54 protein-coding genes and 1 pseudogene (1 of these 55 running past the window's edge) are annotated in these 55,205 nt (G+C 61.0%); 28 read left to right on the top strand and 27 right to left on the bottom strand.

All coding sequences use genetic code 11. The features are described from left to right. On the top strand, positions 1 to 1,011 hold the 3' portion of the coding sequence (locus ACTD9P_RS10660) for an amino acid ABC transporter permease (RefSeq protein WP_017135200.1). Its footprint begins 87 nt before the window's first position; 1,011 of the gene's 1,098 nt are visible here — the last part of the coding sequence; its start codon lies off the left edge, out of view; its stop codon occupies positions 1,009 to 1,011. Positions 1,012 to 1,022: 11 nt separating this feature from the next. Continuing rightward, the gene (locus ACTD9P_RS10655; protein WP_003171943.1) at positions 1,023 to 1,787 is read left to right on the top strand and encodes an amino acid ABC transporter ATP-binding protein; all 765 of its coding nucleotides are present in this window, start codon (positions 1,023 to 1,025) and stop codon (positions 1,785 to 1,787) included. A gap of 44 nt (positions 1,788 to 1,831) precedes the next feature. Here ACTD9P_RS10655 and ACTD9P_RS10650 read toward each other — a convergent pair whose 3' ends face one another. The 4 genes and pseudogenes from ACTD9P_RS10650 to ACTD9P_RS10635 form a co-directional block, all read right to left on the bottom strand. Further along, on the bottom strand, positions 1,832 to 2,341 hold the full coding sequence (locus tag ACTD9P_RS10650) for a S8 family serine peptidase (RefSeq protein WP_438867689.1): 510 nt from the start codon (positions 2,339 to 2,341) through the stop codon (positions 1,832 to 1,834). Between the two features lie 101 nt (positions 2,342 to 2,442). Continuing rightward, a pseudogene (locus tag ACTD9P_RS10645) lies at positions 2,443 to 2,859 on the bottom strand (S8 family serine peptidase); the annotation flags it as partial. A gap of 845 nt (positions 2,860 to 3,704) precedes the next feature. Beyond that, complete coding sequence (locus ACTD9P_RS10640; RefSeq protein ID WP_438867688.1) at positions 3,705 to 4,193, bottom strand: type II toxin-antitoxin system MqsA family antitoxin; 489 nt, start codon at positions 4,191 to 4,193, stop codon at positions 3,705 to 3,707. Further along, on the bottom strand, positions 4,190 to 4,501 hold the full coding sequence (locus tag ACTD9P_RS10635; protein ID WP_438867687.1) for a type II toxin-antitoxin system MqsR family toxin: 312 nt from the start codon (positions 4,499 to 4,501) through the stop codon (positions 4,190 to 4,192). The genes ACTD9P_RS10640 and ACTD9P_RS10635 overlap by 4 nt, the downstream gene beginning before the upstream one ends. Positions 4,502 to 4,660: 159 nt before the next feature. On the opposite strand from ACTD9P_RS10635, the gene ACTD9P_RS10630 reads away from it, so the two are divergent. Continuing rightward, positions 4,661 to 5,320 carry a FadR/GntR family transcriptional regulator gene (locus ACTD9P_RS10630; RefSeq protein WP_438867686.1) on the top strand — a complete coding sequence of 220 codons (660 nt, stop codon included), beginning with the start codon at positions 4,661 to 4,663 and terminating at the stop codon, positions 5,318 to 5,320. Beyond that, positions 5,310 to 6,575: a CynX/NimT family MFS transporter gene (locus ACTD9P_RS10625; RefSeq protein WP_438867685.1), complete on the top strand. Its 1,266-nt coding sequence runs from the start codon at positions 5,310 to 5,312 to the stop codon at positions 6,573 to 6,575. Before ACTD9P_RS10630 ends, ACTD9P_RS10625 begins: the two co-directional genes overlap by 11 nt. On the opposite strand, the gene ACTD9P_RS10620 is transcribed toward ACTD9P_RS10625, so the two are convergent. The 10 genes from ACTD9P_RS10620 to ACTD9P_RS10575 all read right to left on the bottom strand — a co-directional run bounded on the left by ACTD9P_RS10620 (position 6,572) and on the right by ACTD9P_RS10575 (position 15,558). Then, entirely contained in the window at positions 6,572 to 7,216 is a 645-nt protein-coding gene (locus tag ACTD9P_RS10620) for a DUF1120 domain-containing protein (protein WP_438867684.1), read from the bottom strand. The two genes, ACTD9P_RS10625 and ACTD9P_RS10620, sit on opposite strands and share 4 nt — an antisense overlap. Before the next feature lie 25 nt (positions 7,217 to 7,241). Beyond that, on the bottom strand, positions 7,242 to 8,381 hold the full coding sequence (locus ACTD9P_RS10615) for a DUF1120 domain-containing protein (protein WP_438867683.1): 1,140 nt from the start codon (positions 8,379 to 8,381) through the stop codon (positions 7,242 to 7,244). 11 nt (positions 8,382 to 8,392) lie between these two features. Continuing rightward, positions 8,393 to 10,828 carry a fimbria/pilus outer membrane usher protein gene (locus ACTD9P_RS10610; protein ID WP_438867682.1) on the bottom strand — a complete coding sequence of 812 codons (2,436 nt, stop codon included), beginning with the start codon at positions 10,826 to 10,828 and terminating at the stop codon, positions 8,393 to 8,395. Between the two features lie 118 nt (positions 10,829 to 10,946). Next, on the bottom strand, positions 10,947 to 11,651 hold the full coding sequence (locus ACTD9P_RS10605; protein ID WP_438867681.1) for a fimbria/pilus chaperone family protein: 705 nt from the start codon (positions 11,649 to 11,651) through the stop codon (positions 10,947 to 10,949). A 33-nt stretch (positions 11,652 to 11,684) separates the two neighbouring features. Next, complete coding sequence (locus tag ACTD9P_RS10600; RefSeq protein ID WP_438867680.1) at positions 11,685 to 12,359, bottom strand: DUF1120 domain-containing protein; 675 nt, start codon at positions 12,357 to 12,359, stop codon at positions 11,685 to 11,687. Between the two features lie 3 nt (positions 12,360 to 12,362). After that, on the bottom strand, positions 12,363 to 12,980 hold the full coding sequence (locus ACTD9P_RS10595) for a DUF1120 domain-containing protein (RefSeq protein ID WP_438867679.1): 618 nt from the start codon (positions 12,978 to 12,980) through the stop codon (positions 12,363 to 12,365). A gap of 11 nt (positions 12,981 to 12,991) precedes the next feature. Continuing rightward, on the bottom strand, positions 12,992 to 13,606 hold the full coding sequence (locus ACTD9P_RS10590) for a DUF1120 domain-containing protein (protein WP_438867678.1): 615 nt from the start codon (positions 13,604 to 13,606) through the stop codon (positions 12,992 to 12,994). A gap of 42 nt (positions 13,607 to 13,648) precedes the next feature. Beyond that, entirely contained in the window at positions 13,649 to 14,266 is a 618-nt protein-coding gene (locus ACTD9P_RS10585; RefSeq protein WP_438867677.1) for a DUF1120 domain-containing protein, read from the bottom strand. Positions 14,267 to 14,293: 27 nt separating this feature from the next. Continuing rightward, complete coding sequence (locus ACTD9P_RS10580; protein WP_438867676.1) at positions 14,294 to 14,920, bottom strand: DUF1120 domain-containing protein; 627 nt, start codon at positions 14,918 to 14,920, stop codon at positions 14,294 to 14,296. 14 nt (positions 14,921 to 14,934) lie between these two features. After that, the gene (locus ACTD9P_RS10575) at positions 14,935 to 15,558 is read right to left on the bottom strand and encodes a DUF1120 domain-containing protein (protein ID WP_438867675.1); all 624 of its coding nucleotides are present in this window, start codon (positions 15,556 to 15,558) and stop codon (positions 14,935 to 14,937) included. Between the two features lie 393 nt (positions 15,559 to 15,951). Here ACTD9P_RS10575 and ACTD9P_RS10570 point away from each other — a divergent pair, with 393 nt between their 5' ends. From ACTD9P_RS10570 to dacB, 7 genes are all read left to right on the top strand, one after another. After that, complete coding sequence (locus tag ACTD9P_RS10570) at positions 15,952 to 16,770, top strand: response regulator (RefSeq protein ID WP_438867674.1); 819 nt, start codon at positions 15,952 to 15,954, stop codon at positions 16,768 to 16,770. 199 nt (positions 16,771 to 16,969) lie between these two features. Continuing rightward, positions 16,970 to 17,605: a response regulator gene (locus ACTD9P_RS10565; protein WP_438867673.1), complete on the top strand. Its 636-nt coding sequence runs from the start codon at positions 16,970 to 16,972 to the stop codon at positions 17,603 to 17,605. A 91-nt stretch (positions 17,606 to 17,696) separates the two neighbouring features. Next, the gene (locus ACTD9P_RS10560; RefSeq protein ID WP_438867672.1) at positions 17,697 to 18,167 is read left to right on the top strand and encodes a nuclear transport factor 2 family protein; all 471 of its coding nucleotides are present in this window, start codon (positions 17,697 to 17,699) and stop codon (positions 18,165 to 18,167) included. 36 nt (positions 18,168 to 18,203) lie between these two features. Continuing rightward, positions 18,204 to 18,479 carry a GIY-YIG nuclease family protein gene (locus ACTD9P_RS10555; protein WP_438867671.1) on the top strand — a complete coding sequence of 92 codons (276 nt, stop codon included), beginning with the start codon at positions 18,204 to 18,206 and terminating at the stop codon, positions 18,477 to 18,479. A 75-nt stretch (positions 18,480 to 18,554) separates the two neighbouring features. Next, positions 18,555 to 19,490, top strand: coding sequence for a glutathione S-transferase family protein (locus ACTD9P_RS10550; protein ID WP_438867670.1), 936 nt, complete (start codon positions 18,555 to 18,557; stop codon positions 19,488 to 19,490). 109 nt (positions 19,491 to 19,599) lie between these two features. Beyond that, entirely contained in the window at positions 19,600 to 22,014 is a 2,415-nt protein-coding gene (locus ACTD9P_RS10545; RefSeq protein ID WP_438867669.1) for a TonB-dependent siderophore receptor, read from the top strand. A 137-nt stretch (positions 22,015 to 22,151) separates the two neighbouring features. Continuing rightward, positions 22,152 to 23,609 (top strand): D-alanyl-D-alanine carboxypeptidase/D-alanyl-D-alanine endopeptidase, encoded by a 1,458-nt coding sequence (dacB, locus tag ACTD9P_RS10540; protein WP_438867668.1) that lies wholly within the window; start codon positions 22,152 to 22,154, stop codon positions 23,607 to 23,609. A gap of 1 nt (position 23,610) precedes the next feature. Here the strand turns inward: dacB and ACTD9P_RS10535 are convergent, their stop codons facing one another. Beyond that, positions 23,611 to 24,390 (bottom strand): IclR family transcriptional regulator, encoded by a 780-nt coding sequence (locus tag ACTD9P_RS10535; RefSeq protein ID WP_438867667.1) that lies wholly within the window; start codon positions 24,388 to 24,390, stop codon positions 23,611 to 23,613. A 120-nt stretch (positions 24,391 to 24,510) separates the two neighbouring features. On the opposite strand from ACTD9P_RS10535, the gene hmgA reads away from it, so the two are divergent. From hmgA to ACTD9P_RS10515, 4 genes are all read left to right on the top strand, one after another. Next, a complete protein-coding gene (hmgA, locus tag ACTD9P_RS10530; protein WP_438867666.1) occupies positions 24,511 to 25,794 on the top strand; it encodes a homogentisate 1,2-dioxygenase in 1,284 nt (427 codons plus the stop codon). Between the two features lie 3 nt (positions 25,795 to 25,797). Continuing rightward, positions 25,798 to 27,084: a fumarylacetoacetase gene (fahA, locus tag ACTD9P_RS10525; RefSeq protein WP_438867665.1), complete on the top strand. Its 1,287-nt coding sequence runs from the start codon at positions 25,798 to 25,800 to the stop codon at positions 27,082 to 27,084. 12 nt (positions 27,085 to 27,096) lie between these two features. Next, positions 27,097 to 27,738, top strand: coding sequence for a maleylacetoacetate isomerase (maiA, locus tag ACTD9P_RS10520; protein ID WP_438867664.1), 642 nt, complete (start codon positions 27,097 to 27,099; stop codon positions 27,736 to 27,738). Positions 27,739 to 27,871: 133 nt separating this feature from the next. Next, positions 27,872 to 29,242, top strand: coding sequence for an MFS transporter (locus ACTD9P_RS10515; RefSeq protein ID WP_438867663.1), 1,371 nt, complete (start codon positions 27,872 to 27,874; stop codon positions 29,240 to 29,242). A 196-nt stretch (positions 29,243 to 29,438) separates the two neighbouring features. Here the strand turns inward: ACTD9P_RS10515 and ACTD9P_RS10510 are convergent, their stop codons facing one another. After that, complete coding sequence (locus ACTD9P_RS10510; protein WP_438867662.1) at positions 29,439 to 30,242, bottom strand: SirB1 family protein; 804 nt, start codon at positions 30,240 to 30,242, stop codon at positions 29,439 to 29,441. Between the two features lie 187 nt (positions 30,243 to 30,429). On the opposite strand from ACTD9P_RS10510, the gene ACTD9P_RS10505 reads away from it, so the two are divergent. Beyond that, entirely contained in the window at positions 30,430 to 31,449 is a 1,020-nt protein-coding gene (locus tag ACTD9P_RS10505) for a Glu/Leu/Phe/Val dehydrogenase family protein (RefSeq protein WP_438867660.1), read from the top strand. A gap of 56 nt (positions 31,450 to 31,505) precedes the next feature. On the opposite strand, the gene ACTD9P_RS10500 is transcribed toward ACTD9P_RS10505, so the two are convergent. Further along, positions 31,506 to 31,766 carry a YebG family protein gene (locus tag ACTD9P_RS10500; RefSeq protein WP_200430903.1) on the bottom strand — a complete coding sequence of 87 codons (261 nt, stop codon included), beginning with the start codon at positions 31,764 to 31,766 and terminating at the stop codon, positions 31,506 to 31,508. Between the two features lie 426 nt (positions 31,767 to 32,192). On the opposite strand from ACTD9P_RS10500, the gene ACTD9P_RS10495 reads away from it, so the two are divergent. Continuing rightward, a complete protein-coding gene (locus ACTD9P_RS10495) occupies positions 32,193 to 32,438 on the top strand; it encodes a DUF6124 family protein (protein ID WP_438867659.1) in 246 nt (81 codons plus the stop codon). Between the two features lie 301 nt (positions 32,439 to 32,739). Further along, complete coding sequence (locus ACTD9P_RS10490) at positions 32,740 to 33,228, top strand: phosphate-starvation-inducible protein PsiE (RefSeq protein ID WP_065912637.1); 489 nt, start codon at positions 32,740 to 32,742, stop codon at positions 33,226 to 33,228. On the opposite strand, the gene ACTD9P_RS10485 is transcribed toward ACTD9P_RS10490, so the two are convergent. The 3 genes from ACTD9P_RS10485 to ACTD9P_RS10475 form a co-directional block, all read right to left on the bottom strand. Then, entirely contained in the window at positions 33,225 to 33,542 is a 318-nt protein-coding gene (locus ACTD9P_RS10485) for a DUF3509 domain-containing protein (protein ID WP_099548463.1), read from the bottom strand. The two genes, ACTD9P_RS10490 and ACTD9P_RS10485, sit on opposite strands and share 4 nt — an antisense overlap. A gap of 298 nt (positions 33,543 to 33,840) precedes the next feature. Then, entirely contained in the window at positions 33,841 to 35,145 is a 1,305-nt protein-coding gene (locus tag ACTD9P_RS10480; protein WP_438867658.1) for a serine/threonine transporter, read from the bottom strand. A 62-nt stretch (positions 35,146 to 35,207) separates the two neighbouring features. Further along, on the bottom strand, positions 35,208 to 36,584 hold the full coding sequence (locus ACTD9P_RS10475) for an L-serine ammonia-lyase (RefSeq protein WP_438867657.1): 1,377 nt from the start codon (positions 36,582 to 36,584) through the stop codon (positions 35,208 to 35,210). Between the two features lie 137 nt (positions 36,585 to 36,721). Between ACTD9P_RS10475 and ACTD9P_RS10470 the strand changes: the two genes are divergently transcribed. Then, positions 36,722 to 37,669 (top strand): LysR substrate-binding domain-containing protein, encoded by a 948-nt coding sequence (locus ACTD9P_RS10470; RefSeq protein ID WP_169986958.1) that lies wholly within the window; start codon positions 36,722 to 36,724, stop codon positions 37,667 to 37,669. A gap of 212 nt (positions 37,670 to 37,881) precedes the next feature. Continuing rightward, the gene (locus ACTD9P_RS10465) at positions 37,882 to 38,292 is read left to right on the top strand and encodes an HPF/RaiA family ribosome-associated protein (protein WP_017135168.1); all 411 of its coding nucleotides are present in this window, start codon (positions 37,882 to 37,884) and stop codon (positions 38,290 to 38,292) included. 59 nt (positions 38,293 to 38,351) lie between these two features. Here ACTD9P_RS10465 and ACTD9P_RS10460 read toward each other — a convergent pair whose 3' ends face one another. Continuing rightward, positions 38,352 to 39,863: an MFS transporter gene (locus tag ACTD9P_RS10460; RefSeq protein WP_438867656.1), complete on the bottom strand. Its 1,512-nt coding sequence runs from the start codon at positions 39,861 to 39,863 to the stop codon at positions 38,352 to 38,354. Between the two features lie 107 nt (positions 39,864 to 39,970). On the opposite strand from ACTD9P_RS10460, the gene ACTD9P_RS10455 reads away from it, so the two are divergent. Then, positions 39,971 to 40,843: a LysR family transcriptional regulator gene (locus ACTD9P_RS10455; protein ID WP_438867655.1), complete on the top strand. Its 873-nt coding sequence runs from the start codon at positions 39,971 to 39,973 to the stop codon at positions 40,841 to 40,843. A gap of 596 nt (positions 40,844 to 41,439) precedes the next feature. Here ACTD9P_RS10455 and fecA read toward each other — a convergent pair. The 3 genes from fecA to ACTD9P_RS10440 all read right to left on the bottom strand — a co-directional run bounded on the left by fecA (position 41,440) and on the right by ACTD9P_RS10440 (position 45,296). Then, entirely contained in the window at positions 41,440 to 43,776 is a 2,337-nt protein-coding gene (gene fecA, locus ACTD9P_RS10450; RefSeq protein ID WP_438867654.1) for a TonB-dependent Fe(3+) dicitrate receptor FecA, read from the bottom strand. Between the two features lie 93 nt (positions 43,777 to 43,869). Further along, entirely contained in the window at positions 43,870 to 44,811 is a 942-nt protein-coding gene (locus ACTD9P_RS10445; protein ID WP_438867652.1) for a FecR domain-containing protein, read from the bottom strand. Further along, positions 44,808 to 45,296: a sigma-70 family RNA polymerase sigma factor gene (locus tag ACTD9P_RS10440; RefSeq protein WP_438867697.1), complete on the bottom strand. Its 489-nt coding sequence runs from the start codon at positions 45,294 to 45,296 to the stop codon at positions 44,808 to 44,810. Before ACTD9P_RS10440 ends, ACTD9P_RS10445 begins: the two co-directional genes overlap by 4 nt. Positions 45,297 to 45,467: 171 nt before the next feature. Here ACTD9P_RS10440 and ACTD9P_RS10435 point away from each other — a divergent pair, with 171 nt between their 5' ends. From ACTD9P_RS10435 to ACTD9P_RS10410, 6 genes are all read left to right on the top strand, one after another. Continuing rightward, on the top strand, positions 45,468 to 45,770 hold the full coding sequence (locus ACTD9P_RS10435) for a DUF3649 domain-containing protein (RefSeq protein ID WP_200430913.1): 303 nt from the start codon (positions 45,468 to 45,470) through the stop codon (positions 45,768 to 45,770). After that, the gene (locus ACTD9P_RS10430) at positions 45,767 to 47,335 is read left to right on the top strand and encodes a PepSY-associated TM helix domain-containing protein (RefSeq protein WP_438867650.1); all 1,569 of its coding nucleotides are present in this window, start codon (positions 45,767 to 45,769) and stop codon (positions 47,333 to 47,335) included. Before ACTD9P_RS10435 ends, ACTD9P_RS10430 begins: the two co-directional genes overlap by 4 nt. Continuing rightward, the gene (locus tag ACTD9P_RS10425) at positions 47,336 to 47,662 is read left to right on the top strand and encodes a DUF3325 domain-containing protein (protein ID WP_438867649.1); all 327 of its coding nucleotides are present in this window, start codon (positions 47,336 to 47,338) and stop codon (positions 47,660 to 47,662) included. A gap of 7 nt (positions 47,663 to 47,669) precedes the next feature. Beyond that, the gene (locus tag ACTD9P_RS10420) at positions 47,670 to 48,248 is read left to right on the top strand and encodes an RNA polymerase sigma factor (protein ID WP_169986970.1); all 579 of its coding nucleotides are present in this window, start codon (positions 47,670 to 47,672) and stop codon (positions 48,246 to 48,248) included. Further along, the gene (locus tag ACTD9P_RS10415; protein WP_438867648.1) at positions 48,245 to 49,222 is read left to right on the top strand and encodes a FecR family protein; all 978 of its coding nucleotides are present in this window, start codon (positions 48,245 to 48,247) and stop codon (positions 49,220 to 49,222) included. The genes ACTD9P_RS10420 and ACTD9P_RS10415 overlap by 4 nt, the downstream gene beginning before the upstream one ends. Positions 49,223 to 49,497: 275 nt before the next feature. Then, complete coding sequence (locus ACTD9P_RS10410; protein WP_438867647.1) at positions 49,498 to 51,738, top strand: TonB-dependent receptor; 2,241 nt, start codon at positions 49,498 to 49,500, stop codon at positions 51,736 to 51,738. A gap of 136 nt (positions 51,739 to 51,874) precedes the next feature. On the opposite strand, the gene ACTD9P_RS10405 is transcribed toward ACTD9P_RS10410, so the two are convergent. Together ACTD9P_RS10405 and yejK are read right to left on the bottom strand one after the other, a co-directional pair. Next, on the bottom strand, positions 51,875 to 52,225 hold the full coding sequence (locus tag ACTD9P_RS10405) for a glutaredoxin family protein (RefSeq protein ID WP_438867645.1): 351 nt from the start codon (positions 52,223 to 52,225) through the stop codon (positions 51,875 to 51,877). Continuing rightward, entirely contained in the window at positions 52,225 to 53,229 is a 1,005-nt protein-coding gene (gene yejK / locus ACTD9P_RS10400; protein ID WP_057701465.1) for a nucleoid-associated protein YejK, read from the bottom strand. The genes ACTD9P_RS10405 and yejK overlap by 1 nt, the downstream gene beginning before the upstream one ends. 397 nt (positions 53,230 to 53,626) lie before the next feature. On the opposite strand from yejK, the gene ACTD9P_RS10395 reads away from it, so the two are divergent. After that, on the top strand, positions 53,627 to 53,908 hold the full coding sequence (locus ACTD9P_RS10395; protein ID WP_003188840.1) for an HU family DNA-binding protein: 282 nt from the start codon (positions 53,627 to 53,629) through the stop codon (positions 53,906 to 53,908). Positions 53,909 to 54,041: 133 nt separating this feature from the next. Here ACTD9P_RS10395 and rlmF read toward each other — a convergent pair whose 3' ends face one another. Continuing rightward, complete coding sequence (rlmF, locus tag ACTD9P_RS10390; RefSeq protein WP_200430922.1) at positions 54,042 to 55,061, bottom strand: 23S rRNA (adenine(1618)-N(6))-methyltransferase RlmF; 1,020 nt, start codon at positions 55,059 to 55,061, stop codon at positions 54,042 to 54,044. Between the last annotated feature and the right edge of the window lie 144 nt (positions 55,062 to 55,205).

The following is a 55,205-nucleotide window of genomic DNA, read 5'->3' as shown; positions in this document are numbered from 1 at the left end:
AGCTGGCTCAACACCTTGCTGACGCTGTTGGCGTTCTACCTGATTTACCTGATCGTGCCGCCCATCCTGCACTGGGCCATCCTTGACGCCAACTGGGTCGGGACCACGCGCGCCGATTGCACCAAAGAGGGCGCTTGCTGGGTGTTTATCCAACAGCGCTTCGGGCAGTTCATGTATGGCTACTACCCCGGCGACCTGCGCTGGCGCGTGGACCTGACCGTGTGGCTGGCCATCGTTGGCGTGGCGCCGTTGTTCATCTCGCGGTTTCAACGCAAGGCGGTCTATGGCCTGGGTTTCCTGGTGCTGTACCCGATCATCGCCTACTGCCTGCTGCACGGTGGGGTTCTGGGCCTGACCAACGTGGCTACCAGCCAATGGGGCGGCTTGATGCTGACCCTGGTGATCGCCACCGTCGGTATCGCTGGCGCCTTGCCGTTGGGCATTGTGCTGGCGCTGGGGCGACGCTCGAACATGCCGGCGATTCGGGTGGTCTGCGTGACCTTCATCGAGTTCTGGCGCGGCGTGCCGTTGATCACCGTGCTGTTTATGTCCTCGGTGATGCTGCCGCTGTTCCTGCCCGAAGGCATGGGCATCGACAAGCTGCTGCGTGCATTGATCGGCGTGATCCTGTTCCAGTCGGCCTACGTGGCTGAAGTGGTGCGCGGTGGCTTGCAGGCAATTCCCAAAGGTCAGTACGAAGCGGCCGCGGCGATGGGCCTGGGTTACTGGCGCAGCATGGGCCTGGTGATTCTGCCGCAAGCCCTGAAGCTGGTAATCCCCGGCATCGTCAACACGTTTATCGCGCTGTTCAAGGACACGAGCCTTGTGATCATCATCGGCCTGTTCGACTTGCTCAACAGCGTCAAGCAAGCCGCTGCCGACCCTAAATGGTTGGGCATGGCCACTGAAGGCTACGTGTTCGCCGCCCTGGTGTTCTGGATTTTCTGTTTTGGTATGTCGCGCTATTCCATTCATTTGGAACACAAGCTCGACACTGGCCACAAGCGTTAGGAGTTGTTGTTATGAGCGAAGCAATCAAACAGCCTGTGAGCCCTGAAGGCATTATCCAGATGCAGGGCGTCAACAAGTGGTACGGCCAGTTCCACGTGTTGAAAGACATCAACCTCAACGTCAAGCAGGGCGAGCGTATCGTGCTGTGCGGCCCGTCGGGTTCGGGCAAGTCCACCACCATCCGCTGCCTCAACCGCCTGGAAGAGCACCAGCAGGGCCGCATTGTGGTCGATGGCGTGGAGCTGACCAACGACCTCAAGCAGATCGAAGCGATCCGCCGTGAAGTCGGCATGGTGTTCCAGCACTTCAACCTGTTCCCGCACCTGACCATCCTGCAGAACTGTACACTGGCGCCGATGTGGGTACGCAAGATGCCCAAGCGCAAGGCCGAAGAAATTGCCATGCACTACCTGGAGCGCGTGCGCATTCCGGAACAGGCGCACAAGTTTCCTGGGCAATTGTCCGGCGGCCAGCAACAGCGTGTAGCCATCGCCCGTGCCCTGTGCATGAAACCGAAAATCATGCTGTTCGACGAGCCGACCTCGGCACTCGACCCGGAAATGGTCAAGGAAGTACTTGATACCATGATCGGCCTGGCCGAAGACGGCATGACCATGTTGTGCGTCACCCACGAAATGGGTTTTGCGCGCACCGTGGCCAACCGCGTGATCTTCATGGACAAGGGCGAGATCGTTGAACAGGCGGCGCCGAATGACTTCTTCGACAACCCGCAGAATGACCGGACCAAGTTGTTCTTGAGCCAGATTCTGCATTGATAGAAGTGGCAGCCCACGGCCCTGCGGTGAAATGACCCTTCTGTTTACGGCGTGCGTTTGGCTAGCGCCAGGCGTACGGCGTTAAACGCATTCAGCCGGCCATATCCGTAGTAGCGGCTATGGCCGTTCAGGTCATATTCACCGGCCTCGCCATCGTCAGGGTGGCCGATCTTGTCGCAGCAATCTGCGAGTATCTGGCGCACCTCACACACCGATAACTCGGGGTGGGTTGCCAGCACCAACGCCGCGACGCCGGCTGCACCAGGGCAAGCACTGGAGGTGCCGCTGAAGTTCTCGATGTAGCAATCGGCAAGTGCTTTACTCGGGGCCTTTTTCTTGCCCGGATCCCTGCTCAGGTCTGTGGTGCGGATGCCAAGCGTCAACGGCAGCGCAGTCGCCGGCTTGAAACGAGGGTCGGGGTTGGCCTGGTCCCCACTGGGGAACGCGCACCAGATCGCTCGGCCAAAATCGCTGTAGGCGCAACGCCGGCTTTGATCGTTGCAAGCGGCGACCGCAATAACGTCCGGGTTGCTGGCGTAACCATCGTCATCCATGCATTCATTGCCGTTTCCGGCGGCGAAAAATACCAGGCACCCCTTGCCGTTACGTACTGGATGGCCAAGCGTGTATGCGCGGGAATGGCATAGTTGCGCTTGTGCTTGGGGTCGGAGGGGTCAGCCCAATGACCTTCCGGCGGGCCCCAGCTGCAGGAAATAATGTCTGCTCCGGCATTTGCTGCATGCAGGAACGCGTCAGCTTCAGCCTTTGCCCCTAAAGGTTTGGTCAGCTTGATGGGCATCAACCGGGCTTTGGGCGCGACGCCGCTGGCTCCCTGGGCACCGTCGGCACAGGCGACGCCTGCGGCTGCCGTTCCGTGAGCCTCATGTTTATTGGATGGCTGCGGGTCGTCGTTGGGTTTTCGGCGATCAAAGTTTTTTGGCGCGACTATTTTTCCGGGGCTGGCGAACTCCGGATGATTAAGGTCGAAACCATCATCAATGACTGCGATGACGATATTTTCGCCTTGGCTCAACGCATGGGCCGCTTCGACGTTGGCACTTGCGTCGACCATCATTTGGTAGGTCACGAGTGTTTTTTTCAAATGCCACTGGTTGGGGTGAATGGTTCTATTGCTGCGCTGACGCAGGATTTCCGGGTAGCAGTACTCAACATCCGGGCGCTGCAACAGGCGCATGGAAAAATCGCAGATCTGGCTGCCCTGAGGCTTACTCTGGCAGACGAAGTAGGCATTGGTCGCATAAGCAACCGCTTGCTTGATGGACAGGCCCAGCGCTTCAATCAAAGCTTCGCAGGCTGCTTGAGTCAGTGTGTCGGTGAACTTTATAAAGAGGTTTTCTGTGTAAATGAGCGGGGCCCCGGTGTGTACATCAACCAGGGCACTTCCGGCAAAACGCACTTCGGGTCGTTCACGCAGCAGTTTTTTTTGCTCACTCGGCAGGCCGCTGTCCAAGGGCGTCTTGAACACCTGCACCTGCGCATCGGGAATCGACAGGATCCGCTCCGCGCCCGGTGCTATATCCGCGGGCAATGTGAGTCTTTGTTGTTGATGGTTTCGAACGACGATCAATTCAGGGCTCTTGCGTAGAAACAGCGAAGGAGCATCCTTGGTCCAGAGTTTTACTTCGTACACGTGTTTATCCTGTTGTCAGCGCTGTACAAAAAACGCAGCGGTGGGTAAGAGTCCCAAAGTGTGTAATTTTTATTGGCGCTGACGAAGTCGGCCTCTGCCTGTTCTGTGTGTCATTAATTTCTGGTTTTGCTGACCCCAAGCGAGCGTGTGAGACGTCTGCGATAACCCGCAGAACGATCGGACTAAGTTGTTCTTGTGCCAGATTTTGCATTGATCGAAGCTTGAAACAATAAACCCGGCCTGGTGCCGGGTTTATTTTTGCCTGTTCAGGAGGCCTTGAGTGCTTGTTGTTTTTCGTGGTTGACGGTGCTGGTGAAGGCGTTGCGCAGGTCTGCACCTTCGGCCAGCTCTTTGGCGTCGGCGAGCAAATGCGGGTAACGGTCCAGCAGGCGCATCAACACCATCAACGGTTTGGGCGGCGTTATTTCGCCGCGTTCGTAGCGTGAGAATGCGTTGTGCCCGCCACCGGACAGCCGTTCCACGGTTTCTTTTTGCGTGAGCTGCAGTTTGCGGCGGATACGCTTGAGTTCGGCACCGACCATCCGCCGAGCGGCGTGAAGCAACTCATCACCTGCTTTGGCATGGCGCTCGGCGCAGTCAGGGTCATACATGCCGTCTTCGCACAGTTGGCACTCCCAGCCAGACAGATCCTCAATGCGCTGTTCCAGGCCTTTGATGCGCAGGGTTTCACTGCGGCCCTCAAAACGCACCATGGCGTCGGGCGCGCCGCAGATAAAGCAATGTTGGGTTTTCATAGGTTCATCCCTTTGAAGGAGATCACCGGTGGGTTGCTGCCGGAGCAGTAAGTGACCTTGATGTAAATCTCCAGACCGTGTGAATGGATGTGGTAGACGTCCTGCCAGACGCGGTGATCCGCATAGGTGGTCATCGACTTGTACAGCATCCTGTTCTGTAGCTTGAAAACGACCGCCTGCATCTCGCTGATGTCGAGGTCGAGATGCTTTCCCGCCTCCTTGGCTGCACGGGTGAATGCCTTGGCACCCAATCGCCTGACATCTGCCTTGATCACCGCCAGATCGTAGTGAGGTGTGTACTTTTCCATAAGACACCTGAGTCCAATAATTACCCTTTAAGGGTAATTTTACTAATCGAAAATACTGCTCCTTTTGCCGCTTAAGAACCCTAGTGCGTTGCCTTTGTAGGCAAGTCCGAATAGGCTGTAGGAAAATTCATCCTATGATTGGACGAAAGTGCAAAACCCATGACAGACATCGCCCCTCTGATCAAACGCTCCCTGGTCGATCAAGCTTTGGAGCAACTGCGCTGGCGTATTACCGAAGGCAAATGGGCCATCGGCGAGCGCCTGCCCACCGAGCCGGAGCTGTCCGCCGAGCTGGGCATCAGCCGCAACACCGTGCGTGAAGCCATGCGCGTATTGGCGTTTTCAGGCTTGATTGAAATTCGCCAGGGCGACGGCAGTTATCTGCGCTCCATGACTGACCCGCTGGGCGCGATGCGCGCGCTGTCCCACTGCACGCTGGCGCAGGCGCAGGAGACGCGGCAGATTCTCGAAGTGGAGGCCATCGGCCTGGCGGCGTTGCGCCGTACGCAGGACGATCTCAAAGGGCTGCGTGAAGCTCTCGAGCGCAGTGGTGAGCTGTACCACGGTGACCTGGAGGCTTACATCAGCGCCGACCTGGTGTTCCACAAGCGCCTGGTGGACGCCGCGCACAACCCGGCGTTGAGCGAGCTGTACCAATATTTCTCCAGCATCGTCGGTGCCCAGTTGCGCCAGACCCTGAATATTTCACTCCGTCGCCAGGCAGTATTCGACCTGCATATCGCCTTGCTCGACGCGGTAGAAAACCAAGACCCCGAACGCGCCAAATCCCTCTGCCGGCAGTTGATCAATGAACCTTGAAGCCAAACGCACGACTGAACTCGAAGAACTGTTGATCGACGCCGAAGCCGATGACGAAGCGGTCCAGCAGGCCCCGCCGCCGGTGGCTCGCCGGTGGCTGTTGCTGCTGGGCCTGGTGCTGGTGGCGTTGAACCTGCGGCCGGCGTTGTCGAGCATGTCGCCGCTACTGGCTGAAGTCTGCGCCAGCCTTGGGTTATCCGCCGCCAAGGCCGGGTTGCTGACCACCTTGCCGGTGTTGTGCCTGGGGCTGTTCGCGCCGACTGCGCCGATCCTGGCCCGACGCTTTGGCGCTGAGCGCGTGGTGCTGGGGATTCTGCTCACCCTGGCCGCCGGCATCATCTTGCGCAGTGCGTTCGGTGAAGTGGGCTTGTTCGCGGGCAGCCTGATCGCTGGCGCGAGCATCGGCATTATCGGTGTATTGCTGCCGGGCATCGTCAAGCGTGATTTCGCCAGGCAGGCGGGCGCCATGACTGGCGTCTACACCATGGCGCTGTGTCTGGGCGCCGCGTTGGCAGCCGGTGCCACGGTGCCCCTGAGTCAGTACTTCGCTGACAGCTGGGCTATCGGCCTGGGGTTCTGGGTTATCCCGGCGTTGATGGCGGCCTTGTTCTGGTTGCCACAAGTGGGGCAAAAGCACGGCGCCCATCAGGTGGCTTACCGGGTCAAGGGCTTGCTGCGTGACCCGCTCGCCTGGCAGGTGACTTTGTACATGGGCCTGCAGTCGTCCCTGGCCTACATTGTGTTCGGCTGGTTGCCATCGATCCTCATTGGGCGCGGCCTGAGTGCCACCGAAGCCGGGTTGGCGCTCTCAGGCTCGATCATCGTGCAACTGCTCAGTTCCCTGGCCGCACCGTGGTTGGCCACTCGGGGCAAGGACCAGCGCCTGGCGATTGTGGTGGTGATGCTGCTGACCCTCGGCGGCCTGTTCGGTTGCCTGTATGCGCCGCTGGATGGCTTGTGGGGCTGGGCGATTCTGCTGGGCCTTGGGCAGGGCGGCACGTTCAGCCTGGCGCTGACTTTGATCGTGTTGCGCTCGCGTGACGCTCACGTCGCCGCCAACTTGTCGAGCATGGCCCAGGGTATTGGTTACACCCTGGCGTCGATGGGCCCGTTCGCGGTCGGCCTGGTGCATGACTGGACCGGCGGCTGGTCGGCCATCGGCTGGATCTTCGGCGTAATCGGCCTGGGCGCGATTGTCGCGGGTCTGGGCGCCGGGCGTGCGCGCTACGTTCAAGTGACCAGTGAGAAACTCTAGAGGTACACCACCTCCAGGGTGGCCGAGCCATCGAGTGGGGTTTCCACGCTCAAATCCAGGTTCTGCCGGGCGTTGATCACGGTTTGCACCGTGACGGCGCCCACCAGGGTGCCGATGGCCGTGGGCCCGCTGACGCTGCCCTCGACCTCGGTAAAACCCAGGTAGCTTCGCGAGCCGATGTCGATAGGGTTGAGGTTGGACGTGCGCCACGCCAGGCCACCGGTGGTGGACTCGGTGCCGAAGATCTGCGCGGTGTCGCTGGCTTGGGTCTGTCGCGGGTCGAAGGTCATGGAATAAACCCCCAGGCGGTTGCCGCTGATATCGAACCCCAGCCCGTAGTAAATCTCACTGTTGACCATGGCCGAGCCGTCGCGGTTGTCGCGCATGCGCAGGGCATAGCGGGTAGGGCCGTTGCAGGCGATGCCGATGCGCAGAGTCTGGACGGGCAGGCGCGTGGCGGTCGCCAGGTTCAAGTCTTGCTGAGCGATCTTGCCGTAGTCGATCAAGGCGCCGCCGGGGAACTGCGGTAAACAGGCTGCGGGCGTGATCAGGCCCTTGACGCTCAAGTCCACTGCCGAGGCAGCCAGTACCGAGGGGGCGCCGGCCAGTAACAGCAAGCTGTAAAGGACGTGGGTTTTCATGGGGCGGACTCCTTGCAGTGACGGGTTAGGGGTAGACGATTTCAAGGGTGCCGGAACCGTTGATATGCACCACATCGCGCAGATCCAGGCTTTGCATGGGCGCCAGGTAAGTCTTGATGCGCAGGGTGCCGGTCAGGGTCTGGATGGCGACTGGGCCGGTGGTGACACCGGTCTTGTCGGTAAAACCGAGGATGCTGTCGGCGGCCATCGGGATCTGGCGTGCGGTGGAGCTGCTCCACGCCACGCCATTGCTGGTGGAGTCGGTGCGGTACAGCGTGGTGAAGGTATCGGCGCTGAACTCCGCCGGGTCGACGGTCAGGTAAAAACGCCCGATCTTGTTGCGGCTGGCGTCCAGGTCCAGGCCATAGGCGGTTTCATCGATGCCGCCGGTAGCCGAACCGTCACGGTTGTCTTGCATGCGCAGGGCGAAACGGATTGACGCGTCGCAGGTCACGCTCAGGCGCAGGGTGCGGGTGGGCAACGGCGTTTCGTTGGTGGCGCTCAGGTCCTTGGCGTACAAGGTGCCGTAGTCGACCACGCCGTGGTCCGACAGCGATGGCAGGCAGGCGATGGGTGCAAAGTGTGCGCGCAGCGTCAGTTCCCGGTAACGTCCATGCCGTGCACCGTACAACGTCCCGTTGGCTTCCCAGGTGGTGGCATCGCGCACTTGTGTGGCGGCGAGGTCGGCCCAGGCGCGTAAGGTCAGTTGCAGCGACAGGGTTTTACCCGTGAGTACGCTGCCGTATTCGACCGGCGCGATGCCATGGCCGGGGCGCCACTCCAGCACGCTGCCATTGGCCACGGGCGCCTGGCCAGTGGCGGGCAGCAAACCCAGTTCTACCGCGCGACCGTCGAGTACGGCGTTGCTGACCTCGATGGCATAACTGCCGTGCTGGGTAAATAGCAGGCGCTGCGGGTTAGCGGCCGTTGCGCGATAAAACAGGCTGAGGTCTTCGGCCTGTGGGCAGTTGACGGTCACGCTCAGGCGCCGCTCGCCCAGCAGGCGTTGCGGCGCGCTGTCGGTTTGCGCCAGGCGACTCATCAGGCCGAAATCCACCAATGGTTCGCTGACCGTCAGTTGGCATTCTTCAAAGGCTTGGGCGGTGCCGGCGACGCCGATCAGCAGCCACAGGCACAGTTGACGCATATAAGGTGTGACGGGCATGGCGGTCATCCTCAAGGCACGTGGCAACGTGCGGGAGCAGTTTCGAAGTACACCGACGGATCGGCCTTTGCCGGCAGCTCGTAGCGCAACTCGCAACGATCGCCTTGGGGCGTGGTTATCCACAACGTCGACTGCTCAAGCACATTGGGTAGAAACACCTGGCTGGCGTCCTGCACCAAGGTCACGAACTCACCATCGGCACTGCTGACGGAGGCACCTGCAGGCAGTGGTGCGCCTTGGTCGGTGCTGACAGTGAGCAGCACACGGCGGGTCAGGCCGACGCCAAATTCAACCCGGTCGACCGCACCGCGCCCGGCCGAGATCATCGCCAGGCCATTGTTGATGTCGGCATTGCGCGGTAGCGAACGGGTTTGCACTTCCACCGGGCTGCGGCCGTAAGCGGCGACTTGCGGCACCACGGCCTGGCCTTGCCAGTCGGTCCACACCGGGCCGCTGGGGGTGCTGAGCTTGATGCCGCTCATGTCGCCGACCGACACCAGGGCGAAGGTGTCGCGCACCGGATAGGGGGAAAAGGTCATGCCATCGCCGTGCAGCACCACAGCGCCGCGCGCACCGCCCTGGTAGCTTGAACGCTCGGCATCGGAGCGGCTGTAGCTGAAGTCCAACTGGCTGTAGCGCGGCAGCGCCGAGACGCCTACGGTGGTTTCCACCTGATGATCGCTGCTGTCGTGTTCGGCGCTGACACGGTAGCTGAGTTGATCGTCGATCTGCTCGGTGAGCCCCAGGCCGGTGCGGTTTTCGCCGCCGGAATTACGTACCCAGCTGCGCAGCCGGCGGCTCTCGCCCAACGGCACGCTGACGTTGAAATAGACTGCGTTGTCCTGCTGTTGGCGGCCGCCCATTTGCCACTCGGCGCTGGCCGACAACGACACCGCGCCGATGCTCGTGCCCCAGGACGCCAAGGCGCGACTGCTGCTGTCGCCAGCAAAGTTGGAGGAGCGTGAAACCCCAGCGCTGAACGCGCCCAGCAGGGGGTGTGACCAGCCCAGGTTGAGGCTCTGCTGGTCGCGGTAGCGCGAATCGCGATTGCGGTCGTCGCGCTCGTAAGTGCTCTCTTCCAGTTCGCGATAGCCGATGCTGCGCCAGGAATTGGCGGCGCTGACCGACCACTGCTCGCCCAGGCGCTGCGACCAGGACAGGTCAGTCTGCACGCCCGAGACCTTTTCCCACGCCTGGGAATCGGACAGTTGAGTAGACAGCTGGATCTGACTGTCCAGCCACGGCAACCAACCCAGGCTGGCGCCGGCCGAACGGTACTCGCTGGCCGCCAGCACGCCGGTGCCCAGGGTCAGTTGCGGGTGCAGGGCGCCGGTCCAGCCGGCGCTGACCACCCACGGATCATCGCCTTTGGCGTCGCCCACATTGCGCACCCGGCCCGCAGCCACGGAGTAGCCTGGCGCCGGTAATCCAAGACCGAGCATTGCCGCCGGCACCGTGAAGCGCCGTTCCCCACCGACACTTTCCTTGACCGTGACTTCGACGTCCGAGCGGGTGTTCAACCGACGTACATCGTTCAGGGTAAAGGGGCCGGCGGGCACTACAGTGGAATGAATCAGCGCGCCGTTCTGACGCACTTCCACCTGCGCAGGGCTGTTGGCGATACCTTGGATCTGCGCGCCCTGGCCCTGTTCTTGAAGCGCATGTTCGGTGAGCACCTGCACGCCGGTGATCTGCGCGCCGGACAGCACCGGGTTGTACAGATTGATCTGCCCGGCCTGCAGCACCGCCTGGTGGCTGGCGAAGGTGCGTTGGGCATAGGCCTCAAGATGGGTGCTGCGCGACAGGCCATCCTGCCAGGTCTGCACCTGGCGACTGCGCACGATCCAGTCGCCGGCATTGAACCCCACTTCGGTGTTGGCCGAGCCAAACCGGCTGGCGTCATCGCCGAAACGGTTGTAGAAACCGCTCAGGTCATAGTTGAGCAGCCCGGCAAAACCACCGGTTTCGTACCCGGAGATATCCTGCTGCACGGGGCGCAGGGCTTCGGTGGGTACCACCAACGACACCGTCAGTGTCGCCGGGTCCGGTTCCACCAGGCTTTGCGGGTACTGCGCAAGGAAATCCCGACAGCCCACCGTGTCACTGGGGATCACCAGGTTGGCGGCGTCCAGTAACGCACGGTCGAAACACAGGTTGCCCTGCTGGTCGAAGGTCAGGTCCTGTCGGCCACGCCGCTGGCCGTTAACCCGCAGGTTGAGGGTGTGCCGCCCGGCGGCGAAGCGCGGTGCTGCCAGCAACAGGCTGGCCAATTGCGGGTCGATGCCACGCTGATGCAAGGTCTGGGCGTCGAAGCCGGAAGGGCTGGCGCCTTCGGCCCAGGCCTTGGCAGGCACGAGTGCACAGAGCAACAACACCAGCGACAAGGCCGGGTTGGCGGGGGTGTCAGACACGGCTTCGCCGTCACGGTAGCTCAATACTGTTTTCACGCAAGTTACTCGAATAGTGAACGCACAGGCCCGGTGCTCCCAGGCGTTCCGGTGACGGTCAGTGAGCCGTCACTTCGTTATCAGGCGGTGGTCTGTATACGGCGCCTGTGGTTTTTAGTCAGAGAGTGATCGGTGCGTCGTAGGCCTTGACCGCAAACCCGTACACCGTGGCCGGCTGCAGCCTGACCTGAGTGGCCTGGCGACTGTTGGTCGGCACACTCAGGGCTTCGCCCGGCAGCACATAAGTGCGCGGCAGCATCGCCTTGCCGTCGCCAGGCAACAGCAACAGCTCTTGGGCCAGGCGCACCACATACGGCGTGTCGTTACGCACGTGCAATTGGCCGTCGCGCAGGGTCCAGGTCAGGTCTGTCCACGGCGTGCGATTGGGCGCCAGGCCTTTTGGGTGAATGATCACCGGCAAATTTTGGCGCACGGTTACGCCTACGCGAGCATGCCCGGCGGCGGTGGCCGCGCGGCCTTGGGGCATGCCTTCGAACACCGCGCGTTTAAGCCGCTGGGTGAGTAGCGGTTTCTGGTTTTGCAGGATGAAACGCACCAGTTGGGATTTGGACGCCTCAACCCGTGACAGCGGCGGTGTCACCACCAGCAGTGGCTCAGTGTCTTCAGGAATATCCTGCAAAGTGACATGCAGCAGTGCGAGCTGGCTGTCGGTGTTGGTCACCGATACCGCCGCTTCGCCTTCGGCTTCATGCACGATCACCACGGAGGTGTCCGGGACCATACCGTCGGCGTTGACGGGAGTGCTGAGTATCAGCAGCAGGGTAATAAGGCCGGCGGTGGTGTTTGAGAATATCGTCGTCATGACGGGGTTTCCATTAGGCCAAAAAAGTGTCGGTCAGAGGTAGCGCAAATCCAGAACGATGGAGCCGTCCAAAGGGACTTCCTGATCCAGCGTCAGGTACTGTGAGGAGTTGACGGCGGTGTCCACCTGAAGCTCGGCGTTTAACTGGCTGATGAAGTCGGGTTGACGGTCACCGGCCAGTGCGAAAGCCATGTAGTAGCGTGGGTAGGCATGCGGTTGCTGCAGCCAGGTTTCACCGCTGTCGGTGGACGCCAATACCTGCATGGGCTGCGCGTCGCCCAATGCGTTGCGATAGGACAACGCCACGTAGCCCAGGCGTTCTCCGGGGGCGTGGATGTTGCTGCCCAACCCATAGAGAAACTCGGGTTCCAGCGAGGATTCCGCACGATTGTCGACACCCACCAGTGCAAACAACATCGGCCTGGCGCAGAACACATTCAGGCCAAGTATCCGACTGGGCAGCAGGGTGAACTCGTTGGGTTTGAGGCTGTGAGATGGGATCTTGCCGTGGTCGATGCCGCCTTCCTCCGTCAGCTCGATATGGCAAGCATCCGGAGTTATTCGGCCGGTTACCGTGAGGTCGACAATCGAAGCTGCGCGGGCGTCGGCCAGACAGAATAAGGCGGCGAAGCAACAGGCGAACCTATTCAGTACCGACACAGGTAGGCGCAGCCCATGCCCGGCGGTGTTCAAGGGATGGGCGGCCATGGCTTAGAGGTACTTCACTTCAAGGGTGGCGGAGCCGTCGATGGTCACCTCATTGCTGAGGTCCAGGCCGTCGGTGCGGTTGATGAACGTCTCTACCAGCAGTTCAACGCTCAAGTCCTTGACCGCCAGTGGCTGGGTATCGTCATCCATGGCTGCCACCGACATGTACACGCTGGGGTCCCAGGATTTTGTTTTACTCCAAGTTTGGCCTTGGTCGTAGGAAGCAATCGTCTGTACTACTGCGCTGCCCTCGGCAACCGGGTTGTTCAGGGTAAGCATGTACCGACCAAGCTTTTGGGTCTCGTTGATAAAACCCAGCCCGAAGTCTGAGTAACTCGATGCTGCACGGTTATCGATAGAGTTCAGGGCAAACTGGATAGGGGCGTCGCAGTTCACGGCCATCAATAATGTGTGAGGGGCTAGCGCCTTCTCGCTGGTTGGAAGCAAATCCTTGGCGGAAATTTTTCCGTGGTCGATCACGCCACCACCGGACAGGCTCGGCGTACAAGCGCTGGGCACGATCAGGCCCTTGACGGTCAGGTCCACGCTGGAGGCGGCAAAGGCGGTGGCCGAGCTGAGCAGTAATGCGCTGGCGGCGAGGGTGGTCAATCGGGTTTTCATCGGGAGCTCCTTTAGAGGTAGTTGACTTGCACGGTGGCGTGGCCATCGATAGGCACTTCGTCGGTCAGCGTCAGGTTGCTGGCGGGCGCAATGTGAGTGATCAGGCGGATCTCGGCGTCCAGTTCGCGGATCGCAATCGGCACTACGCCGTCGTTGTCGGCGACTGCGGTCAACACGGTATGGCTGAGCATCACCGAGGGCATCCAGGTCACGCCGCCATCCCTGGAGGTGATGGTGCGCACCGGCACGCCGTCGGCTACCGGCGCATAGAGGCCAAGCCCGGCATCACCGACTTTTTCATCGTTGGGCGTCATGCCCAGGCCATGCCAGCTGAAGTGGTTGGCGGTGGTGCCTGCGCGGTTATCGATGGTGTTGAGGGTAAAAAATGTCGGCCCCTCGCAACGCACGCTCAACAGCATGGTTTCTCTGGGCAGGTCGGTGTAGGTGTCGGCATTGAGGTCCTTGACCGATACCTTGCCGAAGTCGACGTTGCCGCCGCCGGAGACCACTGGGGCGCAGGCGCTGGGGGTGATGATGCCTTGGACGAGCAACTCGGTATTACTGGCGGCGAACGCTGTCGGGCAGAGCAGCAAGGCGCCGATCAAGCTGGGGGCAAAAACCTTCATGGTCAGTGGAACTCCTCGGGCATGGGTGCGGGTTAAGGGGCGTTACAGGTACATGACTTCAAGGGTCGCGGAGCCATCGAGAGGCACTTCCTGAGTCAATGTCAGGTCGTTTGCAGGCGCAATTGCGGCACGCAGCGTGACGTCCATGCTCATGTCCTGCAGTGGGTGGGGAGCCCAGTCGCCGCTGTTGCGGCTGCCCAGGGCCACCCAGTTGTCGGGGCCGATGCCGTCGCTCTCGGCCAGCTCCCACCAGTAGCCTTCTGAATTCATGATCAGCACGGTCGAAGGGATCGGGGCGACGGGGTTGCCGAATGACAACATAAACGCACCGAGCTTCTCGGTCTGGTTGACGCCCAGGCCAAAGGCATTGGGGATCATTGCGGAACCGCCGCGATTGTCGAAGGGCTTGAGCGCAAACAGCGTCGCGGCCTCGCAGATCACGTTCAGTGTCACGCGCCTGGGTTCCAGCCAGGTTGGTTTGTCGGTGTTCAGATCCCTTGCCGCGATTTTTCCGAAGTCGATATCGCCCGGCATGCTGGGTGTGCAGGCGCTGGGTGTGATCACGCCCTTGACGCTCAGGTCGACGCTGCTGGCGGCCAATACCTGGCCGGTGGCGGTCAGCAACACTGTCACGGCGAGGGTCGTGAGGGGGCTAGCCATGGGGCACCTCCTGTGAAGTAGTCGGGGTTACAGGTATTTCACTTCGAGCGTGGCGGAGCCGTTGATCGGCACCTCTGTGGTCAGGTCCATGCCTGCCGTGGGCGCGATAACGGTTTCTACCATTAGATCAGCCGTCACTTGCTGGACCGGGGTCGGCGCCCAACTGCCAGTCGAGCGATCACCAAACGAGGCGTGGTAGGTAATCGGCCAGACGTCGCCCGGGAAACTTTCCTTCCAGGTGAGGCCGTCATCAGCGGACTCAATCATGGCGATCGCCGCGCCGTCGGCCACAGGGTTGCCCAGTACCAAGGTGTATCCGCCCAATTTTTTGCCGCTGACCAGGCCCAGACCGTAGCGATTCATCGGGTCATGGGAGTCCCCCTTGTTATCGGTGCCCTTCAGGGCCAACTGGGTTGGCGCATCACAGCTGATCGCCAGTTGCAGGGTCTGCCTGCCCAGCAAAGTCCAATGCTCCTTTTCCAAATCCTTGGCCGCGACTTTGCCGTGATCGACGATGCCACCGCTGGAAAGGGCGGGGGTGCAGGCGCTGGGTGTGATCAAGCCTTTGACGGTCAGGTCCACGCTGCTGGCGGCGAATGCCGAGGAGGTCATGGCGAGCAGCAGGGCACCGCTCAGGGACAGGGAGATTTTCATTTCAGGGGCGTCCATTACAGGTACTTGACTTCAAAGGTTGCGGAACCGTCGATTGCGACTTCGTCGGTCAATGTCAGATTTTTTGCCGGGGCAATGGAGCCGTACAGGGTGATGTCCATCGTCACGTCCTTGATCGGATGCGGCGCCCAACCGTTATCGCCGCGGCTGCCCAGCGCGACAAACTCATCAGGCCCGATAGCGTCGTCCGGATAAAGGTTTGTCCATTTACCGTCGGCGTTGTACATCGCCAGCAGGGTAGAGGGCGTTTCGGCGATGGGGTTGTTGAACCCGAAGCTGTATTGGCCGAGTTTCTGGTTTTCGTTGATCAAGCCCAGGCCAAAGGCGTAGCCATAGATGGAAGAGCCTGCTCGGTTATCGATGAGGTCGATGGCGAACAGCGTCGCCGCGTCGCAGTTCACGCTCAGTTGCAGGGTCTTGCGTTCAAGCGCTGTGGTGGCGTCGAAATTCAGATCTTTTGCCGCGATTTTTCCAAAGTCCACGTCGCCTGGCAGGCTGGCTGAGCAGGCGCTGGGGGTAATCAAACCCTTGACGGTCAGGTCGACGCTGCTGGCGGCGAACGCGGGTGAAGTCATGGCAAGCAGCAGGGCACTGCTCAGCAGGGATACAGGGGTCTTCATTTCAATGGTTCCATTGCGGGCTGACAGATAGAGGCGCGTGCAGGGCTGTGCCCGATCCGGTATGGGCGGGTGACTGGCCGAGCGACGGTCTCAATGTTTTTTAGCGGTTGCCGGGGAGTGGCACGCCGTCCCTCTGTTGGGGTAGGCACAATTTAGCGAGGGGGATGTGCAGGGGAAATACAACAAATACGACATTGACAGGGCGGTGCGAAGGCGATGATTCAGAGGGGATTTTCGTAGTTGTTGTATGGGCTTTAACTAATTCAAAAGGTTATTGGTTATTGGCCGATAGCATTCAAAAGAATGCGTCGACCATTGCTGCATGACAGGCCTCAAGGGCTATTGCACCAGTGCTGCGGATTGCTGCCGTATCAATAGTCGATAGAGGTACTGATGGGTTCGCTGGTAGGTTCAACCACAGGAGCGAGCCGCATACTGAAGTCGCCAGGCCCACCCCCGTTTCATTGGCGACGCCTGAGTGTGCTGGTTGTGGATGACCATTCTGCCTATCGCCTGTTGCTGGGAGGGTTGCTGCAGAAACTGGGGCTGGGGCACGAGGTAGCCGCCGACGGCTACCTCGGGCTGGTGGCCTTTACCAGCCGCCCCTTCGACCTGGTGATCAGCGATTGCCAGATGCCATTTATGGACGGCTACAGCATGGCCCGCGCCATTCGCCAGCATGAGTGCGACACCGGGATGAGGCGCGTGCCGATCATTGCCTTGACCGCCAACCTGCAAAACGACAGCCCCCAACGTTGCCGTGATGCAGGCATGGATGCCTGGTTGCTCAAGCCACTGACGCTGGAACAATTGCACGCTGTGCTGGCGCGTTGGCTGCCGGGTGTGGATGACCCCTCTGTCGTCCGGGAGGCGGTTGCGCCGCGCGCCGGCTGGCCAACCCGTGCCACGCTGGTCGCAACCTTTGGCAGCGGGGATATCGTCGATCAGTTGTTGGAAACCCTGTTGGTGGAAGCTTGGGAAGACCATCGTGTATTGCGCCATGCCTGCTCGACGTTGAACGCACCACTGACCGCTGAGCGCCTCCATCGTCTGGTCGGCAGCCTGGTGTTTTTGGGTGGTACTGGCCTTGAGTCGTGTGCCGTGAAGCTGATCGAGCAGGTCCAGTCCCAGGGCGTTGCGGCGCATAAGGTGCAATTGGAATTGTTCCTGGCCCGGTTGTTGGTCTATCTCGAGTACCTGACTGAGGTCTGAGGAACGGTATTTGCTTCTGGCGTTTGCAATCCGACGATCTAGTTTTGGTTGTAGGTTTTTTCCTGTTGTTGTGTAGGCAAAAAAATGTGAACTAGTGAACATTGGGGTCGGCTGCAAGCGGCTGTTTGTTAACGGTTGTTGATGAGCGCCGGCGGGGGTATTTTGCGCGGATTCAAGTTGCCATCATTCGTGAGTCCCTATGCTTCGAGTAGTTATTGCTGACGATCACCCCATTGTTCGTATCGGGCAGAAAGTCGTGATTGAGGCGCATGGCAGGTGCAAAGTGGTCGCTGAAGCCGACGGCCCCGATCAGTTGCTCGACGTGTTAAGCACGACCCCGTGTGACTTGCTCGTCACAGACTTTGCCATGCCCGGCGGCCAGCAAGCCGATGGCTACGGTTTGTTGAGCCTGTTGCACCGCCAATACCCGCAGTTGCCGGTGATTCTGGTGACCATGTTCGCCAGCGTCGCCACCTTGCGGGCGTCCTTCGCCCATGGCGCAAGGGCGGTGGTGGCCAAAAGTGCTTCGGCCAAGGAGCTGCCCCTGGCGATCAAGGCCGTGTGTGCCGGCCAGACTTTCGCCAGTGAATCGCTGCGGGTGCAAATGGTGGAGGCGGGCACGGGTGATCAGTCCCAGGAGCCGCAATTGTCCAGCAAGGAGCGCGAGGTGGTGCGCATGCTGGCCAGTGGCATGACGGTCAGCCAGATTGCGGCGAAGGTCAACCGCAGCATTTCCACGATCAGTAAGCAAAAAAGCACGGCCATGCAGCGGCTGAGCATTTCCACTGACGTTGACCTGTTCGCCTATGCGCGCAGCACTGGGATGGTGCCGTAGGGTTATGCATTTGCGTGGCGAATGTCAGTAGCCAGCGCGGTGTGGGCAGCTTATCGTGCGCCTATTCTTTCGACGTCTGCGGAGCCTGCCCATGAGTGATGCCCATAACGCCCTGATCACCGAGTTCTACAGCGCCTTTCAGCGTCTGGACGCCGAAGCCATGGCCGCCTGCTACAGCGAAGACGTAGTGTTCAGCGACCCGGCCTTCGGCGAGTTGCGCGGGCGTGACGCCGGGGACATGTGGCGCATGCTCACCACGCGGGCCAAAGACTTTTCCCTGACCTTCGACCACGTGCGCAGCGATGACACCACCGGCAGCGCGCATTGGGTGGCGACCTACCTGTTCAGCGCCACCGGCAATACGGTGGTCAACGATATCGGTGCGCGGTTTGTGTTTCGCGATGGCAAGATCTGCGAGCACCACGATCACTTTGACCTGTGGCGTTGGTCGCGTCAGGCCCTGGGCTTGAAGGGCTTGCTGCTGGGCTGGTCGCCGGCGCTGAAAAACGCCGTGCGCGCTCAGGCACTCAAAGGCTTGAAGGCATTTCAGGCCGGTCGTTGATAAGCTGGGCGTTCTTCTGGTTTGCCGGCATTCCCCGTGACTGATCTTCCTCAACCCAAACCCTGGTTTGTCTACCTGGTGCGTGCCGCCAATGGCTCGCTGTATTGCGGCATCAGCAATGACCCGGTGCGCCGTTTTGCCTCGCATCAGAGCGGCAAGGGCGCGCGGTTTTTTCTGTCCAGCCCGGCCGTGGCGCTGGTGTACACCGAGCAGTGCGCCTCCAAGGGCGAGGCGCTGCGCCAGGAGCGGCTGATCAAGAAGTTGAAGAAAAGCGCCAAGGAATGCCTGGCGGCGAGCGCCACATTGATTTGATTGATAGCTTCCCATTGTCCCCACGCAGGGCTTTGCAGGCTAAGCTAGCCGTTCATCTATCGAGCGGAGACCGGCATGTCTGAGTTGATCCTGCACCACTACCCAACCTCACCCTTTGCAGAAAAAGCTCGGCTGCTGCTGGGTTTCAAAGGGTTGTCCTGGCACTCCGTACACATTTCACCGGTCATGCCTAAACCTGACTTGACGGCCTTGACCGGCGGCTACCGGAAAACCCCGGTACTGCAAGTCGGCGCCGATATCTATTGCGACACTGCCCTGATCGCCCGTCGCCTTGAGCAGCAAACGTCCACGCCGGCGCTGTTCCCGTTAGGCCAGGAAATGATCACGCAGACGTTCGCCACCTGGGCCGACAGCGTTGTGTTCTCCCATGCCGTCAGCCTGGTATTCCAGCCGGAGTCAGTGGCGGTGCGCTTTGGCAAATTGCCACCGGAAGCGATCAAAGCGTTTATCGCTGACCGTGCCGCGCTGTTCAGTGGCGGCACGGCCAGCAAACTCCCGGCCGAACTGGCCAAGCACCAATGGCCGGCGATCATGGCGCGTCTGGAGTACCAGCTGCAGCACGCGCCGGGAGACTTTCTGTTCGGTGAGCCGTCGATTGCCGACTTCGCCTTGGCCCACCCGATGTGGTTCCTCAAAGCCACTCCTGTGACCGCTCCATTGGTGGATGCTTATCCGGCCGTCTTGGCTTGGCTGGCGCGCGTGTTGGGTTTTGGTCACGGCAGCGCGAGTCAGATGACGGCGGAGCAGGCATTGGCGATCGCCCGTAATGCCACGCCTGCGGCATTGCCGGATGACGAGTTCGAGGACTTGAATGGTTTCAAGGCGGGTCAGTCGGTAACGATTGCGGCCATTGATTACGGGGTTGATCCGGTTGCCGGTGAGCTGCTGTTTGCCGGGCGTGAAGAGCTGATCCTGCGTCGTACCGACGAACGGGCCGGCACCGTGCACGTGCACTTCCCGCGCATGGGGTTTCGCATTCAGGCGCAATAAATAAAAATATTTGCAAACAAATGTGAGGTAAAGCGCCCGCCCATCCGTGTAGTGCTTGAAACTGCGATCTATTCGCATTAACAGCGTTTTCTACACGGGTTCTCACAGCATGAAATCGACGGCGGGCGGTTGGGTAAAACAGTGGCTGGGAGCCTCGGTGTTGGCGGTGTCAGGGCTGGCGTTACTGCCCTTGGCGATTGCGCAGGCGCAGGAGCAACAAAGCGCCCAGTTCACTTTTGCCCTGGCAGCCAAACCGCTGCCCCAGGCGCTGAGCGATTTCAGCCGGGTGACCGGCATCAGCGTGATCTACACCGATGAAGCACCCTATGGCCTCAGCGCGCCGGCGGTCAGTGGGCAGATGAGTGCCACCCAGGCCCTGCAACGCCTGCTCGGCAACTCAGGCTTTACCTTCCGCCAGATCGACGCCCGCACCCTGGCCCTGGAACCTGTGCCCACCGACGGCGCCGTCAACCTGGGCGCCACCACCATCAGCGGCGCAAGCCAAGCCCAGGACACCACCAGCTACCAGCCGCCGCCCACCAGCTCGGTGATGCGCTCCCATGGCCTGCTGCTGGAAACCCCGCAAACCGTCAACGTCGTGCCCGCCCAAGTGCTGCGCGACCAACAGCCGCGCAACCTGGACGACGCACTGGGCAATATCAGCGGCATCACCCAGGCCAACACCCTCGGCAGCACCCAGGACGCGGTGATGCTGCGCGGCTTTGGTGACAACCGTAACGGCTCGATCATGCGAGACGGCATGCCGATAGTGCAGGGCCGTGCACTGAATTCCACCGCCGAGCGCGTCGAAGTGCTCAAAGGCCCGTCGTCGCTGCTGTACGGCATTCAAGATCCGGGTGGCGTGGTCAATATCGTCAGCAAAAAGCCCGAACTGGTGCAGTCCACTTCCCTGACTGCACGCGGCTCGAGCTTCGGTGACGGCAAGAACGGCAGTGGCGGCAACCTCGACACCACCGGCCCGATTGGTGACAGCGGCCTGGCCTATCGGCTGATCGTCGACCATGAAGACGAAGATTACTGGCGCAACTTCGGCACCCACCGCGAGACGTTGGTGGCGCCGTCCCTGGCCTGGTACGGCGACACCACCAAAGTGGTGTTCGCCTATGAACACCGCGAGTTCCTTTCGCCGTTCGACCGTGGCACCGCCATCGACCCCAAGACCAACCATCCGTTGAACATCCCCGCGACCCGTCGGCTGGATGAGCCGTTCAACAATATGCAAGGCCACTCCGACCTGTATCGCCTGGAAGTCGACCATGACTTGAACGACGACTGGAAAGCCCACTTTGGTTACAGCTGGAACCGCGAGACCTACGACGCCAGCCAGGTGCGCGTGGTCAAGGTCAACACCAACGGCACCCTGACCCGCAGCATGGACGGCACCCAAGGCGCGTTGACCACCGACCGCTTCGCCACCACCAGCCTGGAAGGCAAGGTCAATGTCGGCGGCATGCAGCACGACCTGGTGTTCGGCCTGGATGACGAGTACCGCAAGATCTACCGTGCCGACCTGATTCGCCAGGCGCCGCGTGGCCCGTTCAATTACAACAACCCGGTGTACGGCAACGAAGTCGCAGGCACCACCGTCAGCGCGCCGGACAGCAACCAGACCGACCTGCTGCGCAGCGATTCGCTGTTCTTCCAGGACGCCATCCACCTCAATGACCAGTGGATTCTGGTCGGCGGTGCGCGCTACCAGATGTACGACCAATACGCGGGCAAAGGCGTGCCGTTCACCGCCAACACCGATGGCAACGGCCAGAAGTGGGTGCCGCGTGCCGGCCTGGTGTATCGCTACACCGATCAATTGTCGTTCTACGGCAGCTACACCGAGTCGTTCAAGCCCAACTCCACCATCGCGCCGTTGGCCAACAAAAGCGTGCTGGACGGCAGCCTGGAACCGGAGCAGTCCAAGGCCTGGGAGCTGGGCACCAAACTCGACATACCGGGGCGCATCACCGCCAGCGCTGCGCTGTTCAATATCGAAAAACGCAACGTACTGGTACAGGTCGGCGACGGTTTGGCGGCGGTCTATAGCGTGGCGGGCAAGGTGCGTTCCCGTGGCCTGGAGCTGGACGCCAGCGGCCAGCTCACCGACAACTGGAGCCTGATCGGCAGTTACGCCTACACCGATGCCGAGGTGACTGAAGACCCGACGCTCAAAGGCAATCGCTTGCAAAACGTGGCGAAAAACACCGCTTCATTGTCGGCTGTGTATGACTTCGGCAGCATTCTCGGCGGCGACCAATTGCGCGTGGGCGCCGGTGCCCGTTACGTGGGCGAGCGGGCCGGGGACGCGGCCAACAGCTTCGAACTGCCGAGCTACACGGTGGCCGATGCGTTTGCCAGCTACGACACCAAAATCGACGGGCAGAAGGTCAAGTTCCAGCTCAACGTGAAGAACCTGTTCGATCGCACCTACTACACCTCGTCAGTGAACACGCAGTTTGTGTCCATCGGCGATGCGCGGCAGGTGTCGGTCTCCAGCACCCTGCAGTTCTAAGACCAGCACCCTGGTGTGGCTGAGGGAGCAAGTTCCCTCACCACAACAGGCCCGATCCCACAGCCGCCCCGCTCGCCACAACGGCATTGAACTGGTAGCGTTGCCGCCACTGAATACTTTGCGGGAAAACGGTACTGATGCAGTTGGGTCGATGGATACACACCAGCGCGATGCTGGTGGGCTTGAGTTTGTTACTGGGCGGTTGCGCCACGCCTTCGAAGACGGCCACCGGGCACAGCCTCGACCAGTTGCTGGCCGACCCGGCGCTGCGCGGCGCCTCGGTCTCGCTGATGGTGCGGGACGCCAACAGTGGCGCCACGCTGTATCAGCACAACCCGCGCACGCGGCTGGTGCCGGCTTCCAACCTCAAACTGCTGACCACGGCCGCGGCCATGGATGTGCTTGGGCCGCAGTACCGTTTCGCCACACAACTGCTGAGCAACGGCATTCGCCAGGGCGATCGCTTGACCGGCAACCTGTACCTGCGCGGCCTGGGTGACCCGACCATTCAGTTCGCCGATTACCAGGCGTTGGCGGCGCAGTTGGCCAGCCAGGGCGTGCGTCAGGTGCAGGGCGACCTGGTGTTTGATGACACCTGGTTTGACGCCGAGCGGCTGGGCGTCGACTGGTCCCACGACGACGAAACCACCTACTACGGCGCACAGATTTCGGCGCTGACCGTGTCACCCAATTCCGATTTTGATGCCGGCAGTGTGCTGGTCACCGCCAAGGCCCCAGCGCGGGCCGGGCAGCCTGTGAGTGTCGACATCTTCCCGCCCACCAACTACCTGCAACTGAGCAACCGCGCTGTCAGTGGGCCGGGCAACACCTACGGGATCAACCGTCGCCATGGCACCAACCTGCTGCAACTCAGCGGCGCCGTGGCGCCGGGGCGTCAGAGCGAGCAACTGGTGAGTGTCTGGGAGCCAACGCAACTGGTGGCCAACTTGTTCGAGCAAGCGCTGGCGCAGCAGGGGATTACCGTGCAGGGCCGTCGAGTGATGGGCGCTGCCAGCCCGGCGGCGGTGACGGTGCTGGCCGAGCACAAGTCGGCGCCGTTGCAGGAATTGATCACGCCGCTGCTCAAACTCTCGAACAACAACATGTCCGAAGCCTTGCTCAAGGCCATGGGCCGCCAGACGGCCAACAGTGGCACGGCGGCGGCGGGTGCGGTGGCGGTGGCCGGGTTTCTCAAGCGCCAGGGGCTGGATACGGCGACGCTGAGCCAGGTCGACGGCTCGGGGCTGTCGCGACGTAATCTGGTGTCGTCGCAAAACCTCACCGACCTGCTGCTGGCCGCGAGCAAACAGCCGTGGTTCAACGCCTGGTACAACGCGCTGCCGATTGCCGGCAATACCGACCGCATGACCGGCGGCAGCCTGCGTTATCGCCTGCGCGGCACCGCGGCCGAGAACAACTTGCATGCCAAGACCGGCTCCATGGGCGGCGTGTCGTCCTTGAGCGGTTACATCACCGATACCCAAGGCCGCAAGCTGGTGTTCTCGATGCTGAGTAACAATTACGTGGTGGGCGGCGCGCAGGTCAAAGCCGTGGAAAACCGCGTGGCGCTGGCCCTGTCACGCTGGGACGAGTGACTCAGGGCTGATAGCCCATGCGCCAACTCACGGCCCGGGTCGCCGCCAGCAACCGCTGCGCCGCCGGGCCGTCTTCATCGGCATGGAACAGTGAGGTGGGGCCGACCACGGTCATCACCGCCGCCACTTGCCCGACCGCATTGAACACCGGCGCCGACAACGCATCCACGCCGGGCATCAGCAAACCATGCACAAAGTGCAGGCCGCGGCGGCGAATCTGTTCACAGGCGCTGGCGTAAGCCTCGTCGTCCGCCAGGGCATGGGCAATCCCGGCCTGAATCTCGCGTTCGCGCAATTCCACGGTTTCCCGCGACGGTAAATAGGCGCTGAACACCAGCCCGGTGGACGAGCTGAGCAGCGGCAGTACCGAACCCAACTGCGTCACTACAGTGACGGCGCGCACCGCCGGTTCGATCTGCACCACGGTCGCGCCCTGGTTGCCCCACACGGCCAAAAAGCAGGTTTCATTCAATTCATCGCGCAGCTCTGCCAGCGGCATCGCACCGACTTTCAACACGTCTATGCTGCCCAGCGCTGCCAAACCCACGCGCAACGCCTCGCGGCCCAGGCCGTAATGGTTGGTGGCGGTGTTCTGTTCGGCAAACCCTGAGGCGATCAGCGCCTGCAAATAGCGGTGGACCTTGCTCGCCGGCATCTGCACATGTTCGGCCAGGCGCGACAGCGAAGTGGCCGGGGACAGTTCGGCCAGCGCCTTGAGGATATCGGTGCCCACTTCGGCCGAGCGGACTTTCTGTTTACCGGTGTCGCGGGGCTTTTCCATGGAAGGGCGAGAATCCGAGAGATGAATGGGCGTCTTTATAGCTTGACGGTCGATAGTGATCAAATTACGTTATGCGTAACTGGATTACGATAAAAACAACTTCCGCACAGAGGATGATCCATGAACCTCGAATACCTGTCGGGTTTCGGCAATGAATTCGCCAGCGAAGCCCTGCCCGGCGCGCTGCCCGTGGGCCAGAACTCCCCGCAAAAAGCCCCCTACGGCCTGTACACCGAACTGTTTTCCGGCACCGCCTTTACCATGGCGCGCAGCGAAGCCCGCCGCACCTGGCTGTACCGCATTCAGCCGTCGGCCAACCACCCGGCGTTTATCAAGCTGGAACGGCAATTGGCCGGTGGGCCGTTGGGCGCGGTGACGCCGAATCGCTTGCGCTGGAACCCGCTGGATATCCCGAGTGAGCCCACCGACTTTGTCGACGGTCTGGTCGGCATGGCCGCCAACTCCGGGTCGGAAAAACCTTCAGGCATCAGCATCTACACCTACCGCGCCAACCTTTCCATGGAGCGCGTGTTTTTCAATGCCGATGGCGAACTGTTGATCGTCCCCGAGCAAGGCCGTCTGCGTATCGCCACCGAGTTGGGTGTGCTGGACGTCGAGCCGCTGGAAATCGTGGTGCTGCCCCGCGGCCTGAAATTTCGCATCGAACTGCTGGATGCCCAGGCACGCGGCTACGTTGCGGAAAACCACGGCGCGCCACTGCGTCTGCCGGACCTGGGGCCAATCGGCAGCAACGGTCTGGCTAACCCGCGTGATTTTCTTACGCCGGTTGCCCACTACGAAGACAGTAAAAAGCCTACAACGCTGGTGCAGAAGTTCCTCGGCGAACTGTGGGCCTGTGAGCTGGACCATTCGCCGTTGAACGTGGTCGCCTGGCACGGCAATAACGTGCCGTACAAATACGACCTGCGCCGCTTCAACACCATCGGCACGGTGAGTTTCGATCACCCGGACCCGTCGATCTTTACCGTATTGACCTCGCCCACCAGCGTGCATGGCCTGGCTAACCTCGACTTCGTGATCTTCCCGCCGCGCTGGATGGTGGCCGAAAACACCTTCCGCCCGCCGTGGTTCCACCGCAACCTGATGAACGAATACATGGGCCTGATCCAGGGCGCCTACGACGCCAAGGCCGAGGGTTTCCTGCCGGGCGGCGTGTCACTGCACAGCTGCATGAGCGCCCACGGCCCGGACGGCGAGACCTGCACCAAAGCCATCAACGTGGACCTGGCACCGCACAAGCTCGATAACACCATGGCCTTCATGTTCGAGACCAGCCAGGTGCTGCGCCCGACACAGTTCGCCCTTGAGTGCCCGCAACTGCAACCTTCCTACGACGCGTGCTGGGCTTCGCTGCCCGCCACCTTCAACCCGAACCGGAGATAACCGATGACTCAGCCAACCCTTACCCGCAGCTGGGTAGCCTCCGCCAACGGCCACCGCGATTTCCCCTTGCAGAACCTGCCGCTGGGTGTGTTCAGCATCAATGGCTCGGCACCGCGCAGTGGCGTGGCGATTGGCGATTCGATTCTCGACCTGCACGCTGCGCTGGATGAGTTCGAAGGTGAAGCACGGCGTGCCGTTGAAGCCACCGCCGGTGGCCAACTGAACGCGTTTTTTGAACTCGGCCGTGGCCCACGCGTAGCCTTGCGCGAGCGCCTGCTGGAACTGCTCGCCGAAGGCAGCAAGATGCACACCCGTGAGGCGCAGGTGCTGCACCGCGCGGCGGATTGCCAGATGCATTTGCCGGCGAAGATCAACGATTACACCGACTTCTACGTCGGCATCGAACACGCGCAAAACATCGGCAAACTGTTCCGTCCCGACAACCCGTTGCTGCCCAACTACAAGTACGTGCCGATCGGTTACCACGGTCGCGCCTCGACCATTCGCCCCTCGGGCACGGACGTACGTCGGCCTAAGGGCCAGACGCTGCCGGCCGGCCACACCGAGCCAACCTTCGGCCCGTGCGCGCGCCTGGATTATGAGTTGGAACTGGGCATCTGGATCGGCCAGGGCAATGCCATGGGCGACTCGATTGCCATTGGCGACGCCGCTGAACATATTGCCGGTTTCTGCCTGCTCAACGACTGGTCGGCGCGGGATATCCAGGCCTGGGAATACCAGCCGCTCGGCCCGTTCCTGTCGAAAAGCTTCATCACCAGCATTTCGCCGTGGGTGGTCACTGCCGAAGCGCTGGAACCGTTCCGCAAAGCCCAACCGGCACGTCCCGCAGGTGACCCGCAGCCGCTGCCGTACCTGCTGGATACGCGTGACCAGACCACGGGAGGCCTGGACATCCAGTTGGAAGTGCTGCTGACCACCGCTGCGATGCGCGAGCAAAACCTGCCGGAACACCGCCTGGCCCTGAGCAACACCCAGCACATGTACTGGACCGTAGCGCAGTTGGTTGCACACCACAGCGTCAACGGCTGCCAGCTGCAGGCCGGTGATTTGTTTGGTTCGGGCACCTTGTCCGGGCCGCAGCCAGGGCAATTCGGCAGCCTGCTGGAGATCACCGAAGGCGGTAAAAAACCGATTGAACTGGCCTCCGGCGAGGTGCGCAAGTTCCTTGAAGATGGCGACGAAATCATCCTGCGCGCCCGTTGCAACCGTGAAGGTTTTGCCTCCATCGGTTTCGGCGAATGCCGTGGCACCGTGATTGCAGCACGCTAAGAGGGCAGGGCGATGCAACTCTATACCTACTACCGTTCTACGGCGTCGTACCGGGTGCGCATCGCCCTGGCGCTCAAGGGGCTGGACTTTACCGCCGTGCCGGTGAACCTGCTGGTGCCGCCGGGTGGTGCCAATCGTCAGCCGCAGTACCTGGCGATTAACCCGCAGGGCCGTGTGCCGGCGCTGCGTACCGAGGCTGGCGAGCTCTTGATTCAATCACCGGCAATCATCGAGTACCTGGAAGAGCGTTATCCACAGGCGCCACTGCTCTCCAAGGACTTGGCGACCCGCGCCCATGAGCGCGCTGTGGCGTCGATCATCGGCTGTGATATCCATCCGCTGCACAACTCCAGCACGCAAAACCTGCTGCGCAAATGGGGGCATGACGAGGCACAAGTGCTCGAGTGGATCGGGCATTGGATCAGCCAGGGCCTGGGCGCGGTGGAGCAGTTGATTGGCGATGAAGGCTTTTGTTTTGGTGAGCAGCCGGGGATGGCCGATGCGTTTCTGATCCCGCAGTTGTACGCGGCTGAACGCTTCAAGGTGCCGTTGGGCGCTTACCCACGCATTGGCCGCGTGGCGGCGCTGGCGGCGCAGCATCCGGCGTTTGTGCAAGCGCATCCGGCGAATCAACCTGACACCCCTGACACCTGACGATCGTTCCCACGCTCCGCGTGGGAATGCATCGTGTGACGCTCCGCGTCACGGTTCCAAGAGCGGACGCAGAGCGTCCAAGGCTGTATTCCCACGCGGAGCGCGGGAACAATAATAAAAACAGGTACTTGCGATGCACAATCAGATTGCGAGCTTTCGCACGGCACTCGACGCCCGTCCGGTGTCGCGCTACCAGTGGTTGATTCTGCTGTTGCTGGCGCTACTGCTGGTAACCGACGGCTATGACGCTCAGGTACTGGGTTATGTGGTGCCGGCGTTGGCTCAGGACTGGGGCCTGGAAAAAGCCGCGTTCGGCCCGGTGTTCAGCGCCAACCTGCTGGGCCTGACCTTGGGCTCGTTGTTGGTGACGCCGCTGGCCGACCGCTTCGGCGTGCGCCGTATCCTGCTGGCCTGCGTGCTGATCTACGCGAGCCTCACCGTGCTGATGGTGTTCGCCAACTCGCTGACCACCCTGATGGCCGCGCGGTTTATCTGCGGCATTGGCATGGGCGGCGCGATGCCCAGCGCCATGGCGTTGATGTCGGAATATTCCCCACCGCGCATGCGCACCTTGATGGTGACACTGGCCGCCTGCGGCTTCTCGTTTGGCGGTGCGGCGGGTGGGTTTGTGGCAGCGGGGTTTATCGAAGGCTACGGCTGGCAGGCAGTCTTCCTGGCGGGCGGGGTGACGCCGTTGCTGTTGTTCCCCTTCCTGGTGTGGCTGCTGCCGGAATCGTTGCCACGCCTGTTACGTGATGCGCCACCGTATACGCGGCTGCAAAAGGTCACGGCGCGCATGCTGCCCGACTGGCAGCCGCCGCTGGCGAGTGAAGCAGACAACCTTCAAGAGCAGGGCAGCAAACTCACGGTGCTGGAGCTGTTTCGCAACGGCTATGCGCGTCCGACCGTGCTGATTTGGGCGACTTTTTTTGTCAGCCTGATCCTGCTGTATTTCATGATCAGCTGGCTGCCGACGCTGCTGCTGGAAAGCGGCCTGGCGTTGAAACAAGCTAACCTTGTGACCTCAATGTTCCTGTTTGCCGGCACCTTGGGCGCCATCGGCATGGCCTGGTTTGCCGACCGCCTTAAAAGCAAAGTGCGGTTGTTGTCCGGCGTGTTGGCGGCGGCTGCGGTGTGCACGATTTTGCTCGGGTTGAACCATGACAACCCGCGTTATCTGGTGGCCTGTGTGTTCGCGGCCGGGTTCTGCATTATTGGTGGGCAACTGACCCTCAACGCTTTCGCCAGCAACTTCTACCCGGCGCACGTGCGCGCCACTGGCACTGGCTGGGCCTTGGGCGTGGGGCGCTTTGGTTCAATCCTGGGGCCGTTGTTTGGCAGCATGTTGCTGGCGATGCATATTCCGGTTGAGCAGATCTTTTTCTTCTGCGCGATTCCGGCGGTGATTGCGGCGCTGTTGATCATTCAGGTGCGCTCGCCTGGCTCCAACGCGGTGCAGGGTCCTTTGCACAGCGATACTCTCAAGGCGCGGGCCAATCATTGATTCAATGCCGATCAAGTGCGGGAGCTGGCGTGTTGTGGCGAGCGGGCTTGCCCCGCGTTGGGCTGCGAAGCGGCCCCAAAACCTGCCACTGCGGTGTGTCTGGAGAAATGCGGTGACTGTATTGGGGCTGCTGCGCAGCCCAACGCGGGGCAAGCCCGCTCGCCACAATAAATCCTGATCGCCAAAAATAAGTATGTCAGTGCACCACGGTGTTGGGCGGCAAATGCCCCAGCCGCTCGGTCAGTCGCAGGCGCTGGATCGGGTCTTCGCTGAGCAGCAGGGCATGTTCCAGGTCAAAACGCTCGGCGCTCGGGCAGTCCAGGCGCTGGTAAAGGCTGGCCCGCGCCAGGTAATCCGCTGCGCTGGCGTTACCCAATTCCAGCACGCGCTCGGCGTCGATCAGGGCCGACAGCGGGTGGTCATTGGCCAGGTGCAGTTGGCGCAGGTTACGTGACAGCCGTTGCAGAATCGCGCGCGGTTCGGCGGTGTGCAGGTGCTCGGCCTGTAACTTGAGGTTTGGCCCGTACTGGCGATGCAGCAACTCGCGGCAGTCGTTGGGGTACAGGCGCCGCCCGCCGCAAGGGTCCAATAGGTGATCGGCGCCAGGCACTCGCAGCAGGAAATGGCCGGGGAAGTTAACGCCCACCATGGGGATATCCAGGCGCCGCGCCATCTCCAGCGCGATCAGGCCCATGGCCAAGGGTTGGCCGCGTTTGCGCTGCAGCACCTTGTCGAGCAGCGCGGCGGCGGGGCGTAGTGGCGTCGAATCATCCTGGGCAAACCCCAGGTCATTCATACGCCGCAGCAGCGGCTGGCCGAGTTCATCCGCCGGCAGCATGGGCATGCCGACGCTGACCTGTTGTTGCAGCAAGGTCAGGTCTTGCAGGATCAGCAGGGGTTGCACGCTCGGATCATGTTCAGCCGCTATCCACAGCGCGGCTTCAAACAGCGCTGGCGGTGAGCGGTCCAGGCAGGCGAAAAAGGCTTTGCGGGGATTCATTGCATTCTCCGGCGGATGCCCACGTTTTAGCCTTGCTGTGAATTTTCGTCCAGTAACTTAAGAAATGTCCTGCGTGCTTATGTCGTGATGCCTACGAAACCTGGCGGCTTATTCCAGCGTGATTCAGCAGTTTTCTACCGCAAGCCTATACTGGGGCCTCTACCAGAAGTGATTCGGGAGCCTGACGATGTTTGCGCTTATGCACAGCACCCGCCTTGAATCGCTGCACCTGAGCGTCGACCCGGTCACCGGGTTGAAGGCCGTCATCGCCATCCACAACAGCCGCCTCGGCCCTGCCTTGGGCGGTTGCCGTTATCTTGCTTACCCCGACGATGAAAGTGCCGTAGCCGATGCTGCGCGCCTGGCCCAAGGCATGAGCTACAAAGCTGCCCTGGCCGGCCTGCCGGTGGGCGGTGGCACGGCGGTGATTATCCGCCCCGTGCACGTGGAAAGCCGGGCCGCGTTGTTCGAAGCATTTGGCCGTTGTATCGAAAAACTCGACGGCCGTTTTGTCACCTCGATCGACAGCGGCACCTCTGTCGCCGATATGGACTGCATCGCCCAACACACCCGTTTCGTCACCAGCACCACGGCCGCAGGTGACCCGGCGCCGCATGCGGCCATGGGCGTGTTCACCGGTATTCGCACCACCGCCATGGCGCGCCTGGGCAGTGACAACCTCGAAGGCCTGCGCGTCGCGATCCAGGGCCTGGGCAATGTCGGTTTTGCCCTGGCCGAACAACTGCACGCGGCGGGCGCCGAGCTGCTGGTCAGCGACATCGACCACGGCAAGGTGCAACTGGCCATGGAGCAGCTCGGCGCACACCCCATCGCCAACGATGCCTTGCTCAGCACACCCTGTGACATCCTGGCGCCATGCGGTGTGGGTGCAGTGTTCAATCGCCACACGGTCGGCCAACTGCGCTGCGCCGCCGTGGCCGGCTCCGCCAGCGCGCAATTGACCACCTTGGACATTGCCGACCAACTGGAAGGGCGCGGCATCCTTTACGCTCCGGACTACGTGATCAACTCCGGCGGCCTGATCTACGTCGCCCTCAAACACGCCGGCACCGAACTGCCTGGCATCACTGCGCACCTGTCGAACATCGGCACGCGCCTGACTGAAATCTTCGCCCACGCCCAAGCCGAAAAACGCTCCCCGGCGCGGGTGGCGGACGAGTTGGCCGAACGCCTGCTCTACAAATAGCCCAGGCATTAAAAAGGCCCTGAATCAATGATTCAGGGCCTGTTCAATTCGGGCATTTACTCGTCTACCGAGTTCAGCAACTCGGACAACGCATCCGGCTGGCTCTTGAACGCCTTGGCAAAGACATCGCGATTTTTCGCCATGTAGATCCCGGCTTCCTCCACCTGCTGCTCGCTCAGGGACGGCACGGCTTTTTGCAACACTTCTGCCAGCAACTCAGCGAGTTCAAGCATCTTGTCATGACGATCAGCTTCGGCTTTATCCATGAACAAACGCTCCAGATCTCGGCTGCTGCGGTATACCACTTCGACGGCCATTCACCACCTCACATGCCTTCACGATAGTTGTCTTTTGCGACTACTGTATTTATATACAGGCAAAAGGGTAAGTCAAACCACGAGGTTTGGGTAGCAGTTTTTTAATGTAGTTGGGAATTGAGGGTTTGCTACAACGGAAATTTCTGACAACTTGCCGGGGTTGCGCTGGAATTGTCCGATGGCTTACCTTCCAACGGCGCTGCACATGCAGCGAGCGGGCTTGGCGGCCTGCTACGAAAGGTGCAACAACGCTCTAATGGGATTTCAAACGCTAACGTCGTTTGCATTCTTATGTTATGGCGGGTTGCACAGGGACCCTTCGGGGTGCCGGGTTCCTTTCGTACCGGTCCGCCAACCTTGTGCAATCCGTCACCCAACCTGCTTGGCGGCAGATGGTGATGGTTTCCCTACGAGAGGAGCTGTGCCATGAAAAAGATCACCCCTAACCCCCCGTCTACTGATTCGACGCTGTTCAGCGTTACTCCTGATTCTGATACAGAAACCTTGCTCGCCAATGCCAGCGAAACCCTAAGCAGCGCCCGTGAGATGGCCAATACGCTGGCATTCGACCTTGAAGGTCCGCAGCGAAGCTTGGTCTTGGCAATTCATCAACTCGTGGAAATGGGCGGTTTGTTGGTCGACCGAGCCCTGGAGCAAGTCGCACCCGCCTAAGGTCCTGCGCGTAACTGTGGCGAGCGAGCTTGCTCGCGTTGGGCTGCGAAGCAGCCCCAATTCAGGCGAAGGTATTCTTCCAGTTAAAACCCATTTGCAGGTTTTAGGGCCGCTACGCGCTGGAGCGCCAGCCCGGCCCAACGGGAGCAAGTGCCCTCGCCACACTCTGTGTTGTCCCCTTGTTCCTCATCTCACGCGACTACCATCTCAATTGCTATTGTCTGGCCTTTTTTCTGCATGCAGAACAACCGTCACGTCCACCCCGCATTATCCGGTCGAGCCGACCTAAGGAAGCATCATCGTGAAAATCAACTGGGCCGAAAAGCTGCGTCAGCAAGTCCATGGGCTGGCCGAGTCGCTGGGCAATCTGTTCGTCGAGACGTTCCACTACCTGGCGCTGTTCGCCATTGGTGCGGTGACCGCCTGGGCGGCGGTGATGGAGTTTCTGGGGATGCTGGAGAACGGGCACATCAAGATCGATGACATCTTGCTGCTGTTCATCTACCTGGAATTGGGCGCAATGGTCGGGATTTATTTCAAGACCAACCACATGCCCGTGCGCTTCCTGATCTACGTGGCGATCACCGCGCTGACGCGCCTGCTGATCTCCAACGTGTCGCACCACAACCCGCCGGACATCGGCATCATCTACCTGTGCGGCGGCATTCTGTTGCTGGCGTTTTCAATCCTGGTGGTGCGCTACGCCTCGTCGGCGTTCCCGTCGGTGAAGGTCGAAGGCCCGCGTCGCAAGGGCGAGGCGAGCCTGGAAACCGAGAAAGGCGAGCTTTAAAGCCCGACGCTGAAGGGCAGGGTGCGGGCGGGCGGTGGCTGCAAGAGTTTGTGGCTGTCGCCGTCCGTCATCACCGCCAAAATCTCCATGGCGCTGTGGCCCTGTTCGATGGCGATGCCGAATTGAATGCTCTGCACTAAGCGCTTGAGACGTTGCGGGTCGTTGCGTTGTTCGGCGCTGATCATGCGTTTGGCGACCACGCCCGTCTCATCCGAGAGGGTGAGCATGATGCTGCCATCGAGCCGTTGGATGCTCAGGTTGACGCGGTAGGTGGGCGTGAAGGTGTCAGTGATGATCTGAAAAGGATTGTCCATGGTGCGTTACCGCCTGATAAGAACATGCAGTCATTGACGACCGGTGTCTGGTTTAGTTCGCATTGCCTGACCACCGGCCACTCCGTCGCTGAGGTTTCACAAGGTCCGTTTGCCTCGTTAGCTGTACAGCAAGGGGCGTGCCGTATAGCTCCCTACCAGGCGCTGCAATACTCATGTGGGAGCGGGCTTGCTCGCGAAAGCGGTGTGTCAGCCAATAAATACTTAGCTGAAGGACCGCATTCGCGAGCAAGCCCGCTCCCACATTTGATGTGTGGTGTTCTTTAGATCGTGTTCGATTTCAGGGCAAAACCGAAAAAACGATCGCAGACAGCGCAATCAGCCCGATCACCACCACAAACACATTCGACACCTGGCCTGAATACTGGCGCAGAGAGGGCACACGGCGGATCGCGTACATCGGCATCAGGAACAGCAGGCATGCGATGATCGGCCCGCCCAGGGTTTCGATCATGCCGAGGATGCTCGGGTTGAAGGTCGCCACGGCCCAGCAGGTCAGCACCATGAACAGTGCGGTGCAGCGTTCCAGCCCCTTGGATGACATCGAACGGTTGCGCCCACGCAGGGATTTGACGATCAAACCCTGGAAGCCTTCGCTTGCGCCGATGTAGTGGCCGAGAAAGGACTTGGTGATGGCCACCAGCGCGATCAACGGCGCGGCGTAAGCAATCACCGGCGTCTGGAAGTGGTTGGCCAGGTACGACAGGATCGAAATGTTCTGTGCCTTGGCAGCCGCCAGGTCAGCCGGCGACAGGGCCAGCACGCAACTGAAGCAGAAGAACATCACCGTCAGCACCATCATGCCGTGGGCGGTGGCGAGGATGCCGCTGCTTTTGCGTTCGGCTTGTGGGCCGTAGACGCGCTTCTGGTCGACGGCAAAGGCGGAAATGATCGGCGAGTGGTTGAAAGAGAACACCATCACCGGGATCGCCAGCCACAGGGTCTTGAAGAACAGCGGCAATGGCATGCCTTCACTGGCGGAGGCGAAGAATGCGCCGTTCCAGTTGGGGACCAGGCTCACGGCCAGCAACAGCAAGGCGGCGACGAAGGGGTACACCAGCACGCTCATGGCTTTGACGATCACGCCCTGGCCGCAGCGCACAATGGCCATCAGGCCGAGGATCAGCACCAGCGACAGAATCGCCCGAGGCGGCGGGGCAATGTGCAGTTGGTGTTCCATCAAGCTGCTGAGGGTGTTGGTCAGCGCCACGCTGTACACCAGCAGGATCGGGAAAATCGCGAAAAAGTACAGCAGCGTGATCAGCTTGCCCGCGCCGACGCCGAAGTGTTCTTCGACCACTTCGGTGATATCACCGGATTTGCCCGACAGCACAAACCGCGTCAGTCCACGGTGAGCGAAGAAGGTCATCGGGAAGGCCAGCAAGGCCAGCACGATCAGTGGCCAGAAGCCGCCAACGCCGGCGTTGATCGGCAGGAACAAGGTGCCGGCGCCAATGGCGGTGCCGTAGAGGCCGAGCATCCAGGTGGTGTCGTGTTTGGTCCAGCCGGTGGTGGCGGTGTTTTCTAAAACGTTATCTACAGCAACAGCAGGGTTTTCAGCGGCAGGTGTACGTACATCAGTCATCGATATTGCCTCGTTATTATTTTTGCGCGGGCTCACGTAGGGGGCGGGTAGCAGTGCTCCGATCAGCACTCCACCCAGCTGACCGCCAGGCCGCCCCGTGAAGTTTCTTTGTATTTGTCATGCATGTCGGCGCCGGTATCGCGCATGGTGCGGATCACCCGGTCGAGGGAAATAAAGTGTTTGCCGTCACCGCGCAGGGCCATTTGCGTGGCGTTGATGGCCTTGACCGCCGCGATGGCGTTGCGCTCGATGCAGGGCACTTGCACCAGGCCGCCGACCGGGTCGCAGGTCAGGCCGAGGTTGTGTTCAAGGCCGATTTCAGCGGCGTTTTCCAATTGCTCGGGCGTGGCACCGAGGATATCGGCCAAGCCCGCAGCGGCCATGGCGCAGGCCGAGCCGACTTCGCCCTGGCAGCCGACTTCGGCGCCGGAGATCGAAGCGTTCTTCTTGCAGAGAATGCCCACGGCAGCGGCAGCCAGGAAGAAATTGACCACATCGTCATCGCACGCTTGCGGGTTGAACTTCATGTAGTAGTGCAGCACGGCCGGAATGATCCCCGCCGCCCCGTTGGTCGGCGCGGTGACCATGCGCCCGCCGGCGGCGTTTTCTTCGTTGACGGCAAGGGCGAACAGGTTGACCCATTCCATCGCCGACAAGGTGGAGGTGATCACGTTGGGTTTGCCGATTTCCAGCAGGCTGCGATGCAATTTCGCCGCACGGCGTGGCACGTCGAGGCCGCCTGGCAAGATGCCTTCATCGCGCAAGCCTTGCTCCACGCACTCGCGCATCACCGACCAGATATGCAGCAGGCCGCTGCGGATTTCTTCGTCGCAGCGCCAAGCGCGTTCATTGGCCATCATCAGCTCGGAAACCCGCAGTCCGTGCTTGTTGCACAAGGCCAGCAGTTCGACGGCGCTGGAAAAGTCGTAGGGCAATTCAACGTCGCTGGTAGGCGCGATGCCCGAGGCGGCTTCGGCCGCTTCGATGATGAAACCGCCGCCTACCGAGTAATAGGTTTGTTCGCTCAGCAGGCCGTTTTCGCCATAGGCGTGCAGGGACATGGCGTTGGGGTGGTAGGGCAGGCTTTCGTCGAGCAGCAGCAGGTCGGTGTGCCAGTTGAAGGCAATATCCTGCGCGCCTGCGAGCAGCAATCGGCCGGATTCGCGCAATTGCTGAATACGCGCATTGATCGAGGTGGGGTCGACCTTGTCTGGCCATTCGCCCATCAGCCCCATCACGGTAGCGCGGTCGGTGGCGTGGCCCACGCCCGTGGCGGACAGCGAGCCGTACAGGCGCACTTCGATACGTCGCGTATCGGCCAGTAATTGTTGGTCGGTCAAGGCTTGGGCGAAGGTCGCCGCTGCGCGCATCGGGCCGACGGTATGGGAGCTGGATGGGCCGATGCCCACTTTGAATAGATCGAAAACACTGATAGCCATGCTAAAGCCTTACAAGCAATGGAGTAAAAATCGCTGCCATGTTTTGTAGAACAGGCGGAATTGGCGCGATACTGAGCCTCTGGATCGGCACTGACCAACGAATTATCCTAAGACACCCTTTAGCAGGACTAAACGCTATGACTCGCCCCCTTCATGGCCAGACGTATGTCTGGTTGCACGTGTTTTCCTGCGCCGCACGGCATTTGTCGTTCACCCGCTGCGCCGAAGAACTGCACATCACGCCGGGGGCGGTGAGCCAGCAAATCCGCCAGTTGGAAGAGCGCTTGGGTTTTCGGCTGTTTCATCGGCGCGCCCGTGGCGTGGAGCTGAGTGCCGAAGGGCAAAGGCTGGCGGCGACCGTCGGCGAGGCCTACGGCAGCATCGATGCGGAATTGCAGCGGCTGGACGCGGGGATGATCAGCGGCACTTTGCGCCTGCGCTCGATCCCGTCGTTTCTCGGCAAGTGGCTGACCCCGCGTTTGCCGCGTTTGCAGCAGCGCTTCCCGGATATCCAACTGCGCATGGTCGCCGAAGACAGCAGCATCGCCCTGCACGAGGGCGACTTCGACCTGGCCATCGACTTGAACGACGGCAGCTACCCCGGCCTGTTATCCACAGCCCTGCTCGATGAACAGATCTTTCCGGTGTGCGCGCCGAGCCTGCTGCGCGGAAGGCCACCGCTGCATGGCCCTGCGGACCTGGTGCATTTCCCGCTGTTGCACGACATCACCGCCTGGCGTGGGAGTTATGAATACGCCGAGTGGGAGTTTTACCTGAATGCCATCGGCTACCACGACGCCGACGTGCGACGCGGCCACACCTTCAACCGCAACCACCTGACCATCGAGGCCGCCATCGCGGGTATGGGCGTAGCGATTGCACGGCGTACCTTGCTTAACGATGAACTTGAACGCGGCACCTTGATCGTGCCTTTCGGCCTGGCCGTGCCCAACCATAAACGTTATGTGCTGCTGTATGCGCCGGGCGCGTTGAGCCATCCGGGCGTGCGTGCGGTGCATGACTGGCTGGTAGAGGAAGCAGGGGTTTTTCGCGGATTGCACCCGTTGGGAGAGGGGCAATTATGAGGTTCGCTGGGCGTAAGAAGATGTAACTAACTCCCCACCCTAACAGCGTTTTTGCTCCTCGTCAGGGTTAATTTGTAATGTGGGATTTATCTTTGCAAAGGGGTTGAATTGTTCTGCGCAGTGCTCAATTGTGTAATCAAGAGGTCATGGTTTCACCGCCCCGGTGTCGCAGTTGTGACCTCTCGCGAGCTAGCTGAAATAAGGGAAGAACTATGCAAATCCAAGTCAATAGCGATAACCATATTGAAAGCAGCATCCGACTGGAGGAGTGGGTACGAACTACCATTGAGAGCACGCTCGAACGTTATGAAGAAGACCTGACCCGCGTTGAGGTCTACCTGAAGGATGAAAACGGCGATAAGCCCGGGCCCCACGATCTGAGTTGCCGTCTGGAAGCACGGCCAAAGGGCCATCAACCACTGTCGGTACTGCACAAGGCCGATACGCTGGAACAGGCGATCGATGGCGCCGCCACCAAGCTTGAGCATGCGCTGGAACATCTGTACGGCAAACTGCGCGGCAAACCACGCGCCGCAGGGCAGAGCTTGCCGGATACCAAGGCTGATGAGGCCGAGTTGGAAGAGGAATTTCTGGAAAACGAACAGGCTGCGCTTAACAGCTGATAGCTGAGTGTTTTTTCAACCCCAATAAAACGGGCCTGCATACGCAGGCCCGTTTTCGTTTACCGCCGCTGCTGGAAGAAGTACCGGCTCAAGATCGCCAGCCCACACGCGCCAACACCCGCAAACAACATGGCCCAGCCGGCACCGTGGCGCAGCGCGGCCTGGGCATCTGCAGGCGCCAGCACCAGCGCGTCCAGCTTGCCGGCTGCAATGTTTTGGCTGATAGCGGGCCAGTCCACGGCCGTTGTAGCAGGTAGCAGGCTGGAAAGGTGATGGCCGATGCCCAGCAGCAGCACCAGCCCCATCAACGCGATATTGAGCGCCAGCGTGATCAACCGTGCGCTGAGGTCGATACCCGAGGCCATGCCCGCCCGGTCAGCCGACACGGCGCCGGTGGTGGTGTTGGTGGTCGGTGAGTTGGTCAGCGCCAGTCCCACGCCCGCTAACACACAACTGAACAGTACCCAGACGATACTCGGCTGCTGCGCGCCATTGACCGCCGCCATGCTGATAAACCCTGCACCCATCAAACTCAGGCCCAGCGGGATAATACGTTCGGCGCCGTAGCGCAGGGCCAGGCGTTCCGCCAGCGGCGGCACCAGCAAGGTCGGCAGCGTATAGGCCAGCAAGGCCGCGCCGGTGGTCAGCGTGTCGTAACCCAGGCCAGCCTGGAAGTAGAGCGGCAGGTAGATCATGAAGGGCCAGAAACTGAAGTTCATGCCAATCGACCCCATCAGCGCGCCGTTGAAGCGCTGGACGCGGAACACCGAGAAATCGAACATCGGGTGCGCGCTGCGTCGCTCAACAAAGATGAACAGCAGCAACCCCACCAGCGACAAAGCGGCCCAGCCAAGCATCGCCGGGGTGCCGAAGCCGTTTTCGCTGCCCTGAGTAATGAAGTACACCAAGGCGAACACCGTCAGCGTCAAGGTCAGCATGCCGGCGATATCCAGCCGATGGCCCGCCGGGTCTCGGGATTCCTGCACGCTGATGCGCAGCAGCACCAAGGTCAGCAGTGTGAGCGGCACATGCACCAGGAACACCCAGCGCCAGTCCGCGACTGCCAGAATCAACGCGCCGACCATCGGCCCGAAGCCCAAGCCCACGCCTGCGATCACGCCCCATATCGCGAAGGCTCGCGCGCGCGCCGCCGGTTCGCGGAACTGGTGCGACAAAATGGCGAACTGGCAGATCATCATCGCCCCGGCGCCTATGCCCTGAACGAAGCGCGCCGCGATCAAGGTGGAGGCATCATTGGCCAGCCCGCAGGCCAGCGAAGCCAATCCAAACAACCACAGGCACAACACCAGCATGCGCCGTCGTCCAAAGCGGTCAGCCAGGGTGCCGGCGGCCATCAAGACGCTGGTGCAGGCCAGGGTGTAGGCGTTCATGATCCACTGCGCATCCTGAAAACCCGTGCCCAGCTGTTGTTCCAGGGTTGGCAGAATGACCGGCACGCTGGAGATTTCCAGGCCGAACATCAGTGCCACAAGGCACACGGCGGTGAGCGCGAGGCCATCTCTGGCGGTGCGCGGGGCACTGACGGCCGATACGGCGGCGGCGGGCGGCATGGGATAGTCCCTTTTGTTTAGGTGAGAGCGCTATTCTCACGGGAACAGAATTCTTTATTCGTGATAAGTTTTCCTTTGATAAGGGATAACAAGGCGACAATAAGCTCATGGCCACTGCGCGTTTTGATGGCGTTGAACTGTTTCTGCAAATTGTCGAGAGCGGCAACCTGACCGAGGCCGCCGAACGGCTGAACCTCACGCGCTCCGCCGTGGGCAAAGGCCTGGCGCGCCTGGAAGCCCGCTTGGGCGCTTGCCTGTTGCAGCGCTCCACTCGACGGCAGCGTCTGACTGAAGACGGGCAGGCGTATTACGAACATTGCGTGCGCGCGCTGGCAGAACTTGAAGCTGCCGAATCGGTGCTGGAAAGCGGCCGACAGCAGCCACGCGGGCGTTTAAGGGCGAGCTTGCCATTGGCTTTCGGCCATCATTATGCGGCGCCAGCGTTGTGGGGGTTGATGGACCGTTACCCGGCGTTGGAGATCGAGATTTCGTTTTCTGACCGGCTGATCGATCTCGCACAGGAAGGCTTCGACGTGGCCGTGCGCATTGGTCCGCTGCCGGACACTGACCGCCTGAGTGCGCGTCGCCTGGGCGAACAGTCTGTTGGGCTGGCAGCTTCGCCGGCCTATTTGCAGCGGGTCGGGCCTATCGAATCTATCGATGACCTAGCCGCCCACCGAGGCATTGCCTACCGTTGCAATACCTCGCAGCGCCCCGGTGTGCCTTCGCTGTTGATGCTCGACGACCTCCAGGCCGTGGCCGATGCCGCGATTGCGGGCGTGGGCCTGGCCTGGTTGCCGAGCTGGTTGATTGCGCACTACGTGCTACGCGGGCAACTGGAAGCGGTACTGCCAAGCCACCGCGACCAGCCTGCGCCGATCCACGTGATCTGGCCGACGGCGGCACACATGCCAGCCAAGACGCGCTGCGCCATCGACGCCATGGTGGCCGGCACCCCGAGTTGCCTGGCAGGCAGTTAGACGCCGCCAACGCAGGCCTCACCAACAAAGCCGCTCTCACATTTGAGCTTTGTCGCTGGGAGAATCTGCGTTCGACGCGATGGCCGCGCTAACCGAAACCTCAGCAACAAAGCCGATCTATTGTGGGAGCTGTCGAGCTTTAGCGAGGCTGCGAAAGCGGTGGGTCAGGCAACTTATATTTCGCCTGTGCCGCCGCCTTCGCAGCTTCGCTGGGGCTCGAGAGCTCCCACATTTGAGCTTTGTCGCTGGGAGAATCTGCGTTCGACGCGATGGCCGCGCTCACCGAAACCTCAGCAACAGCGCCGATCTATTGTGGGAGCTGTCGAGCTTTAGCGAGGCTGCGAAAGCGGTGGGTCAGGCAACTTATATTTCGCCTGTGCCGCCGCCTTCGCAGCCTCGCTGGGGCTCGACAGCTCCCACATTGGATCTTTGTCGCTGGCGGGATTTGTGTATGACGCGATGGCCCTACGAACTGAGATCTAACCAACACAGCCGATCCCCTGTGGGAGCTGTCGAGCTTTAGCGAGGCTGCGAAAGCGGTGGGTCAGGCAGCTTATATCTCGCCTGTGCCGCCGCCTTCGCAGCCTCGGCGGTACCTAAAACGCGATGGAGGTCTGCACGTACACCGTGCGTGGCTCGCCTACATATTTGCCCTTGTTGTTGTCGTCGAACGAGCGCGTGAAGTACTGCTTGTTGAAGATGTTTTTCACACCGACCGCCACATTCAAGTCTTGCAGTTGCGGGCCGAAGTCATACGCCGCACGGCTGCTGAACAGCATGTAGCCGGGGATACGTCCGTTGGCGCCGTCGGCGGTTTCGGCCTGGGTGTTGGCGTTGTCGGCGAACTGGCTGCTCTGGTAGCTGCTGTCGACATTGAGCTTCCAGCGGCCTTCGGTGTAACCCACGCCCAGCGTGCCTTTGTGCTTGGACGAGAAGGGCACGCGGTTGCCTTTGTTCGGGCCGTCTTCGCGGATAGTTGCGTCCACATAGGCGTAGGTGGCGTACACGTCAAAGCCCGCGAGCGCCGGGCTCAAGCCGTCGAGGGCGTAGTTGATGCTCGACTCGATGCCCTGGTGGCGTGTCTCGCCACGGGCGATCACTGTATCGTTGGTCTGGTTGCTGTCGTACTGGTTGTCGAAGTTGATCAGGAACACGCCGATTTCCGCACGCAGGCTGCCGTTGTCGTAGCGCGTGCCGAGTTCCCAGGTGCGGGCTTTTTCCGGTTTCACTTCGCCGCTGCTCACGCGGTTAGGCATCTGGCTGTATTGCACGCTGCCGAACGAGCCTTCGGTGTTGGCGTAGAGGTTCCAGTCTTCGGTGAGGTGATAGAGCACGTTCAACGCCGGCAGCGCGGTGTTGTAGTCGCCCTTGTATTTGACGTTGCTCAGGTTGTTGGTCTGCTGGGACTCGATCATCTCGTAGCGCACGCCCGGGGTGATGGTCCACTTGCCGATATCAATGCGGTCATCGATGAAGAACGCATTGGCTTCAGTGGCGCCACGCGTGTCGCGGTCGTTGCGGCTGTTGGTATTGGGCAGTTGCTGGTTGGCGCTGATCGGCGTGCGGTAGCGCATCTCATGGCCGGCTTCGCTGATGTAGCGGTAGCCAACGCCCACTTCATGGCTGGTAGGGCCAAGATCGAAGCCTTGAGCGAAGCGTGTTTCCAGGCCGCGCACCCAGTATTCGCGCGGGGACAACGACAGGAAACTGCCCTGGTCCAGGTAACCATTACGCAAAGTGGTGGTGAAGAAAGTGTTGGCGGTGAATTCGCGGCGGTCTTCCTGGTAGCGGTAACCGGCGTTGAACATCGTGCGGCGGCCCCAGAATTTGTCGTACGGGCGGGTGGACTGGTACGGATCTGCCTTGTAGTCCTTGACGTTCAAGCCGCCGGGCATATCGGCCTGGCCTTCGTAGTACTGCGCCATGGCGTTGAAGCTGTTGGCGTCGTCCAGCTGGTATTTGCCCTTGAGGATCAGGTCGTCGATGCGCGTGTTGCTGTTTTCGCGCCAGTCGCCGCCACGGGTGCCGGAGTACAGGATTGCGCCACCCAGGCCGTTGTCGGCAGTGCCGCCAGCCAGCAGGTTGCCGGTGGTCTTGAAACCGTCATGGCTGGAGGACGGACTGGTCTCGGTCTGCAAGCCGCCTTTGACGGTTGGCGCATCGGGGATTGCGCGGGTCACGAAGTTGACGATGCCGCCCACGTTCTGCGGGCCGTAGCGCACGGCACCGCCGCCGCGAACCACGTCGACTGCGTCCATGTTGCCCATGCTGATCGGCGCGAAGGACAGCTGCGGCTGGCCATAGGGCGCGAACGGTACCGGGATGCCGTCCATCAACACGGTGGAACGCGAGGCCAGGCGTGGGTTGAGGCCACGAATACCAAAGTTCAGCGCCATGTCGTGGCTGCCGGTGCCGTTGTTTTCCGGGGCATTGACGCCGGGGATGCGGTTGAGCACATCGCGGGCCTGGGTGGCGCCTTGGCGTTCGAATTCTTCGCGGCGGATCACGTCACGGGCGCCGGGGTGCTCGAACACATTGGTTTGCGCCGCATCGCCAAGCCAATCGCCGACCACGCTGGAGGTTTGCAGCTCCACGGTCGCAGGCGCGCTGGCCGGTTGCAGGCTGTAGGCCTTGTCGCCCTCGGCGCGGGCTTGCAAGCCGGTGCCTTCGAGCAGTTTTTGCAGGCCTTCGTCGGCGCTGTAATTGCCCGACAAACCACGGCTCTGCATGCCAGCCGTAACTTGCGAACCGAAGGAAATCAGCACGCCAGCTTCGCGACCAAATTGATTCAGCGCCGCTTCCAGCGAGGCCGGAGCGATTTGATACGGCTTGGCCTCGGCTGCCATCACCTGAGGCAGTACGGTGAAACTGAGGCTGGCGCCAAGTAACAGTTGGCGCAAGGTGCGGGCGAGAAGGGTCGGCTGCTGGGGCATGACGTGCGGTCCTGAGAAGGAAGGATCAAGGTGGCTTTCCTTCTCTGTCACGCGAGGTGTGGAAAACGGCTCACTGTTATTGAAAATAATTTTTCAGGCGCGGGCCTGAACGGTTACCCAGTAACGGGTAAAACGCCGCACTTTGACCGGCAGGCTGACTTCCAGCAGGTCGAGAATGCGCTCGCTGTCATCCAATGGATAACTGCCGGACAACAGCAGGTTGGCCACTTGCGGGTCACAGTTGAGCTGGCCCCGGCGATAACGGCCAAGCTCTGCGAGGAAATCTTCCAGGCGCATATGCGCCGCCATCAGCATTCCGTCGGCCCAGGCGCCGTTGTTGGCGTCGGTCGGGCGCGGCGTGTCCCAGCCTTTGCGGGTGAAATTGACTTGGCGCGCGGCTTCGACCGTCAGCGGCAGGCCGCTGTAGCTGTTAGGCATCACCTCGACATGGCCGTCGAACACCGCCAGTTGGGTATGGTCGTTGAACTGGCGCACGTTCAAACGGGCGGCCTGGCTGCTGAGCAAACCCTGGCCGGTGAGTACGCGCAGCGGCGTATCGCCTGCGCGTGCCGTCAGCAATATCTCGCCTTCAAGCACGCGGATCAGGCGCTGCTGCCGATCAAAATGCACATCCACTGCACTGCCGGTATTGAGCTGCAACTGGCTGCCATCGGCCAGCTGCACCTTGCGCCGTTGGCCGACGGGGCTACGGTAGTCGGCGCTCAAGGGCGGCAAAATATGCTGCTGGCGCAGGCCCCAGGCAGCGGCCGAACCCGCACCGAGGATCAGCAACAGCTTCAGCGCCTGGCGGCGGCGGCTCGATTGCGGCGCGTTCAGCGCCGCGTGAGCCAGAGGCGAGGGCATGCCGCGCAGGCGCTGGTTGACGCGTTGGATATGGTCCCACGCGCGCTGATGTTCACTGTGGGCATTCAGCCAGTGCTGCCACGCCGCTTGCTGGCGCGGGTTAAGCGCGCCTTGTTGCATTTCCATCAGCCAGTGCACAGCTTGTTCGGCAACCTGGGTAGAAAAGTTCATAGGGCGAAGTAGCAGCGCATCGCTGCTTTATTCAGGTGGCGCTTGACCGTGGCGATGGAGATGCCCAGTTCGGCGCCGATTTGTGCGTAGGTCAGGCCGTCGAGCTGGGCCAGCAGAAAGGCACGCTTGACCTGCACGGGCAGGCCGTCGAGCAGTTGGTCCAGCTCCACCAGCGTTTGCAGGATGATGGCGCGGTCTTCTTCCGATGGCACCACGTGTTCGGGCATCTGCGCGAGAGCATCGAGGTAAGCGCGCTCCAGGTCCTGGCGGCGGTAGAAGTTGAACAGCACGCGCTTGGCTATGGTGGTGAGGAAGGCGCGCGGTTCGATCAGCGTGGGCGTTTCGCGGGCGGTGAGCACGCGGACAAAGGTGTCTTGCGCCAGGTCCGCCGCGCTTTGCGGGCAGCCGAGCCTGCGTCGCAACCAGCCGGTAAGCCAGAGGTGATGGTCGTGGTACAGGACTTCGACGGTGTTGGACGGCTGCAACGCGTTCACTCCGAAAGTATCAACGTACTTTAGAGAACAAGAATTGTTCGCATTGTAAGGGGCGTGATACGCATTCGGCAATCCATGCGGGCAGGTGATTCATCCGTTCTCTTTTGCTTATGAGAATATTTATCATTAATATTGCGCGCTGATGAATCTGGCGTCTCCTGCATGAAAAGCAAACCCTCACTGCCCGTCACTTACCGCCTCGCCGTTACCTCGCGCGCGCTGGCTGCCGTGGTCGGCGGCTATCTGATGGCGTCCCTGGCCGCCGTGTGCATGGCGCTGTGGATGCCCACCTCGCGCGCCGACGCGGTAATCACCGGGATGATGAGTTCGTTTGTGTTCTATCTGCTGGCCGTTATCTGGTGCTTCGCCTGCCGCACAGCCTCACGCGCCTGGTTTGGCGTGATGCTGCCCAGCGCGTTATTTGCCACTCTGGCGGGCGTGGGTTTTTGGATGGCACGCACATGAAAGAGGGCTTCCGCCAGGCGATGGCCTGGTTGCACACCTGGGCCGGCCTGGTCTTCGGCTGGCTGCTGTTTGCGATATTCCTGACCGGCACCCTGGCCTATTTCAAGGACGAAATTACCCACTGGATGCAGCCCGAAGTGCAGGCGTATCCGTTGGATGAAGCGCGTAGCCTTGCCGCTGCGCAAACCTATCTGCAGCAACAGGCGCCCAACGCCGCACGCTGGTTTATCACCCTGCCCAACAGCCGTGACCCTGGCCTGTCGGTGATGTGGCAAGACAAGATCGACCCCGGCAAACGCGGCAACTTCATCCAGAAAGTCCTTGATCCTGTCAGCGCTCAACCGGTCCAGGCCCGCGAAAGCATGGGCGGTGATTTCTTCTACCGCTTCCACTTCCAGCTGCAAATGCCTTACCCGTGGGGCCGCTGGCTGTCGACCATCGCCGCGATGGTGATGTTCGTTGCGCTGATCACCGGGATCATCACCCACAAGAAAATCTTCAAGGACTTCTTCACCTTCCGCCCACGCAAGGGCCAGCGTTCGTGGCTCGACGGGCATAACGCAGTGGGCGTGCTGGTGCTGCCGTTTCACTTGATGATCACCTACAGCAGCCTGGTGATCTTCATGAACATGGTGATGCCGGCGCCGATCCTTGCCTCGTATGGCAACGACAGCCGTGCGTTCTTCAATGAAGTGTTCCCCAATACCAACAATGCGCCGGCACTCGGCCAGCCGGGCAGGTTGCTGCCGTTATGGCCGATGTACGAGCAGGCGCGCACGCAGTGGGCCGGTGGGCATGTGGGCCGTTTGGTGGTCAACAACCCTGGCGATGTGAATGCGTCGGTGAATGTGGTTCGGGCTGGCTCCGACCGTGTGGTGCATGATTTTGGAAGCAGCGTGTCATTCAACGGCACCACCGGCGAGTTGCTGCGGGTCAGTGGCGAGCAATCGCTGCCGGCGGCGATTGGCGGCAGTTTCTATGGCCTGCACATGGGCCATTTCGCTGGCCCGGTGCTGCGTTGGCTGTACTTTATCTGCGGCCTGGCGGGCACGGCGATGATCGGCACCGGCCTGGTGATCTGGCTGGGCAAGCGCCAGCTCAAGCACGCAAAAACCGGGGTGATGCCGTTTGAACTGCGGCTGGTGGAAGTGCTCAACATCGCCAGCATGTCTGGCTTGATGATCGCCATCGCGGCGTTTTTCTGGGCCAACCGCCTGTTGCCGGTCAGCTTCGCCGAGCGTTCCGATGGGGAAATACAAACCTTCTTTATCGCCTGGGGCCTGAGCCTGCTGCACGCCGTATTGCGCCGTGGTCGTCAGGCTTGGGTCGAGCAACTGAGCTTCGCTGCGCTGCTGTTTGTGGCGATCCCTCTGCTCAACGCACTGACCACCTCGCAGCACTTGGGTACGTCATTGGCCAAGGGTGACTGGGCCATGGCCGGCTTCGACCTGACCTGCCTGGCCAGTGGCCTGTTCCTCACCTGGGCGGCGTGGAAGATGCAGCACCGCACGCAACCCAAGGCCGAACGCGTGCGGGCAATGGCGCTCAAGCAGGAGGCGCACTGAATGCTGCTCGCCCTGTTGATGTGCTACGCCGGGTTTACCGCGTTGTGCCTGGCCACCGACCGCCATCACGGCGAGTTGCTGCACAGCAAGCCGTCGCCAGCGCGGCGCGCAAGCCTGCGCATGGCCGGTTGGTTGTTGCTGAGCGTGTCGATCTGGCCCGCTGTCGCCGCTTCAGGTTGGGCCCAAGGGTTGGTGGAATGGTGCGCGGTGTTGATGCTCAGCGCGCTGTTGCTGGTGTTGCTGTTGCCGTATCGGCCAAGGCTGGCCTTGATCCTGGCGAGCGTAGGCCTGCTGGCCAGCCCTGTTGCGGCCTTCGCCTTATGCTGAGCCTGTGATGATGATCAGCACGCCACCCGAATCCCAGGACCGCCCGCACACCGATGCGGCCGGTGGGCGTGCGCATTTTTTGCAGGTGTTTTTGTCCCAGCGTTCGCAAATGGAAGCCCTGGTCAGCCGCCGTGTGGGCTGCCGTGCCACGGCGGCTGATTTGGTACAGGATTTATTCCTGCGCTTCTGGCGCCGCCCGTTGGTGCAGGTCGAAGAACTCAGCACTTACTTGCTGCGCTGTGCCGGCAACATTGCCATCGACCATTTGCGCAGCGAAGGCGCCCGCGTGCGCAGCAACGAAGGCTGGTTGCCGGAACAACAGGGCAACCAGGGCTGCGAACCACAGGCAGCGCTCGAAGCGGGCAATGACCTGCGCCATGTCGAAGCTGCCTTGCGCAGTCTGCCGGAGCGCACCCGGCAGATTTTCCTGCTTAACCGCATCCATGGCCGCAAGTACGCAGAAATCGCCAAGGCCATGGGATTGTCCCAAAGCGCCGTGGAAAAACATATGATGCGTGCCCTCGAAGCCTGCAAGGCCAGCCTTCGCGAACCATTGCCCCCACGCACGCCAGGGAAAGCACCGTGAACGTAACCCCCACGCCCGCCCAGGAACAGGCCGCACTCGACTGGCTGAGCCTGTTGCACGACCAGCCCAGCAGTGGCGACCAGGCCACTTTCAGTCGCTGGTTGCGGGCCGATCCTGCCCACGTCGAGGCCTATTCCCAGGCCCAGGTGCTGTGGGAGCTGAGCGAAGTACCGGCGCGCGCACTGGCGGGCGAAGATGCCCAGGCCCTGCAGGGCTACCTCAACGCGATGAACACCTCGAAACGTTCGCGCACCCTGCGCTGGTCCGGCGCCTTGGCCATGGCCGCGTGCCTGCTGGTGATGGTGTCGATGGGCGCCGGGTGGCAACCGTCGCGTTGGGTGGATGACTTCGGCGCCGATTACGTGACCGCGCCGGGTGAGGTCAAGACCGTGACCCTGGCCGACCAGTCCCAAGTAACCCTGGATGCCGACAGCGCCATTGCCGTGGATTTCAGCCACGGTGAGCGGCATATCCAGCTGCGTCGCGGTGCCGGATTTTTCAGCGTGACCCACACCGGCCAGTCCTTTGTGGTCGAGGCCGGCAGTGGCGAAGCGCGGGTGTTGGGCACACAGTTCGAAGTGCGCCTGCAACCGGCCGGCGCGCAGGTGACGGTGTTGTCCGGCCGGGTTGGCGTGACACCGTCCAGGCAAGGCCAGCAGCAGGTGCTGACGGCAGGCCAACAGGTGGCTTACGCCGACGGTGTGGCCGAAGCGATGCACGCGGTCGACAGCGAATCACGCCTGGCTTGGCGTGACGGTTGGCTCAATTACTACAAGGCGCCGTTGGCGGATGTGGTCAAGGACCTGGGCCGTTACTATCCAGGGCGCATTCTGTTGCTGAACGACGAGATGGGCGCCAAGCGTGTCAGCGGCAGCTTTTCGAGCAGGGACCCAGTGGCGATTTTGAATGCCCTGCAGGCGGTGCTGGGGTTTGAACAGCATACGGTTTTAGGCCGCATGATTGTGTTGCGCTAGACACGAACGGTTTGCTGGCCACCTTCTTTTACAACTATTTTCCCCGCGATCACTTCCTGCCGGCAGTTATAGGCCAGGTATCACGCTGCCTGTAGATCCTTCACTTAACCTTCATCCTAATTGCCCAAACCTGTCACCAAACCGTTACACGCGCCAAGGATCATCCTCGGATTCCTGAGCAGGTGGTCAGGAAGACTGGCGTCGCCGTTCACCCGGTTCTGACAGCCAATACCTCCCTCCATAACAACAGATAGATGCACGTAAGGGATCTACTTGTGAAGATCAACACTCTCTCTGCCCTGCTTTTTGCATCGGGCCTAGGTAGCTTTGCGCCATTGGTTTTGGCGGACACCACGCAGGACGTCGGTTCGGTGGACATCGCCGGCAAACAGACCCTGGGTAACGGCCACATGATCCGCGAAGAAAGTGCCAAAGCGCGCTCGACGGTGACCAAGGAAGCCATGGACCAGATGTCGTCGACCGCCAACGCCATCGACAAGCTCAAATACACACCGGGCATCAACGTTTCCAGTGATGACGCCAGTGGCACCAGCGGCACCAACTTCACCATGCGCGGCATGAACTCCGACCAGATCGGGGTTTCCGTCGACGGCGTGCCGATCAACGATTCGGGCAACTACAGCGTCTACTCCAACCAATTGGGCGACCCGGAAAACCTCGCGGAAGTGTTTGCCACCCAAGGCTCTTCGGAAGCAGACGGCCCGCACATCGGTTCCAGTGGCGGCAACATCGGCATGATCACGATTCGGCCGACCAAAGAGGCCGGTTTGTTTGCCAAGCAGATCGTCGGCGCCAACGACTTGCGCAAGACGTTCGTGCGGGTCAATACCGGTGATTTCGGCGGCCTCAAGACTTGGGTCTCGGCGTCGCACCTGGAAGGCGACAAGTGGCGTGGCAAAGGCACCCTGCGCAGCGACAAGGTCGAGTGGAGCAGCCTGTTCGAAGACGGCAGCGGCAACTCCACACTGGCCACGATCAAGTACAACAACCAGGAAAACTACAACTACAACTCCTTGAGCAAGTCGCAGTTCGACACCGACGGGCGGCGCAAGGATTACTCGGAAACCCCGGTGTACAAATCCGGTTTGCTGTCGTCTTCCTACAAGCTCAATCGCAACCCCTTCGAAAGCGTCAACGCCACGCTCACCCAGCGCTGGCAGCTGCAGGACAACCTGGCGCTGACGGTCACGCCTTATTACTACTGGGCCAACGGTGGCAGCTTCAGCGGCCAGACCGCATCGAACCTGGGGCCGAAGTCCGACAAGGCCGGCAACTACGACCTGAGCAACCTCAAATCGCTCAACTACTACCGCCCTTCGTGGACCGAAACCTGGCGCCCGGGCGTTACCGCCAAAATGAAATGGGACATCAACGAAGAACACAGTCTGGACTACGGCTACTGGTATGAACGCGCACGTCAGCGCCAGACCCAGCCGTTTATCGGCATCAACGGCGAAGGCGCACCCGATGATGTGTGGGGCGACTATAACGGCGGCGGGCAGGTGGTCGACAAGAACGGCGCGACGGTACAAGGCCGTCATTACTACACCATCACACCGTCGCAAAAGCTCTGGGTGCAGGATAGCTGGCAAGCCACGCCCGACCTGAGTTTTGTCGGCGGCGTGGCCTACCAGTACGTCGAGCGCGACGGCAACAACCTGGGCAGCCTGTACGACAAACCGGAAAAACGTAACACCCGTTACCACCAGTTCCTGCCGAACTTCAGCGCCAAGTACCAGGTCGACGAGAGCAACCAGGCGTTCTACAACGTCACCCGCAACATGCGCACGCCGCCGAACTACGTGCTGTACAACAAGGGCGATTCGGTAAGCCTCAAGCCCGAGTTGAGCTGGAACCAGGAACTGGGCTGGCGCTTCACCGAAGACGATATTGCGCTGAGCGCGACGCTGTTCTACATCAGCTTCAAGGACCGTCAGTTGTCGACCACCGACCTCAACGGTGACTACGCGGTGATCAACGTCGGCAAAGTCGACAACAAAGGCCTGGAGCTGGAATGGAGCGGCTTGTTGCCGCATCACCTCAACTACTACGCGTCCTACACCTACACCCAGTCTGAACAGAAAGACAATCTGCTCAGCAAGAACGTGTTGTTGCCCACCGCCGGCAAGCAATTGGCCAACGTGCCGGAAAATATGTTCAACCTGGTGTTTGGCTACGACGACTCGCGTTTCTACGGCAACGTGGCGGGCAAATACGTCGGCAGTTTCTACGGCGATTTGACCAACGACGAAAAAATCTCCGGGCGCACGGTGGTGGACCTGAATGCCGGTATCTACTTGCCGGTGGACAAGAAGGTGATCAAGTCTGCGACCTTGCGGCTGTCGATGCTTAACGTGTTCGACAAGGAATACCTGAGCTCGGCGCGTACCGTGTCGTTCAACTCGGCGCCGGTAAACGGCCTGGCGCCAAGTACGGCGTATTACAACGTGGGTGAGGAGCGTACGGCGATGGTGTCGCTGGAAGCTAACTTCTAAAGACGCTGCAGAACTGAATGTGGGAGCGGGCTTGCTCGCGAAAGCGGAGTGTCAGTCGACCAATATATTGACTGATTCACCGCCTTCGCGAGCAAGCCCGCTCCCACATTTGAACTGCTGCGTATGAAAGATCGGGTTATTTCAAGGCAGCCATGATCGCGTCCGGGTTGTAATCGCGAATGAGCGTGCCATTGACCTCCACAAACGGAATCCCGCCGCCGCCCAACGCCTCATACGCCTTGCGCGCCTGGGCGTCCTTCTCGATATCGAACGTCTGGTACGGCACACCTTTCTGGTCCAGAAAGCGCCGGATCTGCTTGCAGTAACCACACCACTCGGTGGAATAGAGCACCACGCGCGCCGAGGCGCGTACCTGCTCCGAAACCACCTGCGAGGGGTTGAACAGCCGCTCGATCTTGCCCCAGTTCTGGATGACTACCACCGCCAGCAACACCAGCAGGACCTTCTTGAGTACCCCGCCAAGCATCAATTACGGCGCTTGAGCTGGTCGGTCAGTTGGGTCGGCAGGCCCTTGATGATCAATGTGCCGGCGGCTTCGTCGTATTCAATCTTGTCGCCCAACAGGTGCGCCTCAAAGCTGATGGACAAGCCCTCGGCGCGGCCGGTGAAGCGGCGGAACTGGTTGAGGGTGCGTTTATCGGCCGGGATTTCCGGCGACAGGCCGTAATCCTTGTTGCGGATATGGTCGTAGAACGCTTTTGGCCGATCTTCATCGATCAAGCCCGAGAGTTCTTCAAGGCCCATCGGCTCACCGAGCTTGGCCTGGCTGCTGGCGTAGTCCACCAGGGTTTTGGTTTTTTCGCGGGCGGATTCGTCCGGCAGGTCTTCGCTCTCAACAAAGTCGCTGAAGGCCTTGAGCAGGGTGCGGGTCTCGCCCGGACCGTCGACGCCTTCCTGGCAGCCGATAAAGTCGCGGAAGTACTCCGAGACCTTCTTGCCGTTCTTGCCCTTGATAAACGAAATGTACTGCTTGGACTGCTTGTTGTTCTGCCACTCGGAGACGTTGATGCGCGCCGCGAGGTGCAGTTGGCCCAGGTCCAGGTGGCGCGATGGGGTCACGTCCAGCTCATCGGTCACCGCCACGCCTTCGCTGTGGTGCAGCAGGGCGATGGCCAGATAGTCGGTCATGCCTTGTTGATAGTGGGCAAACAGCACGTGGCCGCCGGTGGAGAGGTTGGACTCCTCCATCAACTTTTGCAGGTGCTCGACCGCGGTGCGGCTAAAGGCGGTGAAATCCTGGCCACCGTCGAAATACTCCTTCAACCAGCCGCTGAACGGGTGCGCGCCGGACTCGGCATGGAAGAAACCCCAGGCCTTGCCTTGTTTGGCGTTGTAGCTCTCGTTGAGGTCGGCCAGCATGTTCTCGATGGCGGCCGATTCCGATAACTCAGAATCGCGGGCATGCAGAACTGCAGGTGTGCCGTCGGGTTTTTTGTCGATCAGGTGAACAATGCAATGACGGATCGGCATAGGCTTCTCGGCTGGTTGAAGGGGAGCGGTGGGCCTCCCCAAAAAGTCGCCCAGTGTACCGCACCCATTGGCCAAGACGCGCCTGCAAGGCGGTTTTGGACGACCTCCGACGGCCCATATGCCTTTTTTTCACGGTTTAGAGCGATAAAGCTGACCAAATGGGTATGTTGAGGCGGATATTTCCCCGCCTCTGTGCTAGTTTTGCCCCGTCTTACGCCAAGTCTCGGCGTTAAGCGTGCATTCAGCATCTGTCAGGTCGAACCAATCCCCGTTTCAAGCATCTATAACCCCGATCTCCGTGGTTGTAGGCCTGGGGTGCCAGGCCATGACGGTCGGGCTCGACGGCTGACACTGCACTCTGCAATCCATATGAATTTGATAGGGAAGGAACACCACAATGGCTATTACTAAAGACCAACTGATCGCTGACCTGGCTGAAGCAGTAGACGCACCGAAAACTACCGTGCGCGCTCTGCTGGACCAACTGAGCCAGGTTGTTGCTGATCAGCTGGAAAACGGCGGCGAAATCACTCTGCCAGGCGTTGGCAAACTGAAAGTGACCGAGCGTCCAGCCCGTACTGGCCGTAACCCTTCGACTGGCGCTGCCATCGAAATCGCTGCCAAGAAAGTTATCAAGCTGGTTGTGGCCAAAGGCCTGACCGACGCTGTTAACAAGTAAGACGCAGCAAAAAAAACCGTGCCTCGGAGCGATCCGGGCACGGTTTTTTGTTGCCCGCTATTTACTGTGGTAGCTGGCTTCTGTGGCGAGGGAGCAAGCTCCCTCGCCACAGAAGCTCCCTCACCACAATTATTCAGTCGCGAACCCAGCGCTGGCGCCAGATCTGCTGCTCGTTCTTGGTCTGGAAGGTCCAGGCCACAAAACGGCTTTGCTTCTGGCCCTGGGACATCTCCACCACCTGGCTTTCCAGCACGCCGGCTTTTTTCAGGGCTGTCTCGATCGCGGGCAAGTTCGACGCTTTTGACACCAGCGTGCTGAACCACAGCACCTTGTGGGCAAAATGCGCGCTCTCGGCGATCAGTTGCGTCACAAAGCGTGCTTCGCCGCCTTCACACCACAGCTCCGCCGATTGACCGCCGAAGTTCAGCACCGGCAGCTTGCGCTTGGGATCGGCCTTGCCCAGGGCGCGCCATTTGCGCTCGCTGCCCTTGGTGGCTTCGTCCATGGACGCGTGGAAGGGCGGGTTGCACATCGTCAGGTCAAAGCGCTCGCCTGGCTCCAGCAAGCCCAGCAGGATCTGCTTGGGGTTGGGCTGTTGGCGCAGCTGGATGACCTTGCTCAGGTCATTGGACTGCACGATGGCCTTGGCGGCGGCGACCGCGATAGGGTCGACCTCGGAGCCGAGGAAATTCCAGCGGTACTCCATATAGCCGATCAGTGGGTAGACGCAGTTGGCGCCCATGCCGATGTCCAGCACCTTGACGATGGAGCCGCGCGGAATCTTGCCGTCGTTGACGCTGGCCAGCAGGTCGGCGAGGAAGTGCACATAGTCGGCACGCCCCGGCACCGGCGGGCAGAGGTAATCCTGCGGGATATCCCAATGCTGGATGCCATAGAACGATTTGAGCAGTGCCCGGTTGAACACCCGCACCGCGTCCGGGCTGGCGAAGTCGATACTCTCTTTGCCATAAGGGTTGAGGATCACGAATTTCGCCAGTTCCGGCGTGGTCTTGATCAGCGCCGGAAAGTCGTAACGGCCTGTGTGGCGGTTGCGCGGGTGCAAGGTAGCCTCTTTGCGCGGCGCGACGGGCTTGGCCGGGGCTGCGGTTTTAGGCTTCTTGCGCGGAGGTTTGGGTGTGCTGGGGGCGGTCATTGGCTGCGTCGATTCTGGGTTTGTTTCAAAAGTGGCGGGTATTGTCACACATTCCGAAGTTGACCTCGGTTTAAATGTGGGAGCGGGCTTGCTCGCGAATGCGGTGTGTCAGTCACTGAACGTGCTTCTGACACACCGCATTCG

The organism is Pseudomonas onubensis, assembly GCF_965653655.1.
Lineage (GTDB): Bacteria > Pseudomonadota > Gammaproteobacteria > Pseudomonadales > Pseudomonadaceae > Aquipseudomonas.
Note: the sequence above shows the minus strand (reverse complement) of the source record. Positions and strands in the feature narration are given on the sequence as shown.

Bases quoted from the DNA above. Each gene is read 5' to 3' on its own strand.
- ACTD9P_RS10590 (WP_438867678.1), bottom strand. From the start codon at position 13,606: ATGAAGGTTTTTGCCCCCAGCTTGATCGGCGCCTTGCTGCTCTGCCCG.
- ACTD9P_RS10475 (WP_438867657.1), bottom strand. From the start codon at position 36,584: ATGGCTATCAGTGTTTTCGATCTATTCAAAGTGGGCATCGGCCCATCC.
- ACTD9P_RS10655 (WP_003171943.1), top strand. From the start codon at position 1,023: ATGAGCGAAGCAATCAAACAGCCTGTGAGCCCTGAAGGCATTATCCAG.
- ACTD9P_RS10580 (WP_438867676.1), bottom strand. From the start codon at position 14,920: ATGAAAATCTCCCTGTCCCTGAGCGGTGCCCTGCTGCTCGCCATGACC.
- maiA (WP_438867664.1), top strand. From the start codon at position 27,097: ATGCAACTCTATACCTACTACCGTTCTACGGCGTCGTACCGGGTGCGC.
- ACTD9P_RS10625 (WP_438867685.1), top strand. From the start codon at position 5,310: ATGAACCTTGAAGCCAAACGCACGACTGAACTCGAAGAACTGTTGATC.
- ACTD9P_RS10550 (WP_438867670.1), top strand. From the start codon at position 18,555: ATGTCTGAGTTGATCCTGCACCACTACCCAACCTCACCCTTTGCAGAA.
- ACTD9P_RS10575 (WP_438867675.1), bottom strand. From the start codon at position 15,558: ATGAAGACCCCTGTATCCCTGCTGAGCAGTGCCCTGCTGCTTGCCATG.
- ACTD9P_RS10635 (WP_438867687.1), bottom strand. From the start codon at position 4,501: ATGGAAAAGTACACACCTCACTACGATCTGGCGGTGATCAAGGCAGAT.
- ACTD9P_RS10435 (WP_200430913.1), top strand. From the start codon at position 45,468: ATGAAAAGCAAACCCTCACTGCCCGTCACTTACCGCCTCGCCGTTACC.
- ACTD9P_RS10595 (WP_438867679.1), bottom strand. From the start codon at position 12,980: ATGAAAACCCGATTGACCACCCTCGCCGCCAGCGCATTACTGCTCAGC.
- fahA (WP_438867665.1), top strand. From the start codon at position 25,798: ATGACTCAGCCAACCCTTACCCGCAGCTGGGTAGCCTCCGCCAACGGC.
- ACTD9P_RS10630 (WP_438867686.1), top strand. From the start codon at position 4,661: ATGACAGACATCGCCCCTCTGATCAAACGCTCCCTGGTCGATCAAGCT.
- ACTD9P_RS10430 (WP_438867650.1), top strand. From the start codon at position 45,767: ATGAAAGAGGGCTTCCGCCAGGCGATGGCCTGGTTGCACACCTGGGCC.
- ACTD9P_RS10515 (WP_438867663.1), top strand. From the start codon at position 27,872: ATGCACAATCAGATTGCGAGCTTTCGCACGGCACTCGACGCCCGTCCG.
- ACTD9P_RS10565 (WP_438867673.1), top strand. From the start codon at position 16,970: ATGCTTCGAGTAGTTATTGCTGACGATCACCCCATTGTTCGTATCGGG.
- ACTD9P_RS10485 (WP_099548463.1), bottom strand. From the start codon at position 33,542: ATGGACAATCCTTTTCAGATCATCACTGACACCTTCACGCCCACCTAC.
- rlmF (WP_200430922.1), bottom strand. From the start codon at position 55,061: ATGACCGCCCCCAGCACACCCAAACCTCCGCGCAAGAAGCCTAAAACC.
- ACTD9P_RS10445 (WP_438867652.1), bottom strand. From the start codon at position 44,811: ATGAACTTTTCTACCCAGGTTGCCGAACAAGCTGTGCACTGGCTGATG.
- ACTD9P_RS10605 (WP_438867681.1), bottom strand. From the start codon at position 11,651: ATGACGACGATATTCTCAAACACCACCGCCGGCCTTATTACCCTGCTG.
- ACTD9P_RS10455 (WP_438867655.1), top strand. From the start codon at position 39,971: ATGGCCACTGCGCGTTTTGATGGCGTTGAACTGTTTCTGCAAATTGTC.
- ACTD9P_RS10505 (WP_438867660.1), top strand. From the start codon at position 30,430: ATGTTTGCGCTTATGCACAGCACCCGCCTTGAATCGCTGCACCTGAGC.
- ACTD9P_RS10480 (WP_438867658.1), bottom strand. From the start codon at position 35,145: ATGACTGATGTACGTACACCTGCCGCTGAAAACCCTGCTGTTGCTGTA.
- ACTD9P_RS10615 (WP_438867683.1), bottom strand. From the start codon at position 8,381: ATGCCCGTCACACCTTATATGCGTCAACTGTGCCTGTGGCTGCTGATC.
- ACTD9P_RS10535 (WP_438867667.1), bottom strand. From the start codon at position 24,390: ATGGAAAAGCCCCGCGACACCGGTAAACAGAAAGTCCGCTCGGCCGAA.
- ACTD9P_RS10500 (WP_200430903.1), bottom strand. From the start codon at position 31,766: ATGGCCGTCGAAGTGGTATACCGCAGCAGCCGAGATCTGGAGCGTTTG.
- ACTD9P_RS10585 (WP_438867677.1), bottom strand. From the start codon at position 14,266: ATGGCTAGCCCCCTCACGACCCTCGCCGTGACAGTGTTGCTGACCGCC.
- ACTD9P_RS10600 (WP_438867680.1), bottom strand. From the start codon at position 12,359: ATGGCCGCCCATCCCTTGAACACCGCCGGGCATGGGCTGCGCCTACCT.
- ACTD9P_RS10395 (WP_003188840.1), top strand. From the start codon at position 53,627: ATGGCTATTACTAAAGACCAACTGATCGCTGACCTGGCTGAAGCAGTA.
- dacB (WP_438867668.1), top strand. From the start codon at position 22,152: ATGCAGTTGGGTCGATGGATACACACCAGCGCGATGCTGGTGGGCTTG.
- ACTD9P_RS10570 (WP_438867674.1), top strand. From the start codon at position 15,952: ATGGGTTCGCTGGTAGGTTCAACCACAGGAGCGAGCCGCATACTGAAG.
- ACTD9P_RS10470 (WP_169986958.1), top strand. From the start codon at position 36,722: ATGACTCGCCCCCTTCATGGCCAGACGTATGTCTGGTTGCACGTGTTT.
- ACTD9P_RS10510 (WP_438867662.1), bottom strand. From the start codon at position 30,242: ATGAATCCCCGCAAAGCCTTTTTCGCCTGCCTGGACCGCTCACCGCCA.
- ACTD9P_RS10650 (WP_438867689.1), bottom strand. From the start codon at position 2,341: ATGGATGACGATGGTTACGCCAGCAACCCGGACGTTATTGCGGTCGCC.
- ACTD9P_RS10460 (WP_438867656.1), bottom strand. From the start codon at position 39,863: ATGCCGCCCGCCGCCGCCGTATCGGCCGTCAGTGCCCCGCGCACCGCC.
- hmgA (WP_438867666.1), top strand. From the start codon at position 24,511: ATGAACCTCGAATACCTGTCGGGTTTCGGCAATGAATTCGCCAGCGAA.
- ACTD9P_RS10495 (WP_438867659.1), top strand. From the start codon at position 32,193: ATGAAAAAGATCACCCCTAACCCCCCGTCTACTGATTCGACGCTGTTC.
- ACTD9P_RS10560 (WP_438867672.1), top strand. From the start codon at position 17,697: ATGAGTGATGCCCATAACGCCCTGATCACCGAGTTCTACAGCGCCTTT.
- ACTD9P_RS10465 (WP_017135168.1), top strand. From the start codon at position 37,882: ATGCAAATCCAAGTCAATAGCGATAACCATATTGAAAGCAGCATCCGA.
- ACTD9P_RS10545 (WP_438867669.1), top strand. From the start codon at position 19,600: ATGAAATCGACGGCGGGCGGTTGGGTAAAACAGTGGCTGGGAGCCTCG.
- ACTD9P_RS10425 (WP_438867649.1), top strand. From the start codon at position 47,336: ATGCTGCTCGCCCTGTTGATGTGCTACGCCGGGTTTACCGCGTTGTGC.
- fecA (WP_438867654.1), bottom strand. From the start codon at position 43,776: ATGCCCCAGCAGCCGACCCTTCTCGCCCGCACCTTGCGCCAACTGTTA.
- ACTD9P_RS10620 (WP_438867684.1), bottom strand. From the start codon at position 7,216: ATGAAAACCCACGTCCTTTACAGCTTGCTGTTACTGGCCGGCGCCCCC.
- yejK (WP_057701465.1), bottom strand. From the start codon at position 53,229: ATGCCGATCCGTCATTGCATTGTTCACCTGATCGACAAAAAACCCGAC.
- ACTD9P_RS10640 (WP_438867688.1), bottom strand. From the start codon at position 4,193: ATGAAAACCCAACATTGCTTTATCTGCGGCGCGCCCGACGCCATGGTG.
- ACTD9P_RS10420 (WP_169986970.1), top strand. From the start codon at position 47,670: ATGATGATCAGCACGCCACCCGAATCCCAGGACCGCCCGCACACCGAT.
- ACTD9P_RS10405 (WP_438867645.1), bottom strand. From the start codon at position 52,225: ATGCTTGGCGGGGTACTCAAGAAGGTCCTGCTGGTGTTGCTGGCGGTG.